The sequence below is a fragment of the Paenibacillus terreus genome (genome assembly GCF_042138595.1).
Classification (GTDB): domain Bacteria; phylum Bacillota; class Bacilli; order Paenibacillales; family Paenibacillaceae; genus Paenibacillus; species Paenibacillus terreus.
Window position 1 is genome coordinate 230,686 of the sequence record NZ_JBHIRX010000007.1, and the last position, 57,671, is coordinate 288,356.

Sequence of the window (57,671 nt, forward strand, 5' to 3'; positions counted from 1 at the left end):
ATCAGTTCCGGATTATACCTAAGAAACAACGGAATCGACGGATAACTGACATCCACCGTTGCGATGCATCCATTACTGAAGTTCTCTTTGGAGAAAAATAAAATGTCACCCGATACATCAGCAACCAATTTATGTGCAGCAATCGCCTGCCTGTACGTAAGGGCCAGGATGTCACGGTATTTCTCACCGCCTGCAGCTTCACTCTCTGCTAACAGCTCCCGATTAAAGTCCCCGCATCTTTGCAGGATCTCTTCATATTGATCGGCAGCCAATAGCAGCATTTCATGAAACGTTAACCCATTTCGTCTCCAATAGGCATCCAGCGGTTTATGAAAATATTCAATCGAATGTATATCGTCATACGCAAGCATCAGAAACCGGGTTTCCGGCACATCTCGGATGATGCCCATGTCTATCTCTGCTGCCATTACAGGCATGTTATCGGAGACAGCCCTCGGCTGGTGCGGATCATCCTCTGCTGGCAGTTGACTGGTTCGGATATAATGCTCTCGGCTTGCCATGGAATGTATAACCGTCCGGTTGCGGGGAGACTGAGGAACCGCAAGAACCATATATCCCCAATCGATCCGTGTATCATCTCCAACACGCTGCAATACCGGCTGTTCTACGGTCCCCACCGACATGACATTCAGTTGCTCTTCAATCACGTGCTGTTTCCAGGTCACTTGCTGATCCTGTGAATGTACACACCACTCGCTTGTAACGTCAAAATAAATCTTAAGTTGATGGGACTTCCCATCCATAGATTTTGCTTGAAAAGTCACGTAGGTCACCGGCCGGGATAACAATTCAAGATCATCCAGCAGCAAAGGTGTGGTGAACTGGACCTGAAGTTCAATTCCTTCCCCTTGAAAAGTATATTGAGTGGTTACGGGATCCACCGTCAGCCCGGTTTGAACAAGTGCCTCCGGCTCAGGAAATCCTGATTCATCCTGAGAGGCCGTTTTTCCCATAAAACGTCTGGCATGACCGTCAATGATCGCAAGCCCAACCATGCCGTGGACCTTGTTCGTCCAATGCCGGGTGTGATCATCGTATAGGTGATCTGCAGAAGACCAAACGCTAAAATAAGGGTCCACGGTTACAAGAGGAACGGATGGAGGTCTGAATGGCTTTGTTGTCATTTTACTTCATCTCCTTAAAAGCATGTTGTCATCAGTTCGGCATCTGAACGGTTACCATATCTTTTCCTTTCAAATTATCGTTCGTGAACTGCATGGCTTTCTCGTATCCAGTATTAATGAGCTGCTCCCGGAGTTCGTTGATAATGTTCATCGCGGCTTCGTCCGACTTTGCAAAAACCGCTTCCTTCCAGGCATCTCCCATCCGGTCCATTGACGGCTTCAGCATTTCCCATTCCGGCGCTTTTGTAATAACATCACCCGGATTATAGGCAGTAATCACCTGGATGCCGTTTGGACGGAGGATTTTTCGTGCTTGCTCCATGGCTTCGATCCGTTCCGGATCAGCCCAAATGTCTCCGCCGGCGCCGGAATTGATGCGATCAAGCCCCGTAAGGGACTCCAAGCCAATGCTTATGCCTTCATTTTTACGAAGCTTCATGGTCGTGTCCGTGCTGAACTTATCAAACCATTCCTGTTTAGCGACAGGTTTGCCATCCTTCATCTCCCAATGAACGCCCTGCACCCCGTACCGGGCCAGCATGAAGCCTTCATCTGACGCCATGAAATCGAGGAATTTAAGGGCTGCATCTACACAAGCGCCTTTACAGTTCTGAGTGATAGCGGTTACATTATTGCCTTGAATCCCCAGATCCACGGGCCGTTCAGGCTCAACGCCCGCCCGCTCCAGCGGTCCGATCGGAATAAATTCGCTTCCCGGATGGGAAAGGGTATATTCTTTGGTTGCATCCAGAATGGCCGGATAGTGAGCGGCCAGGATCGCGATGCGGCCTTGATTGATTTTTTCCTTGGCAATCGGGTCCGTTTGGGTGAAGGCTTCAGGATCTATCAGTCCTTCTTCAAGCAGCTTGCGATAATACAGCGTATAGTCTTCATAACCCTTCGTGAAGAAGCTGTGCTCGACGGTGCCGTCTCCCTTATCTACATAGCTTGCGCCCGGGAAAAACATGGTGTTGCCGATGCCAACAGCCCAGCCGTTACTGAAACCGCCCAGCGGAAAGACCGGCTGGCCGTTCTCCTCCAGATGGGCATCCTTAATCTTCTTGAGGAAGTTGTAAAAATCGTCCTTTGTAACAACGGATTGCGGATCGACGCCGACCTTCTCAGCAATGTCTTTGCGGACATAGAAGCCGTAGAGCCAATCCATGCCGTCTTCGTTTGTAGCCGGTTGATTTTGCAGAAGCAGATATTTTTTGCCGCCGTATGCATCAATCGCCTTTTCATATAATGCCGGGGGTACATTTTCTGGTGCAATAGACTTGGACAGGTTTGGATAATCCTTTAACTTGTCAGAGATATCCACCAATTGCCCCTCGTTGGCTGCCTTAATAATGCCATCCAATTCACCTCCCCAAGCAGGTCCTGTATAAATATCCGGAAGATCCTGTGTGGCGAAAATCTGGTTTACTTTTTCGATTTCGCTGCCCTTGGTATACTCCCACTCGAGGGTAACGCCGGTTTTTTCCTTGATCACTTCCTCTACAGGGGTTATTTTATCGGACCCGTTCAAGCCATTCCAATTGTGCAGGATTTTGAGCCTGTTACCTTCATTTCCTGATGAATTCGTACAGCTGACCAGCAAACCTCCAACCATGACGGACACGAGTAATGCGGATACGCCTTTCGACCAAACCCACTTCAAACCAATCGCCTCCTGGAATAGGAATATCAATGATTTTCGTAAAGCTTTGGATAAATTCCGGGTCGGGATGATCTAGCCTTTAACCGATCCAATCATAACCCCCTTTACGAAATATCGTTGCAGAAACGGATAAATACACAGAATGGGAAAGACCGTGATAACAAGCAGCGCCATGCGAAGTGATTCTGGCGTAGCGCCTGCGCCGCTGGTTCCCCCAACCGTCTGTCCTCCCTGCTGCGCGGCTCGCTGCATCGAATTGGATAACGTTTCAGCTTCCGTCAGCATTTCTTGAAGGAGTGTTTGTACCGGAATCAAATCTTTATTGGATACGTAATAGGCCCCTGAGAACCAGTCATTCCAATGGGCCACCCCGATAAAAAGGGAAATGGTAGCCAAGACAGGTCCGGAAAGCGGCAGGATAATCTTGATGAAGATTTGAAAATCACCATAACCGTCAATATGGGCGGATTCCTCGAGCTCCTCGGGTATGCCCTGCAGAAAGGTACGGATGATAACGATGTGCATGAAATTAAACAGCATAGGAAGAACGTACACCCAGAAGCTGTTGATTAAGTGCAGCTTCTGCAGCGTAATGAAATAGGGAATGAAACCGGCATTGAAGATGGTAGGCAGGAAAATATAAAAGGTGAAAAATGAGCGGCCGGGCAGCGTCTTTTTGGAAAGCGCATAAGCCATAAGCGTACACAGGATCACATGTAGCAATGTTCCCAGTACGGTGCGCATGAGCGTAATTTGGTACGCCTTCCAGATACGGGGATTGTCAAAAACCTGGGCATAGTTATCGAGTGTGAATTTACGAGGAAGGAAATAGATGGCGCCCAGCATCGAATCTTTACCGTCATTCAGCGAATAAGCCAAAATATAAATAAACGGGTAGATCATGGAGAAGCCTATCAAAGCAAGTAAGCTATAGTTGACAATGGAGAATATAGACCATTTACGTTCCATAACGTCACCTCCTTAGAACAGGGAAACATCACTGGCTTTGCGCGCAATCCGATTGACCGTTAGAACCAGGATCAGACCAATAATGCTCTGAAATAATCCGACAGCTGCGGCGTAACTGAGGCGCCCTTCCCGGATACCGGAATTGATGGCATGCACATCAAGTACAGTGCCCATATTGGCAGTCGCAGGTCCATTCAGGAGAAGCAGCTGCTCATATCCAGCACTCATCAAATTGCCCACGGCCAGAATAAACAGGATAATGGCTACATTACGGATACCTGGTAGTGTTATGTGCCACATTTGTTGAAAACGTCCAGCGCCATCGATCTTGGCTGCTTCATATTGCTGCTGGTCAATTCCCGCAATGGCAGCCATATAGATAATGGAGTTCCAACCAATATTTTTCCAAATATCGGATCCTACGATCAATTGATAGAACCAGGACGGATTGTTAAGGAACTGGATGGGCTCCATTCCAAATAACCCCAATAAATCATTGACTGGACCGCCGTATGGAGTAAGCAGTCTCTGCATCAGGGTGACTACCACGATCCAGGATACGAAATAAGGTAAATAGGACAAGGTCTGAACTGTTTTCTTGAATTTCAATCGCCGCACCTCATTCAAGAGAAGTGCAAGAAGGATTGGCATTGGAAAGCCGACAAGCAGTTTCATGAGGCTGATGATAACGGTGTTGCGGATGATATCACCCGATTGATAATAGTTAAAGAATTGCTGGAAATACTTCATGCCGGCCCAAGGGCTTCCGCTGAAACCGCCAATGAAGGTGTAATCCCTGAAGGCAACTTGAATGCCATACAGGGGCACATAGGAGAATAGAAAGAACCAGACGATGCCAGGCAGCATGAACAAGTAAAAGAGCTTATGTTTCCAGATCCGCTTCATCAATGGATGGCTGGGCTTAATCACATTCCCATCTCTCCTTTCGCTAAAGGGGAGTTGCCCCCTGTTATTCCTGCTGTACTTTCAATCGCAGCGAAATAATTTCAAATGGTTTGAAGAATAAATCTACCTCGGATTGTTCTTTAATCAATTGCTCTTGAATCTCTAACGATGAAATCTCATTTTCCAGGAGATCAACCATCCAAACTTCACTTACTTTCAACCCGATAAATAGTCTGGTTTTGATTTGAGTGCCAGATGTCTCATACAGACGGATAATGATGTCGCTGCTGTCCTCGGCCTTCTTGACCGATTCCACCATAATACCCGGATGATTCGCCTGGAAGAACACTTTCGAATGTGGCAGCTTTTCCTTGGGCCGGTCTGATGATGGTGACAAGATAACCGGGCGAAGCGGAATATTCAGCTCATTCCCTCTGCGATAAATTTCTGCCTGTACATGGTTCCCTTGATGCGGGTATAACGAGTAAGTGAACTTATGCTCGGCTCGATCTGCAGCCGGATCAGGATAAGAGGTGCTGCGAAGCAAATGAAGATCTATTACGTTTTGGATCGCCCGGTGGCCGTATTTGCAATCATTGAGCAGCGCTACTCCGTAATCTGGCTCCGACAAGTCCACCCATTGGTGAGCGCATATCTCATCTTTCGCAAAGTCCCACATGGTGTTGCGGTGGGTTGGCCTGCTCAGGCTGCCGAACTGAATTTCACAGTGTACCTGATCGGTACGGATATCAACCGGGAAAGAGGTGCGCAGCATTTTACCCTCCTCTCTCCAATCTGCAGTGGTCTCGAAGTCGATACGCCGGCTCCCCTCTGTTAGAACGACTGTCTGGGTTAGTGTGGATGCTCCGTAACTATAGGCGAAGACCAGGCTGGTTCTTGGACCATCGAAAAGTTCATGGACATTCTGAAGAATTAACGGCATGCCGGGGCTTGCCGAATAATCATGACGGAAATCCCATGCGTCCCCGTCGTCATGATAAACACGAAGGTCATTACCCAGTCCGCCCTGCCGGATGACTTCACGAGCTTCCTCCTTATCCAGGATCGAGAGGATGCCGCCGTTCTCGGCAAATTTCACAATAAATTTGTCATTCTCAAGGCTGCGTTCCTTCGTTCTTGCATGAACGTAGGACTCCGGTGTTTCCGTGTTTATTTCAATGCCGGACGCTGCTTCAACTTCGACTGCAGGGTCGGCCGCATCCGATACGACGGTATATCCCATGGCCGGAACCTGGACGATACGCCATCGCCCATTGACTTGGAGCCACTCCTCACGTTCCCAAGGCAGTGAATTGAACACCACAATTCCTTTCTCATCCACCTCACTCGTCGAGATATGCCCTGCTAAATAACGGTGGGTTTCGGTGATCATGGCTTCTGTCTGCTGGAGTAATTCCTCATACCGTATTAATGATTCATCGTATACCCGCTTGATTGAAGACCCTGGAAGGATGTCGTGGAACTGGTACAGAAGAACCTCCTTCCAGAGGGTCTCCAGTTTCTCGGATGGATATGGCTTTCCTAACTGGGCAGCAAGCACAGCGGCAAATTCCAGTTCACGCAGCGCTTTCTCCATCTTCCGGTTGTACCGCTTATTTCGTGCCTGACTGGTCAAGGTTCCTTGATGTTTCTCCAGATAAAGCTCGCCACGCCATGTCTGGAAATGATCTCGTTCTTCATTCAGCCGCTCGAAGAATTTCCAGGAAGGCTCCTGTGTAACCGGAGCCAGCCCAAGCAGGTTCTTCTCACGAGCCAGCCGTTCCAAATGTTCTTCTCCTGGCCCCCCGCCTCCATCCCCTATACCAAACAGCATCAGTGCGTGGCTGGATACATTCTTGTCTAAGTACTCCCGCTCAGCTTTGATAATCGAGCGTGGAGCAGCAGGGCTGTTGTAAGTATCTTCAGGAGGCATATGTGTTAAAACTGTAGAGCCATCGATACCCTCCCATAGGAAGGAATGGTGTGGATGCCGGTTATACTCACTCCAGGACAGCTTTTGAGTCATCATGTAATGCACACCGGATTTCCTCAATAGCTGCGGTAAGCTTGCGGAGTATCCAAATACGTCTGGCATCCACAGTGTCCTCATCTCGAGTCCGAATTCCTGTTGAAAGTAACGTTTACCATACAAAATCTGGCGTACAAGGGATTCGCCACCCGGCACATTGGTGTCTGACTCCACCCACATGGCTCCTTGCGGTTCCCATCGTCCTTCCCGCACCCGTTCCTTGATCTGGTCATACAGCTTCGGATAGTGCGACTTCATCCAATCATATAACTGGGGCTGGCTTGCTCCGAATACATAATCCGGATACCGTTCCATCATGCGAAGCACCGTCGAAAAAGTTCTTGCACCCTTGCGGATGGTTTCGCGAATCGGCCATAACCAAGCCAAATCCATATGGGCATGGCCAACGGCGCTTATACTGAATACAGGGTCCCCACCACGAAGTGATAATTGTCTCTCCAATAATTCCTTAGCCTGATGAATACGGTCAGGTGTGAATTTCGCCAATTGCAATGAAACGTCATATAGAGCTTGAAGAATCTTTTCTCTGCGCGCAGTGCCGGTGGGAAGATGCTCGGCCGTTTCAAGCAGCACCTCTATGTCGTAATACAGCCCCCGGATGTCTTCATGGCAGATCGCGATAACCGCTTCTTTTAAGGTTCCGCCGCAGTACTTGCCAAATAAGTCATTATTGCCGGCATCTGCCCATATTTCAATTTCCCCGCTGCTTATCGAAGAACGGTCTACTTGAACTACTCTCTTACCGGGGAGGCCTAGTGTGAAATCAAATTCCGAATTGATTGTGGTTAAACCTTGAACGGGTGTCCCTTCGTTATCCACTAGACAAAGTTCGCCATTGACATCCAGCAGAAGAACGACCTTTGTATCCGGTGTGGATTGTGAAATATGACCCGTAAAGCAAAACCAGGCGCAATCCCATAACTCGCCCCATCGCTCCCCGGGCGAAAGTGTGATTTTTTTTCCCGACATTCTTTCAGCGAACGAGACGGGCTCTGGTGTAACCCATGCTGTCACCTTCAACTGGGCAACCGGTTCATAAATGGCTTCACGGAGTTTGGACAATAATTGTTTTATAGGTTCGAATCGTATGGGTTCGTACGGCATGATTGTTTTTACTCCCTCCCGTTCATCAGGCTTTTAGGGTTTCACTACTCCAACTTGCCTGAACCTTGATTTCATTCTCGCTGCCATGCTCATACCGTAGAAGTACGGTTTGTGATTTCGGATCCCATTCCCATACCGCAGCCGCTTCCTCTCCCCGGCTCATACAGCAGACCGCTACCGGTTCGGCAGGGCAGTATAGTCTGGCAGTTGCCTGCAGGTTGGCTGGACCTTTGGCTGCAAATTGGAAACCCGCATCTGTTATCGTTAAGTTTTCTATCCTGGAGGAGGCAGAGATGAGTTTTACTTTGCCATGCTGTGGTCGTCCAGCCGTAACATCATATAACAGAGCCTGCTCTCCTGGGGCCAAACGAACTTCCTGCAGAACGCGAAGGACAGGATCAAACAAGTCAATAACTGGACCAGGGATCACCAAGGCTTCTTCCGATACTGACTCCTCCAGAACCGAGGCAATAATATAGGGACCCCGCTTGATTTTGAAGTAATTTTTTGATTTCCAGGGTTTATGAGAACCATAAATTTTGTCCACTGCTTCCCTTACAGACTGCCGTAGTTGATCTGCACCAGTCTTCGATGAAGAACAGACAGCCGGATGCACACAGAGCCAATTCACCAATCCTTTACCGGAGTGCTGAATGCCCTGCTGCTTTGTTTCAAGACCAAGCTGTTCAAATAAGTGCTCGCGAGGAGAGTGATAAACCTGATTTGAACTTCCACTGCGAAGGTCGTCATTCCACCATGCACGAATGTTGTGATAGGGGTCGCTGTCATCACCGACATAGACCAATGCCCCGCCATCCTGTACCCATTGGGCTAGTGCAAAATGGATATCCGAGTACTCCGGCTTCATAAACTCATAACTCAAAAGAAGCACACGATAGGGGGCCAGGTAATGCGGATATCGCCTCACATTATCGAGCTGGACAGGCCTCACAGGTATCCCATGTTTAAGTAAGGGCAGCGCCAGTCCATAGAATGGAGAGAAATCGAGCAGTTCCGTATCCCCGTCCTCCTGGAATGCTTCTGGATCTGTTCCGTCATATTTTCCGGCATCGGGTGCTTCCGGCTCCGGCTTCATGCGCTGAAACATCGCCGAATCGGCAATGAATACACCGACTTGAAGAGACTCATCTTCTGTTTCGATGTTGTCCTGATTCATGTTCCCGAGTGTGTGCATGACGTTCAGCAGCGTCGGTTGCATAATCGGCGGGAATCCCTACTTTTTCCTGCCCCTCATCCGCTTTATAAGTCCCTTTAAAAATTCTTCGCGGCCATGGCGCGACTTCATAATGAGCAACTCCGGGATGGAGCAGCGAAGCTGCAACCGTTTTCAAATAATTCTGCTTATAATCGGCCCATGTATGATTCGGATTGTCTTCAATGGGATCATGAAGAAACCACATTCGTCTGTCTGTTCCCCTTACCAGCTCTTGCATCACCCCATATTCCAGGTATGCGGTTTCAAAAGTGCGTTCCTTTCGTACGCCTTCATATACGTTGGGAGTACGTGACGTCCCGGTCCAAATTTGTGCTATATATCCATCCACAGAAGGAAGTTCTATCAAGCGGGATTGCGGGCTAACGATCCGCCACTGTGTATAATTGATCAAACTGTGTGTTGGAACGTAAAAACGAAGGATGCGATTGTAGCGTTTGAGAGCATAATCTTTCATCTCGGTACATAACCGATCTAATACGCGCGTATATAGAAACGCTTTCAATTTAGAGGCTCTGTACTGCGCGTCGGGCGAAGCGTGAGGCGGACACCAGGGTTCTTTGTAATACAGCTGCCACTCTCTTTTAAAGGATTCGGAGTATCCGCCGTTCACCCAAAATTCAGGTTCCTCCAAATGGATCGCTTCCACGCCGGAATCAACGGCCAAACGAATTCGATCAGAGAGAAATCTGCCGAAAGAGACGGTAGGTACCATATAAGGGATAACAGGCTTCTTTCCATGAAGAATCATCTCCCCATGCCGATCCGTTTGTGCTTCATCCCAATGTGTCTCCCCGTCTACTTCGCCGTCTAAGTAACTGTTATAAGTTCCCCATGCTACCCCGGTCATCAAATGAACAATGTATCCTTGTGCCTTCCATTCCTGAATACGCTCCGGCATCGTTTCATCAATCCCGTAGACCATGACAAAGTCTGTCTGCAGATCATAGTCGGGATGATAAGGGGCAGATTCCTGAAATCCAATTCTTTCTTCATTACGGTTTCGCATCCCAGTTCTAACCTCCCTGACTGTATGAGGATACCCATTTACCAAAATATAATATACATTAAAAATATATTCAATATGTTTTATTGAAAATAAAAAAGTCTTTTCCGTAAATTCGGAAAAGACGTTAATATCAATACTCAAAGCTTAAGACAAAGGACTGGTGCCTGATGTTTGTTTAATGACAAGTTCAGGTTCAATCAGTGTCTTGCTGAACCCTTTAATATCTCCATTACTGCGGATGACTTCAAGAAGCTGGATTGCTGCGCGGAATCCCATATCCCTTTCAAACTGCTTGACGTGAGTGAAGATGCTGAACTCTTCCACGATAGAGCTTGGATCATCAAAGCTTACGATTGATAAGTCTTCGGGAATACGAAGCCCTGCTTGTTTGGCCATTTGAAAGATCTGTACACCAAGCCTGCCGTTAAGGGATATATAAGCCGTAACCATTTTGTTGCGGATATATCGATACAGCGGATGGTCTTCCGCGTCCTTTAGAACTGTCAGTGGCTTGAAATCCGTAATCATATGGGCGGGATTAATAAGCGCTCCTTTATCTTTTAATGCTTCCATATAACCTTCTATCCGGTCCTGGACCGTGACTGTTTGCAGCGGTGAATCCGAGCAGATGGCAATATCACGGTGTCCCAGCTCCCAGAGATGTTCAACAGCCAGCTTTGCACCCAGTTTTCCATCTGCCGCGATATAATGGGTTTCGACTCCCGGCAAATACCGGTCAATCAGCAGGAAAGGGAACCCGGACAGCTTCATGCCGAGAATTTCCTCATTATAATTCTCTTCATCGACAGGAAAGATGAGTAGTCCCTCCGCTCCAAGCGCTCTAAGCTCCTTGATCGCGGCCTTCTCTTTCTCGCTCTTGCCATCCGTCAACATGATCATGCTGCGGTAACCTTCCTGATTGAGCGCTTGTTCAATCCCTTCAATCAGCCGGATAGCGAAGTAATCGTGGATCGTGGGCATAATAAGCCCAATCATCCCCGTATGTAGTCCCCTTCTACTCGTAAGCGGAGGTTCAGAATTAGTAATAGCTGTGACTGTCTCTTTCGCGACAAAACTCCCTTTACCAGGAACACGATCGATCAGCTTCTCATTAGCTAAACCTGTAAGGGCGTTTACAACCGTGATTTTACTGACGTTAAATTGATCCATCAGCTCCTTCTCTGTCGGTATTCGATCACCTGGCTTCATTTTCTCTGTGATGATTATTTTGCGGATATATTCTTGAATTTGTTGGTATAACGGTATTCGGTCATTCGTGTTCATGATTATCACATCACCAATTCACTTAATAAGTTTTATATATATAATATATTTTTACAGGCATAAGCACAATACACAACCTAGAGAGGGATGCAGTGTTCTAAAAAGACAGGGATGCAGAATTATTCAATTGGACTCCTTCCTTGCACCTTCAGACGGAACTTCTATGTACAAATTGTTGCCCAAAAGAATAATATCCTAATAAAAAAAGCCTGACTGGATTAATCAAATCAGGCTTCATCTGCAGATATCATCTACAAGGAAAAATCACGCAAATCATGAATATCTCTTATCGGGGGACGTCCAAATAAGCGGGTGTACTCACGATTAAATTGTGAAGGACTTTCATACCCAACACGAAATCCTGCATTAGCTGCATCCAGGTTTTCCGTAAGCAGCAGTCGTCTTGCAGTTTGCAAGCGAATCATCTTTTGATATTGAAGCGGACTCATGGCCGTTACTTTCTTGAAATGTCTGTGCAAGGTCCGAGGACTCATCTTGACCGTCTTAGCCAACTCTTCAATGATTAAAGGTTCGGAATAATTATGCTTGATCCATTGTATAGCTTCCGATATACATTGTGCATAGCTTCCGATCACGGCAAATTGCTTCAGCAGTTCCCCCTTCTCTCCTTGAAGGACCCTATAAAATATTTCCTTAATTATCAAGGGAGCCAGTACCTCAATATCAGAGGGAGTCTCCAGAAGTTCTACAAGGCGTAAAACCGCTTTGAGCAAGTCCGACGTAGACGGATTTAGTAGGATTCCCCGTTCAGTCGTGATCTTCTTCGAAGGACTGGATGTTTTCGAAACATCGAGAAGAATATCTGGATGGAAGAAAGAAGTGGTGAGTGTGTCCGGAATAAAAGATAAAGTAATTGTAATTACAGGCGCAAGTGGCGGAATCGGTGAAGCAACTGCAATGCTGCTTGCCGAGAGAGGAGCCCAAGTCGTTCTTGGCGCGCGGCGATTGGATCAGCTTGAAGCTATAGCTAACCGCCCCCTACTCTATCGCTAAAGCTATTGCGTTCGCAATTGAGCAACCAAATGATGTGGATGTCAGTGAAATAGTAGTCCGCCCCACAGCGCAAGGATAGAAAACACATAGGAGTTCACAAGGTCCCGGCCGTCTGCTTCAACAGACGGCTACAGAGGCCTTTTGCTTCGTGACGATTCAGATCATAATGCTGTTTCTTTTCGGACGTGCCGGGCACGGTGATCGGCAGTCGAAACCACGAGGATAGAGTAAATGGATACCATTGGTTCGTTATTGCCGGAGCATAATTGCATAAATGACAACTCATCCCTCCTGATTCACGGTCAGACTTGAGCAATACCGCCATCTACGAACAATTCGATGCCGTTCACATAGCTGCTTTCCTCCGAGGCCAGAAACATTACCGCGCTGGCAATCTCCTCCGTCTTACCCAAGCGGCTTAGCGGAACGGCATCCTTCGCCGATTCAAGGACTTGATTTAGCGACTCGCCAAACAGATCATCATAAGCTGGCGTGTGGACCCCGCCAGGGCTCAGTACATTAAGTCGTATCCCAGTGCCTTTCAAATCCATTATCCAGTTCCTCGCCATCTGACGGAGAGCCGCCTTGCTACCTCCGTAGACACTAAACCCTGGGTCGCCAATCGTACCCGCCGTCGAACCGGTTATGATGATGGTTCCCGTCATATTTGGAAACAGCGGCAAAGCCTTTTGGATGGTGAACAAAGTACCTTTTACATTCACGTTGAATGTCGTGTCGTACTGCTCTTCCGTAATTTGACCCAAGGGCAGGATGCTGCCAAGTCCAGCGTTTGCGAATAGAATATCCAGATGCCCTTTCTCCTGCTTTACCGTATCAAACAGTCTGTCCAAGTCCTTCAAATTAGAAATGTCACCTTGAACGCCGGTAACCCGGTCACCGATCAATTTTACTGCCGCGTCCAGCTCGCTTTGTCTGCGGCCGGTAATGAATACGTAGGCCCCTTCCGAAACGAATCGTTGTGCCGTCGTAAGTCCGATACCGCTTGTACCTCCGGTGACAACTGCTACCTTTCCTTCAAATTTCCCCATTTCTATATGCCTCCCATTGAAATTAATGTATCCTCCTGGACCTTAAAGCGTTAAAGATTCAACGTCATCACGCATTCGTTATATGACTTCCCCATTCGCCCTTCGGCTGCAACCAGCTGACGCTTCTATCCACAATTAAATCGCCCAGTGTTCTTTCGTAATTCTTGCGGTATGGTTTAGTAAATTCTTCCGCAAGCCAGCTATCTCTCGTGCCTTGCCATGTTTCATAAATGATCAAGTCATCCGGCTGATCCAGATCGTCCGAAACAATGGCGCTGATGAATGCCTTCTCGGATGACATCTCCTCAATAAGGGAATACAGCTCCTTGCGGAATTCTTCTTTTTTCCCTGGTTTAGCTTTGAATCGAATATTCAGTTGGATTTGTTGAGTGGGCATGTTGTTGTTTCCTTTCCTCCAATTTTTATTTGCTTATGTGCTTATCTTAACGCAGCATGCTGCATTTATCTGTAATCTAATTTACAGAAGCTAAGCATTTCTCTTGAGCTAGCCTGGCTCATTTCGTTTTGTTGACCGGAGTATTAAGAAAAATTATTTGGAAACAACTCCAAAAGGTGCTGTCCATCAGATTTCTGAGCAGAGAGCACCTTTTTTTCTTAAGCTGAGAGTTGTTGTTAATTCAATAGTTATTTCAACTCCTCCGTTAATTTTTCGATATCAATCATTACCATTTTACGGCTGGTAATGATAATACCTTCATTAGATAAGTCCTGTAAGGTAAGTGACACCGCTTCTCTTGTTGCTCCGATCATATTAGCCAACTCTTGGTGGGTCAACGGGATATCTATTTTTCGGTAGCCCTTTTCTTCTACACCGAATTTTATGGAAAGTCTATTGAGAAAGTATAGAACTTTACCACGCAGATCTTTGAAAACCATTCTCTCCAGTACCTCATCTTGTACTCGTAATCTCATACTTACTTCCGATAGAAACCTTAAAGTGAGTTCAGAGTGTTTGCTTAAAAGCGGTTCAAGTTGCTCTGTCGGTATGGAGTAGAGCTGCGTTTCCTCCATCGTTTCCACGTAAGTTCCGCTTGTACCTAGAGAAAATGACTGGACTTCACCAAAGATTCCGCTCTCGCTAAGAATGCAAACCGTATACTGTTTGCCCGCTGGATCGGTTTTATAAAATCGAAGCTTGCCTTTGTTTATGATATATAAACCAGCCTTCTCGCTTTCAGGCGTTAGAAAAATTGAACCTTTAGGCAGTGTTTTGATATTTGTCCCATCAATCGTCTGTTCGATTTCGCAGATAATTTCCGGTGGAAGCGATTCGAATATGTTGATACGCGACAATAGCGAAATGATGCTGTTCTTATCCTGTTTCATAATTCCTCGCTTTACAGTCTTTATTCCTATTCAATTTGTCTCCGAATAGGTCCTCCCTCTTTATTATCCTAGCGCACTATGTTGCATTTTATCTGTAATCTAACTTACAGTCCAGTTGGTACGTTTCCAGTTAAGCTTATGATGTAGTAAGGCTTGAGCGCTAACCTGCAAATGATAAATTCCATATCAACTACAGGTTAGCCCGATTCAAATCACCTTGACCTTAAGCCTCACTTGCGTTAGTTCTTGGTTCAAATCGCGCTCGGGGGACATATCCAGCACAGGCAAACCGTTAACATCGAAATGTACTCTGCGGAGCCCTACGGATCTGGGACCGACAGGGTTGGGACCAATGCCGTGGTACACCAGCATCAGATCGCCATTTTCATCCTTTACAAAGGAGTTATGACCCGGACCATACACCTTCTCTGCCGATAACGAAGATAATACAGGCGCATTGCTCTTCACCCAGTTGGCGGGATTCAGCAGATCCGTACCTCTTTTGGCAGTTAAGGTTCCAACCGCATAGGTAGGCTCATTTGCAGACCCGCCGGAATAAGTCATGATCATATATTCGTCGGTAACGATACAATACGGTCCTTCATTATTGATGGTATGCCTGTTATTTTCCCAGCCATAGAGCGGCCGGGCTATTAACACGGGTTCGCTGGTCAACTGCCAGGGTCTGGCTGGGTCGATGGTGGCGATCAACAGCATGGAACCCGAATCCTCCGGCGACCAGCGGCGCCAGGACCAAATTACATAAGACCCTCCATCCACCTCCAGATAGGTCATGTCCAATGTGATCTCCAATGCCCCGCCGTCTTCACGAACCGATCCCAGATACGATCCATCCTTATCCACCATGCGAATGGGATGTTCCCAGTCAGATGCCGTGATGATTCGTCCGCCGTTCTTTAGTTTCATGATATGAGCTTGTGGCCCCCACACGGAACCGCTGACCGCAAAGAAAAGATATAATTCGCCGCTAATGATATGAAACTCGGGTGCCCAGAAGGTCTGGACATATCCCCTGGACTCATCTTTATCCAAAATCACATGTTCGATGATATCGGACGTAAACAGGCCTTGAATGGTATCGGCTTCACGCACATATAACCCAATATTACCGTTATCATCATTTGTTGCAATAAAATAGTACTTATTCTCCCATCTAAATATGACAGGGTCCGCGCGGCCGACTGCGACGGGAAAAGGGTAAAACTCTTGCGTGACCGTGCCGGTAATCTCATAACTCCCGGCTGTATGGAAGTCGATATCGTCCGTATTCCATTTCACCTGCTTGACTGCCTTCGAGCCATCGGTATAGAACGCAGTTGCCGTAATGGCATGAATATCATCAGCGGTTTTAGCTACGGCTGTTTCCGGCACTTCAACAGCTATGTTCATTAACGGCGACCGGTTCATGAGTAATTTTCTGCCGAAATCACCATCTACATGGATGATATTTGACTCCACAGCGCCTGTCACTTTCGTCGTAGCTGCACCATAAGTAAACACACTTCCCCGAACAGGTTCGGACACGGTCTGCACATCATAGAGGTCTTCCAGATCATTTCTGTAATAATTGCCGTTAAGGTCACACCAATGAATTTCGTAGTTGCCTGTGCAGGAGTTGTACTCACAAGTCACCTCGCGCACATACTCATTCACGCCGAGGTGAACCAATCCTACCTCGGTGAAGTTGATCAAATTACTTGTTGTCCATAACAAAATGCATCCCTTGCTCTCATGATCAGCACTACCGTTTGCGTCGATCCGCACAGCCACCACACCAAAGATATGATCAGCTGTATGGAATAGATAGGGATTCCTCAGCCCTTTCTCATTGATTGTATCGTTGGACGAAATCGTGGCGGTGGCATACAGAACACCGGAGTTATGATGAAGCGATTGATAGGTTTCGTCTTGCTTGCCGCGATAAGCGAGGTGAAGACTATAGGCCATGTATGTGGAATAAAGCAGCTCATCCTCCAATGGGACGCGAGTATATGCAGCAATACTGCCGAAATCGTTGCTCAGGACCTTTACCGTGAAAGTCTTGGATGCAGCAAGGGTGCCATCCATCGTGTATTGAGCCACCAACGTGACCGTTTCACTGCCGTTCTCCGGCGTGAGGACAGTTCCTTCGCTAATCAACGTATTACCAGCCCAGTGAATCGTTCCAAAACCGAATTGACGGGGTAATGCGGTACCTGGTGCAAGCACATAAGAAATGCTGAAGTAGTCGCAAAAATACGCCGGCTGTTCGCTTTTCGGAACAACCGGAATTACGAAATCCCTGCATATACGCTCATCCTCACAGCATACTGAAGCCGTCAAGGTAACCCGAATTTGCTTCTCGGGCAATGCCACCTTGCCTTCATGGGTAAGAATGAGCGGATGGCTGGAAGTCCATTGGATTGGAATTCCAGCCGTATGAGCCGGAAGCTTGAGTGCATCCTCTGTCAAAATTACGCCCATCGGGATACACTCATTTAACGCCAGTTTGTCTAGTAATGCATTCATATCCATGATTGCCCCCCGCGCACTCAACATAAAATCGGCAAATCGGCATTATCTCGCGTGAATAACGGGATTTGATCCAAAGGTGCTTTCACGAGCAGGGTTTGACCGCCATGAAAGGTTTCTCCACTATAAGCGTTCGTCCATAACGAACCGATGGGCAAATATACGGAACGTTGTCTTTCCCCTTCCGCCAGTACGGGGGCAACCAGCAAATCCGGTCCAAACATATACTGATCATCGATACTCCAGGCCTCTTTATCCTGCGGGAAATCGTAAAACAATGGACGCATCGGCGGAGTGCCTCGTTCATGAGCCTCCCTCATCAAACCGGTTATGTATGGTTTGAGGCGCTCGCGAATGTGCATGAATGTCTTAAAGATTTCGTAGGCTTCATCCCCGTAGCTCCATACTTCGTTATCCGATCCGCTTCCGCATAACCCCCCGCCTTTCGTTCCCTGGGGAGCGACAAAGGGATGACGGTCCCCATGCAGCCGGAACACCGGACAAAACGCGCCATACTGAAACCAGCGGATGATACATTCCCGGAAAGAAGCCTCCTGTGGATCGCCTCCATGGAATCCACCGATATCTGTTGTCCACCAGGGGATGCCCGCAATGGCCATATTCAGCCCGGCTCGCACTTGAATACTTAATACCTCAAAACTGGAGTGGATGTCGCCGGACCATACCAGAGCACCGTAACGCTGGCTTCCCGCCCACGCCGTACGTACCAGGTTGATGATATTGGACTGACCGGCAGCAGTCATCCCATCATAAAATGTTTGACTGTATTTCTGCGGATAAATATTGCCGACCTGCTGGCTGGAGCCGATGTGATAACGATAAATATCATGATCGTATACGCTGAGTTCAGGCTCGGCTTCATCCAGCCAAAAAATACGAATTCCTTTATCATAATAATTTTGTTTGATGGTCTCCCATAGAAAAATACGGGCTTCCGGATTGGTCGCATCAAAGATAGCGTTTTCACCAAGAAACCTGAATTGCGTGCGAACACCGCGATCCGAACGGAGCAGGTAGCCCTTCTCCAACATGTAGGCATAGTTCTCGCTCTCGGTTTGCACCGTAGGCCATACGGAAACCATCAGTTGAATTCCCATCTCCTGCAGTTCACGAACCATCGCTTCAGGATCAGGCCAGTACTCGGCATCGAACTTCCAATCCCCTTGATTCGTCCAATGAAAGAAATCAACAACGATCACGTCAATCGGCAATTGACGGCGCTTGTATTCTCTGGCCACCTGGAGCAATTCTTCCTGGGTTCGGTAGCGAAGCTTGCACTGCCAAAATCCCATGGCATGGTCAGGCATCATCGGTACCGTGCCCGTAACAGCAGCATAATTCTCTTCAATCTCGGAGGGAGTATCTCCAGCCGTAATCCAATAATCGAGCTGTTTGCACGAAGGAGCATGCCACTGTGTCCTATTTAAGCTGAAATGTACCTCCCCTATAGCCGGATTGTGCCAAAGAAAGCCGTAACCCTCACTGGAAAGGACGAACGGCACGCTGAACTGACTGTTGCGATGAGTCAGATCCAAGGTGCACCCTTTCAGATTCAAGAAAGAATGCTGGTATTGTCCCATGCCAAACAACTTTTCGGATGGATTCGATTCCAAACGCAATTTAACGGAAAAATCACTGCCGCCGGGGGTCGCTCTTAACTCCCTGCCGCCATATTTTAGCTGATACGTTTTTTCCGTTTCTTGCAGCAGTAATTTCCCATGCTGGTTGTAGAAGAGGATTTGACCGCTTTTTCTGATTTCAGCCTTGATATTTCCGTTGGTGATGGTGGCCGCACCTTCCTCAATCACGATGTCAGCCTGCTGTTGAGGTGGAGGTAATAATGCCCACTCCTCATTAGTTATTTCTGCGTAAGAAGCCCTGACGCGGAAGGAATGATGCCCCCAAGGTTCAATCCAAAGTCTCTCGTGGTCATACTCTCTGATTAGTCGGCCGTTTTCTATACGAAACATTATCGAGTCCCTCCCAGGTATTTGCATGAACAATCCAGAATAGTGCTGCGATATTGTGTAGGTGTGCAGCCGTAAACCTTTTTAAATGTTTCCGTAAACCGATTGACATTGCTGAACCCGGTCAAATTTGAAATTTCAACAATTTTTTTATCCGAGGTTTCCAGCAAATTCACGGCCTCCAGCAATCGGTGCTGATTCAATAATTCCAGTGGGGTCAAATCGAAATGCTTTTTGACAAATCGACAAAAATATGACGGATTCATATTCACTTGCTTCGCCATATCGTTCAGCGATATGCGATGGCTGTAATTTTCTTTGATATAAGACAAAAACCTGATGGCCAATAAGGAATTATGATTCCCCAATGCTCGGCCTGGAACTAATTCGGTATCCGTCACGCAGCCTTCCATCCGGAACAGGATTTCGAACAGCATGGCCTTGATTTTCAACTCATAACCCGCAGGCTTATCAAAATATACCTGAGTGATTTCACGTAAGATCGGCAATAACCCTGATTGGGTATCCGAATCTTTCTTCATAACCAAAGGATACTGTCGACGCTGCAAAAACAAGGACGAAACATACTTGTTTTGAATAAGATCATTTTCAAAGCTGGACAAAAAGTTATAGTGAACCAGTACAGCATAAAAAACAATTTCCCCCTCATCCACGCGACTGGCAGAATGCAGCATATTCGGGGGGATGATTAATACATCGCCGCTATTTAAAATTATTTTTTCCTGTCCCACATAGAATTGGGCACTGCCTTTATCCATGAACAAAAATTCCAACTCTTCATTCCAATGGGAGTAGAGCACCAGGTTTCTGAAGCCTGGAACATGTGTCTTGTAGACACCCACGCGAAAATGCTTGTTGCCATGCTGCAATTTTTCCTTCAAATCTCTTGTTACAAACGCGCCATTAGATGCTGTGGATCCATCATCTGGATGCTTCTTCATTGTTCACCACTCTCTAATCCATGCGAATTAACCTTTCACCGCACCGATCATGACACCCTTTTCAAAATACTTCTGGATAAACGGGTATATGATTAACAACGGCACGGTCGATACAATAATTACAGCAAATTTGATTTGGTCTGCATATTGCTGAGCATAGCTGCCGGCTCCCGCCCCGGCCCCCGAGCCTGCTCCACCAGCAAACGCTTGATTGGATAACAGAATATTGCGCAGGACGATCTGCAGCGGCTGTAAATGGTCAGAGTTAAGATATAACAATGGGTTGAAGAAATCATTCCAATGTCCGACAGCGTAGTAGAGTGCAATAACCGAGATAACTGCTTTTGAAAGCGGAGTGACCACAGAGGCCAAGTAGCGAAAATGAGAACAACCGTCCAGGAGTGCCGCTTCATGCAGTTCATCCGGAATCGAGCTTTCAAAAAAGGTCCTTGTAATAATAAGGTTATAGACGCTGACCGCTCCATTAATGATCATAATCCAAGGTGTATTGAGCAGCTGCAAGTCTCTGAAAAGCAGGTAGGTGGGGATCATTCCCCCGCTGAAATACATGGTGAACACAAACAGAGGCATAATGATTTTTCTGGCCCGGAACTCTCTTCGGGAAAGTGAATACGCTGCGGGTATCGTCACTGCCAAATTCAATAACGTTCCGAAGACTGTATAAATAATCGTGTTCAGGTACCCTTGCCAAATCCGGGTATCGGCAAAAATCTTCTCGTATCCGTAGAAATTGATTCCTTTCGGAAAGAAGATCACTTGCCCCTGGTTCACCATCGTTGAATTGCTGAATGACGCAATAATAATGAAATATAAAGGATACGCTATCACCACAAAGGTAAAGATGCTAATGACGATGACGAGAATTCTATAGAGTCGATCAGCTATGCCCCCACCCGAGTCTGCCACATGCTTATGTTTTGAAGCTGAAGATTTTGTTTTTGCAGGTACCATCCCATCCCCTCCTTTACATTAAGCTAATGTTCGAAGACTTCTTCGCGATTGAGTTCGCGAGCATCAAAAACAGGAAGTTAACGACCGTATTGAACAAACCAACCGCTGAACCGAAGCTGTACTGATTGGATTTTACGCCGACATTGAATACATACGTGGAAATGACTTCGGATACCGGCTTATTCAAACTGTTCTGCATGAGAAATGTTTTTTCAAAACCGACACTCAGCATGCTGCCCATATTCAGAATGAGCAGAATAATAATCGTGGGCATAATTGCGGGTATTTCTACGTTCCGCACAATTTGCCACCGATTGGCGCCGTCGATTCGCGCAGCGTCGTACAACTGTGTTTCTACTGTAGAAAGGGCAGCGATAAAAATAATACTGTTCCAGCCACACACCTGCCATATGCCTGATAAAACATAAACCGGCACAAACGCGGAAGGGTTGCCTAACAGATTAATATCGGTGGGAATCAGATGAAAGGTTTTCAGAAACAAGTCGAGAACTCCGCTCGAAGGAGAAAGCAAGATTTGAAGCAGAGCTACCATAACCACGGTGGAAATAAAGTATGGCATGTAAACCGTCGTTTGGAGAATACGCTTGAACTTTCTGCTTCTGATCGAATTAATGACCAGTGCCAGCAGAATCGGCATGGGAAAGCCCAGCAGAATGGAAAAGAAGGCGATAACAAATGTATTTCTGAGCGTCGGCCAAAACATAGGACTGTTAAAGTATTGTTCAAAATACTTGAATCCGGCCCAGTCGCCTCCGGTAAATCCCTTGCTGAAATCAAAATCCCGAAACGCAAGCTGGATGCCATACATCGGGCCATATGCGAAAATAGCGATATAAAGCAAGGCCGGGAGAACCAGAATCCATAATTGATAATTGCCCTTCTGCGTCGATTTCATCAAGCGTCCCTCCTACTTAAGAGTAGTCAAATATTCATCGTACGCTTTTTGGCGGATCTCTAAATTCTGAGTAAGTCCGGCATCATAGACAGACCTTACATAAGCATCCCATTCACTTTCGATGTTGGCACCTGTCGTCATCCATTGAGCCCATTTCTGATCCGTAATATTATTGATGTTCGCCTGATTCAAGGCCAACGTATTAATTTCTTCAGTTGTATATTTCATGAAATCCTGCGGGTAGACATTAGATCTCTGGTCGGCTTTTTTCAACAGATCGTCGTATACTGCTTTCTCATCCAGCACGCTTTGCATGTCGGTACCTAACGTTATTTTATCCTGGATATCGTCCGCGATATAAAAAGGGCCCAGATCCGCGAATGCATTGGTCCACTTCCATGATCCGGGATCAATGGAAGGATCCGCAGGAGGCAGAACTTGATAGGTACCATCTCCATTATCCTTGATTCCCTTGTCTGTATCATTCATTCCGCCGAATAATACCTGAATGCTGACCTTCGGATCATAAAATTCATTGATGAATCTCATGGCTGCTTCTTTGTTCTTGGACGTGGAACTGATGGAAACGGCATTATCGCCATAGTTTTGTGTGTAATGGTCGTAACTCCAATACAACTCATTCGTGGAATCGGCATGATGCTTGAGCTGTGGCAATGTAATATACTGGTCTTTCAGCACACTTCCGAATCGGTCTCCCGTCTCCCAGCCCCATGTAAATCCAATCTTCGCAATGTCGCCATTTCCTCTGCCCAGTGATTGGTATTTGGAATAACCCTGGGTAATGGTTTCTTTGTTGATCAGATTTTTACTGTACAGATTTTGCAGAAAGGCAATCATCGTTTTGAAGCGTTCATCCACAAAAAAGTTCTTCACCTCAGCATCTTCCACGAAGTAGCCGTTCGGTGAATCTTCAGATATCGGCATCCCCAGACTTCCCAGCAGGAGCTTGGCAGAGAATCCAGTCGCCATGCCGCTGAAATCCATGGGAATTTCGTCTGTTGAGTCGCCGTTCTGATTGGGGTCCCCGTCCCGGAAGGCAATTAATACGCTTTCAAGTTCATCCCAGGTCGTTGGGGGCTTCAGACCGAGATTGTCAAGCCATGTTTTATTAATGAACATGGACGCTATATTATCGGGCCAGATTCCTTTATATCGGGGAATACCGTAAATTTTGCCGTTGCTTTCAGCCGCGAGTGTTTTCAGTTCGGGGTGTTCTTCAAACATTTTTTGAACATTAGGAGCCTCTTGTTCAATCAATGCGCTCATATCTTCAAACAATCCGTTAAATTGTACGAAATCACTGTCAGTTGTCGCGTTGAACAAGAGATCCGGAACCTGCCCGCTGGCAAAAAGGGCGCTTTTTTTCTGATCCCAATCCGCAGTAATCTGCTGCCACTCAATTTCCACATTCGCCCGGTCTTCCAAGTCTTTGAGCCATTTCATTTGATTGACGTCCTTAGTCAATGAATGTTTCACAATAACAGCCGTTAATTTGGTCTTGCCGGATGAATCCTCCCCGCCGGAATCCGCTCGATTGCTCTGACATCCCGCCAATACCAAGGAAATCATGGAAATTACCAACAAAGCCTGCCTAAAAACCCGCTTCTTCATCACATTGACCCCTCTCCTCATGGATAGCCCCATTCGATTTCATACGAAAATATTCATTTTTCGTATATACATCAACCTAAGGTTCAATTGCATGATTGCGCTTTCAAATCAGGTGATCATTGACAAATGACTGGACGGCTGCCCGGCGCTATCATCATTATAGATGGCCCCCTTCGAATTTGTCTCATTGTATAATAACCATTCATCATCGTATTTTGACTTTTTGCACGTGAAGTGAATTAGAATATGATGTCTATTCTCTGCAAACAAAAATACAAAAACACCGTCTTTTTGGACGATGTTAGGAGTGTTTGGAGATATCCTTAAATCAAATAGCTGCTATCCGGTGAGTACGGCCATCTGTTCTTTCAACAGGTGCCAGTGCAGGCTTGATTGCATATGATTGAAAACGAAATACAGGGAAGTCTTTAGTCGGTCGAGTAAACGCTTTTATTCATCGATTCGGCAATCTGCTAATACTTCAGGTTTAAAGCGCATGCTATCAGCTTCAGTTATAGGGCGAATGACCTTACACGGAACGCCAGCAGCAAAGGTATTCGCCGGAATATCACGAGTTACCACGCTCCCGGCACCAATCACACAGCCGTCACCGATGGTAACCCCGCCACAAACGGTTACATTGGCTGCGAGCCATACATTGTTGCCAATCGTTACGGGTTTTGCATAACATAAGGACTTCATCTCTCCGTGCTGGTCGATCATCTGTTTTCGTTCTGAAGCGATAAAGGGGTGGATTGGTGTGGCGATGGTTACATTGGGGCCAAAAAGGGTATGGCTTCCAATCGTAACCTTAGTGTCATCCTGGACAGTTAGATTATAATTGGCAAAAAAATGATCGCCGATTTCGGTATGTGTTCCATAATGAAAAAAGATTGGCCCTTGCATAAAGCAATGCTTTCCTACACGTCCGAGCAATTGCTGGAGTATAGCTTCACGTTCTTCTCCCTGCTCCTCGTAAGTGTCACTATATTGATGACTAAGCTTATGAGCACGCTGTTTTATCATTCTCAAATCAGGATGTGCTGGACTAAATAACATACCCTGGAAAATACGCTCTTCTTCTTTCATATTGATCAGCCCCTCTTATTTGTTTGTTAATCAATTCAATGAAATGATCTAATTCATACCGTGATTTCAATTTGAATAGACTCTGGTCCCAAGATACAACTTTCATAATAGCCATCACCGGTTGTACGAGGGCCGCTTAAGACGGGGTAACCCGCCTCCATGAGCTTCTTGGTCAATGAATCCACTTTTTCTTTACTTCCAACACTAAACGCGAGATGAATTAAACCTGTTCGCATCAACTCTTTCTGTTCATCCACCATGTTTGGTCGATTCATAATTTCCAGTCTTGCTCCGTTTTCGAATGTTAGAAAGTATGTTCTTAATCCCGTCTTTGGGTTATGATACAGGTCATTGGACGTAGCGTTGAAAAATTTAATGTAAAATTCCTTATTAAGCGATAAATCATTAACGTACATAGCAATATGTTCAATTTTCATCATGTTCTCCTTTTTTCAGCACTTGGTGCCGTCCCCTATTTGTCTCATTCTGAAGTTTCTTGAATCGGTGAGTAGTAAAATCTTTTTATAGATACTTTATAATGATTGTTTATTAAGTGTCCAGCATTATTTTATTTTCAAGTTATGTACCTCTCTGATCAAGTGTAATACTCATATCTTATATCAAGATATGCTTTGTGAGCATTTCTAAAGCGTTTATTATAAAACACAAAGGAGGGGGATAGATGGACATTAGAGTTTTGCGTTATTTTCTTACGGTTGCAAGAGAAGGAAGCATTACGGGTGCTGCCGATTTTTTGCATCTGACACAGCCAACCTTATCTAGACAATTAAAAGATCTTGAACAAGAGTTAGGAAAAAAACTATTTATCCGCAGTAGTCACAGTGTCATTCTCACAGATGAAGGAATGCTCTTAAGAAAGAGAGCGGAAGAAATCGTTGAAATGGTCGATAAATTAGAAGCAGAATTTAAGTCCATGGAAGAAACAATAAGTGGTGATATTTATATAGGCGGTGGGGAAACGGACGCCATGAAACAGATTGCACGGGTAGCAAGAGACTTACAGTTAAGATATCCTAATATAAGGTATCATCTTTACAGCGGAAACGAAGATGATGTAACTGCACGGCTTGACAAGGGGCTGCTTGACTTTGGCATTTTAATTCAACCAGCTGATGTATCAAAATACAATTATATTAACATCCCCGTCAAGGATGTTTGGGGCGTTGTTATGAGGAAAGACAGTCCGCTTGCTTTCAAAGATACCATTCAAACGGCAGATTTAATAGATGTTCCGCTAATCTGTTCACGACAGGTTATGAAGCAGACATTTTCTAAAAATGAATTTGCGGATTGGTTTGGTGAGTATTTTCATAAATTAAACGTCGTGACAACTTACAATCTTGCATATAATGCTGCCATTATGGTTGAAGAAGGCATTGGTTATGCAATAACTCTAGATAAAATCGTGAATACGTCTAGTGAGAGTAACCTTTGTTTTAGACCGCTGGAGCCAAGACTTGAATCTGGCTTAAATATTGTTTGGAAGAAACATCAGGTCTTTTCGGCTGCAGCGGATTTGTTTTTAAAAGAAATTCAGGCTAAATTTTGAGATTTATTAACAAAAACCAAAAACTGCGGTAGTCTTGGACAAATTTGTCCTTGACTGCCGCTTTACTTATTTAATCAATCTAGTCTCATTAGCCGAAAATTATGAAACGGGCAGACAAACACGAAATAACGAGCCTTTCCCCTCCCTGCTTTCCACTTCAATTCTGCCGCCATGCAGCTCCATGATCGATTTAGTGATGGCTAGCCCTAGACCGGCTCCGCCGTACTTTCTTGCCCGCGACGGTTCGCCACGGTAGAACCGTTCGAATATATGCGGAACATGAATCTCCTTGATCCCGGTACCATTATCTTGGACCGAGAGCCTGATTTCTCCAGCCCGTTTTTCCAGGCCGATACGGATATCACCCTTGGATGGATCGGTATACTGAACGGCATTTTGAAACAAATTCAGGATGACTTGCTTCATCTTGTCGGGGTCAAAAGCAATAACCGGATCATCACTCAAATCGAACCAAATTCGCCTCGCTCCAGCGATCATTCGCAATTGTGGCTCCATCTGGCAAATCAGTTCGCCGAGGTTGCCCGAAGTCATGCGGATCTCAGGACTGCGTTCCATCCTCATCATAGCCAACAGGTCTCCGACAAGTTTATTTAACCGCTCCGATTCGCTATACATGCTATTTAACGCTTTTTTCAGTTGATCCGGTTTACCCGCACCCCCTTCGAGCAGTACTTCCAGGAACCCGTGGATCGCGGTCAAAGGGGTGCGAAGTTCGTGCGAGGCGTCAGCGATAAAACGGCGCATTTGTTCCTGAATTTCTTTTTCCAAAGCAAACGAGGTTTCAATTCGCTTCAGCATTCCGTTGAAGGCAACAGCCAGCCGGTCGATTTCCGCGGAACCCTGCTTATTCGGCAAGCGCTCACTCAAATTTTCGCTGTGGATCCGTTCCACGGTGTTCACCATCCTTGACAGTGGAACCATGGTCCTCTTCAGAACGGGACGGAAGATAAGCATGCCTACAATCAGTGCGATCAGCGAACCAATCACATAAATGGTTAATAAATTTTTCTGCAAGGCCAGCGTTTCTGTCAGATCGACGCTTGTTTGAACAATGCCCTGTTCCCCATCTGCAAGGCCGACCAGCTGGTAAATCACCATTTGAACGTTGCTTTTTTCGTCCCGGATGATTTTATAGCCATCCGTCATTTTGCCGGTTTCAAAAATTTTGCCGTATTCCTGCTGTGGCAGCTTGGGAACCGGTAAAGGGCGGCTGGGATTGACGTACAGATCTGAAACGTTCCCGTCTTTTTCGATGAACGCAATCGTCACCACATTGTTTTCCAACGATTTAATCGCAGTAACATCGACTTTTTCCGTTGAACCGTCCTCTTTCCATCGGATCCAACTTTCGGGTGAGACGGAGCGGATTAAACTTTGAATCCCCCACTCCTTTTTGTCATACAAAAGCTGCTGCATCGTGAAATATTGAAAAACGCCAATTAAAATAAAAAGTCCGGCCATGACCAATATGGAGCGGGAGAGGAGCTGAAAACCGAGAGAATTGGGTTCGATACGACGGAAAAAGCGGAACCGTGCCTTCATTGGAAATTCATCCGGTAACCGGAACCCCGAATCGTACGGATCAATTGATGCGAGCGATCCTCGAGCTTCTCCCTCAAATAGCGGATGTATACTTCCACAACATTCTCCTCTCCGGCGAAATCGTACCCCCATACCGCATCCAGAATGGAAGATTTGCTCATGACACGATCGTGATTCAAAACGAGAAACTTAAGCAGTGCGTATTCGGTGCGCGAAAGCTCAAGCAGAGCATCGTGATACCAGATTTCTCTCCGGCTATCGTCAATCCGGAAAGGTCCCCGGATCACTTCACCAAGTAACTCGGGATATATGTTGCGCACCCTGGCATGAATGCGCGCGATCAACTCTTTTAAACTGAAAGGTTTGATCATGTAATCGTCGGCCCCCATATTCAGCGCCTTGACTCGATCATCAACTTCCTCCCTGGCGCTAAGCATGATGACCCCGATCTTATCCATTTTTTTCAACAGATTGCAAACCTCGAACCCGTCCATGCCTGGCATCATCACGTCAAGGATAACAACATGCGGAAGAAACTGCTGAGCCTGAACGACGGCTTCCAGTCCGTCTGAAGCGGCCCGTACATGGAAGCCTCCATTTTGAAGCCCTAACTCTAAAAATTGCACGATGTTCGGTTCATCGTCGACAATGAGCACTCGAATATGACCTAGCTGCAACAAAATAATCACCTCTGCCTATCCGTAAATCGTCATCCTTTGTTATTTAGTTTAGCGTGCTTTTTTCATATAGCAAATGCTCATATCTTATATCAAGAAATGCTTTATGAGCATTTCTGAAGCGTTTATTGTAAAGCAAAAAGGGAACCCCGACAAAGGAGTTCCCTAGAGTTCGTGTCAAAAGAAAATAAAGTTCTAGAGTGAAAAATAAAGTGTTAGACTGAAGATGCTTCATTGAGCTAACTGGCAGTTTAGTTTAGGCAGCGAGTATTTAATCCAGCTGCCTTTTTTCTGTTTAGTGCCGACTTTTGTTTGGTAGAACACTCAGATGCACGAAGTGTCCATTGAGTAAGTAAGAAGGATTCGAAAATAAACGATATTGGAACGAACATTGTGCGTATTTTAACGCCGAAGGTGCCTCTATTATAGCTCCAGTTTTCACAGTCCCCCAAAATAGGGTCAATGATGGGCATTATAATGATAACCAGTAGTTCAGACGTTAACAGCTGTCTCCCAATTTAACGCTTGCCTTAAAGTGTACTTTAAGATTTAGGATGAGGAAGAACCAGCCGATTCCGTCTGAAAATAACCGATAAGGAGCGATTCGGCCAATGGCATTCACGATCAAAGAAGCTTCAGAGCGGCTTGGTTGCCCGGCTCATACGATTCGTTTTTACGAGAAGGAGGGATTGCTCCCTTACATTAAGAGAGATAAGAACGGGAATCGACTGTTCGAACAAGATCACCTAGATTGGATCCGGCTTATGACATGTTTCCGGGCGACAGGGATGAAGCTGTCGTTGCTGAAGGAGATGGTGAACCTTGCGCTCGATGGTGATTCCACGATTCCACAGCGCAAAGCGATCTTGAACCAGTACAAGGAAGATTTATTTCGCCGCCAGAACGAATTGGCCGAAGCACTCGACGCCGTCAATAACAAACTGTCGATATACGAAGACATCGAGAAAGGGAGAATTCCTTCCGAGAGCCAGTTGTTAGTCAAGATGGAGGAGTCAGAGCGACAACAAACATAGAAAGAGGGATTAACAAATGCAGCAAAGAATTTTGGGCAATAGCAATATCCTCGTCTCTTCGATCGGACTGGGAATTATGGGAATGTCTCCAGGCATTTACGGGGAGACTAACGACGAACAGTCAATCCAAACGATCCATCGCGCTTTGGACATAGGCGTCACGATGTTCGATACCGCGGACGTGTACGGGAACGGGCATAACGAAAAGCTGCTCGGCCGTGCTCTTCAAGGGCGCCGCGAGCAAGCCATTATCGCCACCAAGTTCTCGTACACCCCAAATTACGAGAGCATCAGTGGCCATCCTGATTACGTTAAGAAAGCAGTGGAGGATAGCCTTCGCCGTTTGAATACGGATTACATCGATCTATACTACCAACACCGCGTCGATCCGCAAATCCCGATAGAGGAGACGGTCGGAGCGATGGCAGATTTGGTCAAGGCAGGCAAAGTTCGGGCGCTCGGCCTGTCCGAGGCTTCCGCTTCCACCATTCGCCGCGCTCATGCCGTGCATCCGATCTCCGTGCTAGAGAGTGAGTATTCGCTCTGGAGTCGTGACATCGAAGAGGAGATACTCCCTACCGTAAGAGAACTGGGGATTACCCATGTGGCCTACAGTCCACTGAGCAGGGGCTTTATCTCCGGCGAGCTTCGCACTTTCGAGGATCTGGCCGCCGACGATCTTCGCAGATGGATGCCGCGGTTCCAAGGAGACAACTTCCGGAAGAACATTGAGGTTGTCGACAAGATTAAGGAGATCGCGATAGAGAAGAACTGTACACCATCCCAATTGGCCATTGCCTGGACGATTGCCAACGGGGCACTGCCTATCCCGGGTACGAAGCGTATCAAGTACCTGGAGGAAAATGTGGCCGCGGCTGATATCCTTCTTATGAAGGAGGACCTCGAACGAATCGATCAGGTCAGCCCCAAGAATGTCGTTCACGGCACGCGTTATATGAAAGAACAGATGACGCTGCTCGACGGCTAGACTATAATCAGAAGAAGCAATGGTCCACGGGCTCCGTGGACTATTTGCAATTGGATATTGTCTCAGGAGGTCGGCAGCCATGAACGCTCGTTTTACAGATCGAATCAAAATCGCTCCAGGCTTCTGGACGAGCCTGAGAGAAATCGGATAGAACCCATTGACGTTGCGCGCCAATTGAATCTTCCGATAACGATAATTAACGGACCGGTCGTACAGATCTACATGACCTGAATTGTTTCTTATGACTCATCTGCAAATGCATCCGTAAAGAATGTCTCCAGTTTGTCGAACGGAATTACATCCATTTGATCATACAGATCTGTGTGGCTTGCACCAGGAATAATTGCTAGCTCCTTATTGTCACCTTTGAGAAGCTTAAAGGCATCTTGACTAAAATATAAAGAATGGGCGTCCCCACCGTGAACAACAAGTACATCGCTGCGGATTTCAGGTGCATATTTCAGTAAACTCATATTCATTAAGGAACCTGCTGCTGTCGAAGCCCATCCTCCATTTGAATTTACAGAACGTGCATGATAGCCGCGCTCAGTCTTGTAGTAATCTGCATAGTCTTTAATGAACTGTGGAGCATCATCCGCTGGCTGCTCTGGAATTCCGCCTGCCATCGTATAGCTGCCATTTTTATAGTCCTCTGTTCTTTGATTATTATAATTGACACGAGCCTGATATCTTCCTTCCTCATCAACAGAATCGTTATATCCAAGTGCCGTAACACGACTCATATCGTACATTGTCATTGCGGCTGTCGCCTTGATTCTTGTATCAAGTGCGGCTGTCTGAAGCGCATAACCACCAAATCCGCAGACACCGATAATACCGATCTGCTCAGGATCAACATTCTCCTGAACGGAAAGAAAATCAACGGCACTTTGGAAATCTTCGACATTAACATCAGGTGAGTTGAAGTTTCTTGGATATCCGCCACTCTCCCCAGTATAGGAAGGATCAAAGGCAATCGCTAAGAATCCTTTTTTTGCCATCTCCTGGGCATAAAGTCCAGAGGACTGCTCCTTAACGGCACCAAACGGACCACTGACAGCAATCGCAGGAAGCTTACCTTCATAATTCTTTGGCTCATATAGGTCAGCTGCAATTGTTATTCCAAAATGGTTGACGAAAGTCACTTTTTTGTGATTTACCTCATCGCTGAGAGGGAATACTTTATCCCACTCTTGTGTGAGTTCAATTGGTTCTACACGAATGGAAACATCCTTCATCATGGCACCGTAATTGGTTGCTGTAGCGCTCTGCGTCTGAGTATCCTCCTGGGCTGATGCCTGTGGACTGCATGCCGTCATTGTCAGAACTGTTGCAAGTACTCCAAAGTGTAACATCTTTTTTTTCTTCATTGTATTTGCCTCCCTTTTTGATTTTCTCGTTGTGAACGTATTTCGCCAATCACCTCCGGCCTCATGCCTTATGCGATCGAACGACCGCTTTCGTTTGATTGTACCTTACATATTGGTGAGATACCTGAGATTAAACTTCGAGATACCTTAGAATTACCTTATAGTTTTCTGAACCATCCCGTACATTCTCCGCGGCGGGCGGCCGTTTGGACAAGAGCTTATATCGTTAAACAAAAAAAAGCCGCGTATCCCGCGACTTCTTATGCGTATATGTTCTTGGTTTGCATACACGCCCTGGTTAATGTGCAACTAATCTCTCTGCATTTCCGTCACCGTGCAATTTCTTATCCCAAAAATTGTCGTTTAGAAGTGATCATGAAGTTTCTTAGTAAAATTGTTACAAAACTCAACAATATTGAAAGTATTCCCACTAACACAACGTATTGGGTGCCCATTCCTGAAATTAATAGCCCGCCTACAGCTGCACCTAATGTTGTTCCTACGTTACAGGAAGATATAAATAATCCATTGGCAAAATCAGGCGCTTCAGGAGCTGCAGACGCAATCAAATACTGATTAATATTTGCCATGATTCCTCCAGCTAATATTCCCCAAATGAAAGTGATCATAGCCATCGGAACTGCAAACTGCCCTGCGAAGAATAAAATGATGTAAACAGCACCCATGAACAAAGGAAAAGATACTACAGACTTCATGGCACTATGAGTTAGTAATTTACCTGCGACAAGGTTTCCAATAATATTAGCCGCACCGAAGAGGAGTAATGTTAAACTTATGGTATTCGGAGACATACCCGTTACAGTTTTTAAATATTCAGCAAGATAGCTATAAACCCCGAATACAGCAGAGTTTAATAAAATGACAGCCGCAATGGAAATCCATATGATCGATTTTTTTAATACGGAAAGTTGTGCGCCATATGAAAGTCTTTCTTCAATTGGCATAGCGGGTACGAAAATCAATGTAGCAATGAATACAATACAGTTAACAATCGCGAAGAATACCATCGCCATCTCATACGAAACGGCACTATCAATAAAACTGGCAATCGGTACGCCGGCTACCATACCGGCAGATACTCCAATAAATACTTTAGAAACCGCTTTTGGAGCTGCTTCTTTACTTACTGAGGAAGCAGCAACTGTAAATGCCATAGAACAATAAATGGGATGAAAGAAACCTAGAATGATACGAACAATTAATAGAACAGTAAAGTTAGTTATAAATAAGGTAGCAATATTCCCCACAACGAAAACACCTAATACAAGTAACATGACCTTCTTGCGATCTATACCCGAAAACAATAACGGCATCGTAGGGCCAGACACTGCAATCGCAATGGCAAAAAGACTCACCGTCAATCCTGCTTCTGATATGCTGACATTAAAGTGCTCAGCAATGGAGGGCAATAACCCGATTACCCCCATTTCGGTATTTAAGATACCAAAAACACCGATGGTTAGTATAAGAATCAGTATTTTTTTTTGTTTCTCCATAATCTCCTACCTTCATGAACTAAGTTACTTTAAATTCTCGGTAAAGAATGCTTCCAACTTGTTAAATGGAATCACATCCGTTCTGTCGTATAAATCAACGTGTCCCGCATTTGGAACGATGTAGAACTCCTTTGGTTCTGCCGCCAATTCGTAAACATCTTCACTAAAGTATCGGGAGTGAGCATGCTCACCGATGATGAACAAAATCGGCCGCGGCGAAACTGATTTAATGTACGTAAGAAGAGGGAAGTTCATAAATGACATGCTGCTTGTTACGGTAAATTGAGTAATTGAGTTTGGGTGATACCCACGAGGCGTAGAGTAGAACTCACCAAATTCGCGACCAATTGGATCTGTATTTTCGTCGAATCCAATAGGTGCTCCCCGATCGGTCAGCGCTGGCGGGTTGCCCTCAAACTCTGCGTAGCGCTGCTCGGCAATTGCATCGAGTATTCTGTTGCGGTCTTCTTCAGTAAAGGAGTCCTTAAAGCCGTTGCGTTGCGCACGGGATATATCGTACATGCTGACCGTAGCGACCGCCTTAATGCGTCTGTCGACCTGCGCTGCGCTGATCGCAAAACCACCGCTGCCACACATACCGATTACACCAATTTGATTCCGATCTACAAATGAACGCGTTCCTACATAATCAACGGCTGCGCTGAAATCTTCGACGAACAGATCAGGCGAAGAAAGGTGCCGCGGCTCTCCACTGCTGTATCCGTTGAATGAAGGATCAAATGCAAGAGCCACAAAACCACGCTCCGCCAAGTTTTGAGCATAGATACCAGAGCCCTGCTCTTTAACGCCACCATATGGCGCACCTATAATGACGGCTGCATGTTTTTGGGACTCATCAAAGTCTTTTGGCAAGTAAAGATCTGCCGCAATGTTGATTCCAAACCTGTTTTTGTATGAAACTGACTTCCTTGTTACTTTATCGCTTAACTCAAAAATATAATTCGACATTTTAGATAACATCCTTTCTTACTGTTGTTTTCACCCTTCGTTATTTATTTTAGCTATGCCTTTTGTTTATAACAAATACTTATATCTAATATCAAGATATGCTTTTTAGGCATCTACAAAGTGTGTATACTAAAAAATAAGAATGGAGGAATGTTACTTGGAATTTAGAGTTTTGCGCTATTTTCTTACTGTGGCAAGAGAAGGAAGCATTACGCGTGCTGCTGATTTTTTGCATGTTACACAGCCAACTTTGTCAAGACAATTAAAAGATCTTGAAGAACAATTAGGAAAAAAACTATTTACTCGCAGTAGTCACAGCATCATTCTCACAGATGAAGGAATGCTCCTGCGAAAGAGAGCAGAAGAAATTGTTGATATGGTCGATAAATTAGAGGCAGAATTCATTTCCATGGAAGAAACAATAAGTGGCGATGTATACATTGGCAGTGGGGAAACTTACGCTATGAAACAGATTGCACGTGTAGTAAAAGATCTACAGCTAAAGTATCCAAATATACGGTATCACATCTTTAGCGGAAACGAAGACGATGTAACTGAACGGCTTGACAAGGGCTTGCTCGACTTTGGTATATTAATTGATCCGGCAGATTTATCAAAATACAATTATATTAATATGCCAGCAAAAGATGTTTGGGGCGTTGTTATGAGAAAAGACAGTTCTCTTGCTGTCAAAGATACGATTCAAGTAGATGATTTATTAAATGTTCCGTTAATCTGTTCACGACAGGCTATGCAACAGACATTGTCTAAAAATGAATATGTGGATTGGTTTGGTGAAAATTTTGATAAGTTAAATATCGTAACTACATTCAATCTTTTATATAATGCCGCTATTATGGTTGAAGAGGGCATAGGTTATGCGTTAAGCATTGATAAAATAGTGAATACGTCTAGTGATAGCAACCTTTGTTTTAGACCGCTAAAACCAAGACTTGAAGCTGGCTTAAATATCGTTTGGAAAAAACATCAGGTTTTTTCCGCTGCTGCTGCTGTGTTTTTAAATGAAATTCAGGAGAAATTTCCAAGTTCCTTATCGGATGTATAAGAAAAACATCTATCGATGTACATTCACAGAAGACAGACCGCGTCTAGCAGTAGTTTTTCTTGCGATATCAGGAAGCTTATACCAAGAAGTTTATACTTTCTGATATCTTAAGAAAAGCTTGTAAACGTACTATGAATGATCTCGGCTCCAGCGGCAAAAATGATCCGCTGGAGCCGAGATCCATTTACTTCCAAAATTCCAAAATCAATATGCCATATGGTGGCATTGCCACGCTTCCACTATTTAACTTGGACCGAAACGGTAATTTCATTCTCGAATACATGTTCGGTACCATCGGGCAGCAGCAATTCAACGGGAATGCCGCCTGGGGCTTTGGCAGTAATTTTCGAACATCGGTTTGGAGAGATTTACGATCAGGAGACCAATCGAATCTCCATGCTCACTTTGGAAATTCCGGAATAACTTGACGGTAGAAAACGTATTTGTGTCATTTTCAATGACGTTGTATCCGAAAAATTCTACTTTTCCTTGAGCCTGCACCGCTTTTTGATACCATTCTGTTTGTTTGATTTCATAGGCTTTATCTGTTCCTTCGTAAATGCCTGCGTTGTCCGGTCTATTCAGGCAATATGCCTGGAAATGCACGTCAAACAGACACATGGAATCGACGTATCGTGTATCCATGGAACTGTTGCTGATGACGCGCAGCAGCTCACTGATCATGCGACTTCTAATGTTCTCTTGTTCAATATTGCCGCTTGTTTTGCTGTATACCAGATTGTTTCGAATATCTTCATTCACCACAATATGCCGATTTAGGTTGATGATGTTGCGAAGCAGTAAATCCGCAACCTCACTGGACGTTTCAAGATGCTTCAAGTTCGTCTGTCTATTTTTCTCCATCAAAGTTTCTTTTGTGATATTGAATGAGATGAATCCGAGAAGAAATAAAGAGGGCAAGGAAAGGAGAATGATTGCCGCCAAAAAGCGGTTTCGGATCTTGCGGAATCGAAATCTGTAGAAGGATTGAAGAAACTTTCCCACGGTTGTCTACCTCGCTTTGCGTAAAGGCGGCAGTCGGTTCTATTAGCCTTCACATTGTATTTTATCTGGGTTTATCAACAATCTTTGATTGGCATCTTTCCTCAATCCCCTTGCATTCTGCGGTATTCGGTCGGAGAGAAACCGTTGCGCTTCTTGAACGCCTTGCTGAACTGGTAGACATCAGAGTAACCGCAGGCTCTCGCTATATCCGTAACGGAATCGCCTGTGAACCGGAGTCGGCGGACGGCATGCTCATTGCGAAGCTGATCCAGGTACTCCTTGGGACTGCACCCGTATCGGGCTGCGAAGGTTCTGCGTAAATAAACAGGAGAGAAACCAGTCTGCTCCGCCAATTCAGTGATGCGAAGCTCGGTGGCAAATCCCGTGTCCAGCTTCTCCTTGAATCTGCGAACCGCCGCTGTAATTTCTTCCTCACCGCTGTGTCTTCCCCCTGCTTCCGCCGCCTCGTGTACCTCTTGCACCAAGCGATACCAGACAGATTTCACACGTGCCTCTCGCACAAGATCCCCAGGTACCCATTCTCTTTCCGCTTCTCTGAATAGTTCCCCGATCTTTCCCATGTGTTCACTCTGTAAAGGCAAGAGAAATGGCAGCCGCATCCGTTCGATGGGCTCCGGAGTATCCCATTCATTCTCTTTTTTCCTTAGAGAAGCACAATCGAAGAGCAACATCGTCATTCGGAGTGGATGCGTCTCGGAGGACTTCATATAGAGAGGCAACCCAGGCCAAAGATACACCAATGTGCCCCCTCCTACTTCCACATCCCTCTCCTCGCAGCGAAAAATTCCCTTGCCGCTGTAAATGTAGTAAAAGGTATGCCCTGATACTGTCTGCCGAATATCCTCCCAGCCTGGCAGCGCCGGCTTGGCGATTACCCAATGTATATGCACCACCATATTTCCCAAAGCATACTCCATAGAACCCCTCCTTTCATTATTTGTATCGTTTATGACAAATGATTAGGATTGTTTTTACCATTGTCGCTTTATTGCTAACGATGCTAAACTCCGAGCATACAGACCATCAATTATAGATGTTCTAGTGCAAAAATTATTGGAGATGATGAATATGATTCGAACGTTTCAGCAGCATCGACTTAGGGAATGTCAATTGCTTGACGGATTATGGGATTTCGTTTTTGACAAGGATGATATTGGATTATCCGAAGAATGGCACACAAACTTTCCTTCCAACCACGATCACATACCGGTGCCGGCCTGTTGGAATAACGAGCTCGGCAAGTTCGATTACGAGGGAGTAGCATGGTACCGCACTTGGGTAACACTTGACGATAGCAGCCATCTGCGTTTATTGTTCCACGCCGTGATGGGACATGCCGATGTGTACTGGGATGGACAGCATCTGGGATACCATTATGGTGGATTTACTCCTTTTGACTTTACGATTCCTAGTGTCACTGCCGGGGTTCACGAACTCGTTGTCCGCACAGACAGCACACTGGGGCGCAACACTTTGCCATACCACATTGTGGACTGGTTTCATTACGGCGGAATCATCCGTCCCGTAGAGGTTCAGCGATTACCTGATGTCTCGATCGAGGGGATGCGTATCACCTACGACATGACAGGAGATTCCAGTGCTGATGTCCGAATCCTGCTCAAGCTCCGCTCCATGTCGGATACGCCTGTCGAGGTACCCGTATCTCTCTATCGTAACGATGAGATATTCCAAAATGATAACGTTTACCTTCCTGCCAAGGGTAGCATGGAACTGGTCGTGGAACAAGCCTGGTCGAACCTCCAGCGATGGGAACCGGAGGATCCTGCACTCTACAAGATCAGAGCAGTAGTCGGCCAAGACGACCACACAGACCGCATCGGGTTCCGTACCGTGGAGGCTCGGAACAAGAAGATTCTGCTGAACGGCAAGGAACTCTATCTGCAGGGAGTTAACCGCCACGAGGAACACCCGGAATGGGGGTTCGCTTTTCCCAACAAATTGATGACCAAGGAGCTTGATATCATCCTGCAGATGGGATGCAACACCGTACGCGGGTCACATTACCCTCAGAGTGAATACTGGCTCGATCTGCTGGATGAGCGAGGCGTGCTCTTCTGGAGCGAGATTCCGATTTGGGGCGCCGCATTTCCGGCGGAGCACACGGACGATCCACTCTTCGTAGAACGCGCGATGACCATGATGGATGAGATGATCGAGCGGGATTTTCACCATCCCTCGATCCTGTTCTGGTCTGTCCATAATGAGATTGATACGCGCTCCAAGCAGGCCTATGAATTATCCATTAAGATGACAGAACTCGTTAGGAGTAAGGATCCGTCAAGGCTGGTGGCTTATGCCACTATGCACCCCATGAAAGACATCTGCCTCGGACTATTTGACGTAATCGGAATTAACTATTATGGCGGATGGTATTTCGGACATGTCGAGTTCCAAGAGATGCTTGAAATCTTTCATGAGCGCTGCAAGGAATATGGAGCAGAGGAAACTCCTGTGCTGATGACCGAATTTGGCGGAGCAGGCGTATACGGAGATTCCGGCTGGGAACCCCGTCTATTCAGCGAGGACTACCAGGCCGATATACTCGGCAAGTCCCTGAAGCTCTTCCGGTCCGATCCGAGGATTAGCGGTACTTACGTATGGCAGTTTGCAGATACCCGAGCCCAACTGCAGAGTCATCTTCCCCACTTCAGGGATCGGGCACGCTCCTTCAATAACAAAGGGCTGGTCAACGAATACCGCAAACCAAAGCTTGCCTATCGCGTGGTCAAGGGCATCTATACCGGTCATAACGATCCATACGACTGGGGCTCCACATTAAAATGATCCATAAGGGCTATCCCTGGAGAAATGGCCCCTCCAGATCAAAACCGTCATCCCAAATTGATGAACATAACTTTTGGAGAATGAGGAGGACGATTTGTTTATGATCATGCGCACAAGAAAGTTAAGCAGGTATGCAGTTGTCTTAATCATCTTGGGACTGTTTACAACTACGCTGGCCGCGTGCAGTGGAGACAGTTCAGAATCAGTGGAATCAACAGGTTCAGAGCAGAATCAACCATTAACGAAATTAACGTATTGGGTGGAATTGTTCCCGGATGCTGCCGCCATTATGAAAAGTTATGGAGAAGTTACTTCCTGGAAGGAAATCGAGGCCAAAACAGGCGTAGAAATAGAATTTCAGCACCCGGCACAAGGCCAGCTCGGAGAACAATTCAACTTAATGGTAGCATCAAATAAGCTGCCTGACGTTGTAGATTATGCATGGAATAACTACCCTGGTGGAGCCCAGAAAGCGATCAGGGATAAGAAACTCACTCCATTAAATGATTATTTGGAGTATGCCCCCAACCTAAAAAAACTGCTGGACGATCATCCGGAATGGAGGAAAATGGCTTCTACAGACGATGGAGATCTTATTGGCTTCCCGTTCATTCGTGAGAATGTCACCCAGCAAGTGTTCCTTGGGCCTGCAATTCGCAAAGACTGGCTGGATAAATTGAATTTGTCTGTACCCACAACAATTGACGAATGGCACACCGTTTTGAAAGCGTTTAAAGAACAGGACCCTAACGGAAATGGTGAAGCGGACGAAATTCCGATTCTAATCCCTGCAGGGGAATTAGCTTTTGCCGGTGCCTTCGGAACACCTAACGATTTCTACCGGGAGAATGATACCGTCAAATACGGGCCAATTGAACCCGGTTTCAAGGAATACTTGGCCACAATGAGTCAATGGTATAAGGAAGGGTTGCTGGATAAGGACTTCGCGACAGCGGCAACAGATAGCAAAATTAAAGATGCAAAAATTACGGGTAATCAGGTCGGTTCGACGGTGTTGTTCCTCAATGGTGGAATTGGAAAATACATGGACTTGATGGCGCAAAGCCAACCGGATTTCAAAATTGTCGGCACCCCCTATCCGACTTTAAATCCTGGCGAAAAACCGGTATTCGGGTATATGGATAATCCCGTTACCGGTATCTTCGCAGCCATAACCGGAAGTAACAAAAACGTTGTTGGAACTGTAAAATTCCTGGATTACTTGTACAGTGAAGAAGGGAAACTCATCATGAACTTTGGAAAAGAAGGCGAAACATACACGTTAGTTGACGGCCAGCCCCGGTATACGGATGCTATCTTGAAGAATCCTGACGGGCTGCCGATTTCCCAAGCCTTCAGAAAGCATATTATTGGCGCAACATCAGGTCCTTTTGTGTAGGATGTACGTCACTCGGAACAGTACACGACCAAGCCGGAACAAAAAGAGGCCATGACATTGTGGTCTAACATTACACAGGAAAAAAGAATGCCTCCCGTTAGTATCTCTGTAGAAGATAGCAGCCGATACTCCTCGATCATGACCGACGTCAATACATTTAAAGACGAAATGATTCTGAAATTTATTATGGGTACAGAGCCGCTCGATAATTTCGATAACTATGTAGAAATGTTAAAAGGTTTAGGAATCGAGGAAGCGATCCAAATTCAGCAAGCAGCTTTAGAAAGATACAACAACCGATAAGTATTGCTAACAATGCGGAGTATGGCGGGCGACAGCTTGCCATATTCCGGTCATCCGGGAGGGAGAATTCGTGCCTGATTTAGACAGAAGCTCTATGAAAGCAGCAGCCAGAGTGCCTGCGGACAGCAAAAGGAGTATCATCAAGCGGGACTTGATCCGTAATCGCTATATTTATTTGATGCTTGTTCCTGTTTTGATTTACTATGCCATTTTTCATTACGCTCCTATGTATGGTCTGCTTATTGCTTTTAAGGATTACGGTATAGCAGATGGTGTGTGGGAAAGTCCTTGGGTCGGTTTCACCCATTTTCAGAACTTTTTTGAAAGCCCTTACTTTTGGCGGCTGCTTCGAAATACTTTAATGATCAGTATTTATGAGTTATTGTTTGCATTCCCCGCCCCTATCATCCTGGCTCTATTACTTAATGAGATTCGTCTCATCATCTTCAAACGAGTCGTACAGACGATTAGTTATCTCCCTCATTTTATTTCAATCGTGGTAGTAGCCGGAATGCTTGTCGACTTTGTTGCCCGCGATGGCCTGATTAATAACATCCTCGGCTTTTTTGGATATGAGCCAATTGCTTTCCTGCAAGAACCGGGATGGTTTCGCTCTATCTATGTCTCCTCCGGGATCTGGCAAGGAATTGGCTGGGGCTCTATTATCTATCTCGCCGCAATGTCCTCCATTGATCCTGCTCTGTACGATGCGGCTCGTATGGATGGTGCAGGGCGTTGGAAGCAAACTTTGCATATCACGATTCCAGGCATTATGCCTACCATTGTAATCTTGTTTATCCTTAATATAGGATCCATGCTCTCCATAGGGAGTGAAAAAATCATTCTGCTATACAACCCGCTTACTTACGAAACAGCTGATGTCATTTCAACCTATGTATACAGAAAAGGTATTCTTGGAGCAGATTTCGGGTATTCCGCTGCAGTTGGCTTATTCAATTCGGTCATCAGCTTCATCTTGCTTATACTTGCCAATACAATTAGCAAGCGAGTAAGCGAACATAGACTGTGGTAAAGGGGATCGTGAAAAATGACATATAAACGTTCTCTGGGTGAGACTGTATTTTCGTGGTTTAATATCTGCTTTATGCTTTTACTTTGCTTCGTTACACTCTATCCATTTATTTATATCCTGTTTGCATCTCTGAGCGATCCTGCAGAAATGGCCCAGTTTCGCGGCCTGCTGTTCTACCCACAGGGATTTAGTTTTGCTGCCTATAAAGCGGTACTGGAAAATCCCATGGTTACAACCGGCTACCGGAATACGCTTTTCTATGTCATAGCAGGTACAGCCATCAACTTGATGATGACAACGCTCGGTGCCTATGCTCTTTCCCGTCGTAACGTTTATTTCAAAAACCACATCATGCTCATGATCGTAATCACAATGGTATTCAGTGGCGGGCTTATTCCTACTTTCCTGCTGGTTAACAATCTTGGGATGTTAAATACGCCTTGGGCACTTCTCTTGCCAGGAGCAATCAATTCGTTCAATTTAATTATTATGCGAACCGCATTTCAAGGCATTCCGGCAAGTCTGGAGGAATCCGCACGCATCGACGGAGCGAATGACTGGGTTATTATGACCAGAATTATTATCCCCCTTTCCATGCCCGTAATTGCCGTCATGATTTTATGGTACGCCGTCGGACATTGGAACTCGTATTTCAATGCATTGATTTATTTACGTGACCGGGAGTTGTTCCCTCTGCAACTGGTGCTCAGGGAGATTCTGATTTCCAACAGCACAGATAGTATGATGACAGGAGCAGCGACCGGCGATCGGCTGGATATCGGGATAACGATAAAATACGCGACGATCATTGTGTCTACATTGCCGATCTTGGTCCTGTATCCGTTTCTGCAAAAATATTTTGTGCACGGCGTTATGATCGGTGCGCTCAAAGAATAATGGATAGCATGGTTTCAAGGCTGCACAATCCAAATAGGATGAAAACACAGGCCATCCGCAAAGGGATGGCCTTAAAATCTTGTTTGATGCCGCAGAAATGATGATCGAATAGCTGTTTCATATCATGTAGCGATATTCCAGGAGATTCTTCAGATTTGAGATTTGCTGCAACAGCTTCTCCCCAACATTGGTTTCCCTTACCAGCTTCCGCTCCAGTTCTTTATCCACCAGTCTTTTTATAGACAATACGTCCGTTCCATTACATAATACATCTTCTTTTGAATTAAATTTCTGATGGGCGACGAGCTGCATGCCAAAGGAATTATACAACAAGGTATATCCGGCGATGCCCGTTGTGGATTGATAGGCCTTAGAGAAACCGCCGTCAATGACGACCATTCTCCCGTTTGCTTTAACGGGGTTCTCTCCACGAATTTCTCTAACTGGCGTGTGGCCGTTAATGATATGTCCATGATCCGGATTCAAATCAAACTCCAGCAGGATTTTTCGGCAGATCTCCTCATTTGCACGCAAATGGTAGTAAGGGTTCTTTCTCTCCTTATGGGTTTCTTTATCCTGGATGAAGTACCGTTCAAAGGTGGTCATTTCCCTCTTTCCAAAGAGCGAGGAACATTCCCCTGTCCATATGTACCATACCATATCCGTAGCCAGATCATCCGTCTCTTCCGGATGCGCAAAGGCGTAACGCAAATAATATTCAAGAACATCGAGCAGCTGACGGCCCGAATACGTCTTGTCTTCAATCTGCATTTCTTCCATGTTTCCTTCTTCATCCAAAGGAATACAGCCGTGAATTAACAAATTCCCGTTGTATTTTAAATAAAGGCTGCCCTTTTTCATAAGGAAATTCATATGTCTGGCTAGCTTCTCGGAATGCTGAACGGAGAACAGCAGCTTTTCCATCACCTCTTGTTCTTCCTCCAGCAATTGTTCAGGCTGCTGCGGATTTATGGTTGCGAAACAGGTGTTTTCCAGCGGGTAAGTTTTTCCGCCGATCCTGATTTCATTTTTGTCGTAATCAATCTGCTCAAGCAAAAGCCTTTCAGACATGTTAAAGTATGGGCGTCTCTTAATGATCGGGATTTCAAGCTTAAACTGGATCATGGCAATGGCTTGATGAATTTTGGTAATCTGCAGGATTTCCTGCTCCGATACGTTATGGTCGGCCTGCAGCTTCGGTCTAAAGGCCGGATTGTCATCATAGTATTTCTCCGCCAGGTTCAGCAGTGGGCGAAGATTGATTCCGTATACGTCTTCGATGATGTCCAGATTGTCGTACCTGGCGCAGATCCGGATAATATTCGCAAGGCAGACCAGGGAACCCGCATAGGCGCCTATCCACAGGACATCATGGTTCCCCCACTGAATGTCAACAGAATGGTAGTTGATCAGCGTATCCATAATTTTATCGGGGTCCGGCCCACGGTCATAGATATCTCCGACCACATGAAGATGGTCAACCACCAGGCGCTGGGTCGTATAAGCGAGGCCGATAATGAGCTTGTCCGCCAGGCCCAGGGAGATAATTTGCCGGTATATTTCCTCATAATAAGGATCCTTATTGTTGGTCGCATCCGTCTTGTACAGAAGCTCTTCTACAATATATACAAACTGCTCCGGCAGTGCTTTACGTAATTTCGAGCGTGTATATTTGGAAGAGGCATAAGAAATAAGCTTAAGCATTTGTTCAATCGTTTGTCTATACCACCGGTTCAAGGCTTGTTTATTGCACAGGTCTCCTTTAACCAGTTGTATTTTTTCTTCCGGATAATAAACTAACGCCGCAAAATCATTGATTTCATGATCCGTCCAAACCTCACGGAATAAATCTTTGATTTTCTCTTTTACGGTGCCCGAACCGTTTCTTAGTACATGCTGAAAAGCCTGGAATTCCCCATGCAAATCACTGACAAAATGCTCAGTTCCCTTGGGGAGATTGGAGATCGCTTCAAGGTTGATGATCTCTGTTATGACTTTTTCTTCTGTATCATATTTCTGGGCCAATAAATCTAGAAACTGCGCATCCAAAACAGATGTCCCCCTTCAAGGAAATATGGTGTGTACAAGGCTCCACACTCACACTTTTAACAACCTTTTTAGCGAATTTGAAACAGGTGATCATTATGTTTTGGATTTCAATTTGCTCACCTCTTCACCTGTATAGTTTACAAAAAAATGAAATTATTTATGTGATGGTATCAAAAACGCAGCATAAAAAACAGTTCTTCCATTAAAGTTATATCGTTAACACAAAAAAGCCGCGTATTCCGCGACGTCTTATGTGTGTATGTTCTGATCCTCCGACATCAGATCTCTATTTTTGTCTCCAAAAACTCAAGATACTTTGGGTCATCCTCCATGAAAATCCCCATACCGGCACCCATGTAAGCCCGTGTTAACTCGTCCGCCGCCTTTTCAAGGTTCTCCTGTTCATAATACAACTGTCCTAACCGAAGATGAATATAGGGATTCCCTATTCCATTCGGACATTGTACAGCGTTATAAAAGCATTTGAATGCCTTATCGTAATTCTTCATATGGAAATGAACATCCCCAATTGCCACGTATAACCACGTAGCGGCCTCCCATTCTTGATGATTTTCCGGCAATAAGCGGAGGGCCTCAACATACTTATGCTTGCCCGCCTCAAGATCGCCTGCCTTCACCAAATCATCGCCTTGTTTACACAGAGCTGTAATTTCGTCATGGGTTAAATCTGAAAGTTGCATCGCAATTTCTCCTGTCCTATTCAATTTGATTTGAACTTCCGTTCAAGCTCAATTGTTTGGCCAAAAAACGCTTGGAAATCCATTTTCACGTCTTCGTCTTCCTTTCGTGCAAAAGTCTGTGATTCCAAGAAGGCCATCGGAATCTACAATAATTGTCATCCAAAGGGCTCGCTGCAACGAGTTTTCGTACACGGAGCTATTCCTGCGCAGTCAAAATGACAGGTCCTGCTTTCGTAATGGCAATTGTATGTTCATACTGAGCGGATAGCTTCCCGTCAGCGGTTCGCGCGGTCCAGCCGTCGTCGTCGATCGTCATGCGATACGTTCCCTCGTTCAACATCGGCTCAATGGTAATAACCATCCCTTCCTTAAGGCGGAATCCTTTGCCCGGCGACCCGACATGCGGGAAATTAGGCTCCTCATGCATGCTTCTACCCACTCCATGGGCAAGCAAATCGCGCACGACGCCAAAACCGTTTTGCTCCGCATGTAGTTGAATCGCATGGACGACATCGCCAATCCGGCTGCCGACGGTTGCCCGTTCGATACCGATGTACATGCACTCTTTCGCGACCCGCATCAACTTTTCGGCTTCCTCCGAGATGGAGCCGACTGCATAGGTCCATGCGGAATCGCCAACCCAACCGTTCAGCTCCGCCACGATATCGACGGTGACGATGTCTCCCTGCCGTAGCGGCTTGCTGTTCGGGAAGCCGTGCGCGATCACATCATTCACGGAAGTGCACGTTGCATACGGGTAGCCATTGTAGCCCAAAGTGGGCGCACTTCCCCCTGCTTTCGTGATGAGCCGCTCTACTTCGTCGTTAATCTCCTGCGTTGTCATGCCCGGGCGAATCATTTCGGCCACTCTTTTGTGGCATGCCGCCACGAATTGCCCGGCTATTTTCATCTCTTCGATTTCCGCCGCGGATTTCAAAGTCACCATATTATCGGCCCCCTTCTGGTAAAATTCCCGTAAGCAAAGTTTCCGCAGCCTCGTTGCCATCCATCTCTTCATGCTGATGATATATATGCAGTCCGGCATAGCCGACCAGCGAGCCGATTAGCATGTTGGCCGCCTTTTCCGGGCTTCGCCCGCCGGCGCATTCCCGCAAAACCTTCGCCAGCGGCAGGTACAGCTCTTCGTGGAACCGCTCGGACAGCTCCCTGTAGCGACCGGGCAGCTGGTGAAAATTTTCGGCCGACATTTTGTACAGGATGAACACCGATAGATCCTCCGACCATTGGCGAAGCATGAGCACGATATAATCCCGCAGCCGCTCAGGCCATGGTCCTTCGCCGCCCAGGGCGGTTTCCGTGACTGCTTTCGCCTGTTCGAAACCGCACCATAGCAAATCGTTAAACAATTCGTATTTATTTTTATAATAATGATAAACCGTTCCGTAACCGAGTTCGGCTTGGGCCGCGACATCGCGCATTTCCATAGTTATGCCTTTATCGATATACACCTGCGCAGCGGCCCGCAGCATTTGCTGGATCCGGATCGCACGAATCTCTTCGTTCTGCTCCTTCGTTCGGGGAGACATGATCGGAAAGCCCTCCTTTTTTTGACCTACTGTAATGTCGAAATAAGAATACTATAATTTTTCCTGCTCAGTCAATCCGAAAATGCCTGGCTCGTGTTCCCTGCTTCAAAAGAGACGGCAAGGGATTCGGATCATTGAGGCATTCGCCCAGGTTACAAGAGCCGGGCATACCACATCCGATGCAGTTTTCCGGCTCTTATATCTCACCTGGATGCTATCGTCCAACATTAACGATCTTCCTGACCCATGTGGGCTCACTCGTCGCCGCCCGCACAAGGCAGTCGGCACAGTCTGCGAAGGCCAGCGGCCGGAACGGAGCGATGCGTGCTGATGGACCTGCTGTATAGTTCAGAGTGGCAGCCGCGTCATTCAGCCCCGCCGGACGTACAATGACCCAATCCAGGTCACTCCTTTGCACCGCATGCTCGGCAATGGCCTTATCCTTGATGGCCTTCGAGAAGATGCGTTGATGAATGCCTAATGCCCACCGACTGCCAGCGGAAAGCTCCTTCCCGTCGCTCAAACCAATGCCGCTCTGCATGACCATGCGTATAACACCAGCACGCTGACAGGCCGCAAGAATATTCGTGATTCCCTCCGACATGACGGTACCCGGTGAGAAGTTTGCCGCAAGCATATTCAGGATTCCCTTCGACATGGCGCTACCCGGCGAGAGGTTACTGCTTGGACCGATGCAACTGATGACCACATCTGTACCGGCAATGGCTTTGGCTATACTCGACGCGTCAAATACATCCCCCTGCCGGGTGCTGAGCCGCTCTGCGGGAGTAATGACTTCCGGCCGGCGAGCCACGGCTACAACCTCATGTCCCAATTCAAGTGCCCGCTTCATCACTTTCCTCCCAGTTCCCCCTGTTGCTCCAATAACCGCAATTTTCATTGAAATGCTCCCCTTTGATTGGTGATCATGCTTAACTCCATCCCCATATATGCAAACAAATTGCACAGTAGTGCATTAAGAAACAACTATGTATAATTGTAAACAGAAATAGAACCTCTACAATGATTAAAAAGGCAGGTTCCGTGCATTAGTTCACAGATCCTTTAACATTGTGTATTTATTTTCAGGGAAGCTGGTGATCTCAAGTGTCAAAGATGGATCGAAGGATACGCAAGTCCCAGGAAGCCATTAAAATGGCTCTTATTGAACTGATGATTGAAAAAAATTTTGATCAGATTACGATACAGGATATTTCCGACAGGGCCGATGTTAGCCGAAGAACCATCTATCTTCACTATATGGACAAATTTGATCTTCTGGATAAGCTCATCGAAGAACATATTGACGAAATGCGGGAACTCTGTGATTCGGCAGACGATGACGCCGATTATATAGATCAGGGCTTGTTATGGTTCGAGTATTTTGAGAGTCATTATTTATTTTTCTCCGCGATGCTGGCGAGTAAAGGGGGCACTTTTTTCCGCAATCGATTCCTTGAGTTTTTCCTCCAAGAGTTAACGAAAAAAGAGAATGATATGCCCGAAGGAAGCGATAAAGGATTATCTGATGGTGAGGATGTTGATATTCAATTTTTAGGAGCGGCTATCGTAGGGGTAGTGGAATGGTGGTTCAAGAATGGAAAGCCTCACTCTCCTTCCTTCATGGCTCAGCGAGTGGGATCATTGCTTGAACGGAATCTTGATGCTGATTTCCCACTTGCATGAAGGAAGCTTCAGGCTGAAGACCTTCTAACACACTTGAAAGTCCGCAGCCTGTCTGGCCCTTCGTTATCCATGAAATTACTTGAGTTTAACGAGCTTCATTTTCGGCGGGATATACCTGAGTTGTCTGTGCCATTTTTATTGAATGGAGAATACTTCTCTTTCCAATAATTCCTCTTGCTTTTGGCCGATCGGATCACTGTGGAAATAATCACGGATGATTCCATCTTTTACATAATTAGCAATGGATACTATAATCATCCCTTGATCAAGTGCAAGATAGGCTTTAGCAAGTTCTCCTGTTTCTACATTCACAGAATCATAGAACCCGTATTTACCATACATATTAAAGCCCTTTAAAGCTTTGATGTTTTTACGCACAGCTTCAGGCGCATACTCCAGAGCAAGAAATGTTGCATGTGCAGTTACGGTTGCTCCATCTTTATAACCTGATGTACCCAGCGGCGTAGCTGCAAACTCACTGTATCCAGTCGGAGTTGCAGACGGCGAGAATCCCCACGCAGGGTATCCTTTTTCCTTGGCATATGCGATTTGCAGCTCTACATGACGTTTATTATTTAATCCCAATGCTTTTGTGCCAAACTCTTTTTCTTTCAAAACGATTCCAGGCATGAGCCCTTCAAACATACTTCCTCCCCAGCTCGGCACAAACTTTACACCATTATATTCATAACTTCCCTCGAAAACAGTCACTCCATCGTACTGCACGTTTTCTCCTTGCGGAATCTGAGCTTGCCAATCCCATTCTTTCGGCAATGTACGATACATTTTCCACCAATGATCCTTAGGTACATCGCCTTTCCCGATAGCAATATAGCTTGCAACACGCGGTTCGGTGTAAAACATTCCGTAATGATGGTCAGTCAGTTTGCCTTTAGCAACATCGTAGCCGCCGCGGAACTGGCCAACTTCAGGATCATATAACGGTGTATAATTCATATTCTCAACCAACTTGCTTGTTTGCCCGTACAACTCTTCATAGGCTTGCCCGACGACAATTAAACCTGCTGAAAGCCATCCGTTATCAACCTGAGAGATAAATTGTCCCCAATCTTTCTTGATGGAACCGTCATCGGTGTTATACCAGTTATAGAAGAGGCCATTCCATTTTTCCAGTTTTTCAATTGTATTTAAAGTGATTTGAATGCGCTTAACCGCTTCTTTTTTTGAAATAATGCCCAATTGCTGTGCTGAAACTGTACTCATCATATACATTCCGATATTTGTTGGCGAGGTGTGTTTTGCTTCCTTCAGTCCGTCATCCGTGAAGCGCACCTCATCGTAAGTCATACCCGTGTTCGGATCCGTATGGTCTTGAAAATATTCATAGGTTTTTTGTGCAATCGCTTTCAGTTCTGTGCGAAAAGCAATTTGGGCTTTGGCATCACTGGCTGAAACCATCGGAGTTACAATAAGATTAACTAACAGGCCAATGGTCAAAATGAAACTAATCAATTTTCCTGTTCTCACCATTATTCCCTCCTGAATTCCAATTTAATCGAAACGTTTCGCTTGTATAATATCATAAACGTTATTTATTGATAAGTGTTTTTTAGTAAATCATAGGACGAGAGTGCTGTTAACGAGTTTTGGTGAGTAAAATGTTGAAACGTTTCACTTGTTTATGATACGCCTGGTAGTCAAAATCGGCAGCTGTCATGTACCTGACTAGCTGCCGATTCGTGTATTTATAGCATCTTCATGCTTCAATATCCAATGGATTATAACTTGCTTTAGACATTCAAAAATATTGACCTAACGAGTTACTGTGTTTGAATCTAAATCTCAGTCATAAATATTGTCGTTCACCGGTTTGTGCTGCTTTTTCCACGGTATCAATTAATTGATGAAGTTTTACCGCATCTGCAAAACCTGGAGTAAAGGATGTTCCTTTTTCGATATCCTGAGCGAATTTACTGTAGGCTTGAGCTACATTAAGAACTAAGCCTGAGTCATTTTTCAGGGAATCTGGTACCCAGTAATAGGAATCGGGAATTGTTAACTCATGAAGCTCTTGGTCTGCAGGTCCTGCACCTCGCAATTGGAGTGACCCGAATTGAATGGATGCAGGCGCGCTCAGCACGATCGTCCCCTTGTCTCCGAAGATTTCAAGCGTAAGTCCTGTCTGTTGTTTGACTCCTCCTTGGATATGAACGCTGGCTGCTGCACCGCTAGTCAGTTTCCCTGTGATCAGTATTTGATCATCTGTCGTTTTCTCAATGACTTTGTGGATATCCACCAATTCGACTTCAGGGAATTGGTGGGCTGTAACGGCTGAAAGCTCTGTAAAGTCCCCGAGCATGTAAGTGAATGCATCCAGATTATGTCCGCCTACAATCGTGAGCAGGTTCCCTCCGATCTTGCGATCAAATAAGTATGCAGTTGCTTTGTTACCGACGCCACCCATTCCCTCAATCGAAATCCTCATATTGGCCGAAAGGATTTTTCCAACATAACCTTCCGCCAATAAATCTTTAACATAATTAATAGCTGGGGCTTGTCTTGCCTGTAAACCTATTGCGTTTGGCAATTGGCGGGACTCTATCCATTCCTGCATTTCGAGCGCTTCAGCGGTATTTGATCCCAGTGGCCACTCGCAGTAAATCGGTTTCCCAGCAGGGGTAATTGCTTTGACTGCCTCATAGTGATCTTTCACGTTTATGCTGACGACTACTATATCCACATCTGCATGTTGAGCCAATTCCTCCATGTCATCAAAGCCATGATTTGCATGGAAAGCCTCAGCACTCTTCTTTGCGCTCTGCATATTGCTTGTCCCAACTGCCGTGAGCTCAAACTCATTCAGATGTTCAATGGCAGGGATATGAGTACCGCTTGCCCATCCGTTGTTAATTGACCCGCCTATAATTCCTGCACGAATTTTTTTACTCATGTAAAACAGCTCCCTATTTTGAATTTTTTATAAATATTTAGCCTGCTAAATATTTGCGAAAGACGGAGAACTCATGATAAGTTATTCTCCATCTTTTGCATGATTTGTCTTAGTATCAAGCGTTCTTCCATTGAAATGGAATGCAGCAATTTTTCCTGTTGCGCTTTCCATTTCATTCCCACCGGGGCCTCTAATTCTTTGCCTTTGTCAGTAAGATAAATTCGCATTACTCTTGCATCTTGTTCATCACGTTTGCGGTATATAAATCCATTTTGCTCTAGTGATTTAACCATATTCGTTACTGTAGGAGGTTCGCATTTTAAATGTTCACACAGCTGCATTTGTGTGATTCCATCGCCCAACCACAAACGATACAGTAAATTATCCTGGCCAACATAAAGGTTAAGTTCTCTTAAAGATTCGCTGTAATCTCGTCGCATTTGCGAAGAGATCCGATCTAACGACTGACGAATATCACAATCCACTTGATCTGTCATTGATGTTAATCATCCCTCTAATTTATTTAGCGGGCTAAATATATCATGTCGAATTTGATGTGTCAAATTCATTTATAGTGACCTCCTCCTGTTCAAAAAAGTTTTTTACCCTGCTTCATTTTTTGGCATATCCCTGTTTGTGGAGATAGTCCATCATTTGTGGCTGAATACTTCTTTGCAGATGATCACGGATGTGGTCACTCCATCCTTTTACTTTTTTCACTGTGAAAGGGGCGCTTACCGGTCGATTTTCATAATACTGCAGCATGGTCTTATCATAAGCCGCTAATTTCAGCTTATCGAGCGTTTGAGTTTGATACTGGTTTTCGTGTAAAACCATGGATTCAGGCAGTCTAGGCTTGAGTTCAGGTTTATTTCCAGATGGATAACCAATGCATAATCCCGCCAAAGGGATCACATATTTCGGTAAATTCAAGATGTCAGATAATTCGTTAATATTACTTCTCACCGCACCAATAAAAACGCCGCCAAGTCCCATGGATTCTGCTGCCGTTAAAGCATTTTGTGCCATAAGCCCGGCATCGAATGAGCCGATTAAAAGAAACTCTATATATTCAAGGTCGACTTCAGGGGCTATTTGATGATTCCGGTGGAAATCTGAGCAAAAAATCCAGAACTCTGCCGCTTCTTCAATATAAGGTTGATTCATCGAAAGCTGCATCACCTTTCTTCGAAGATCTGGATCCGTAATTCTAATGATCGAAACGGCCTGCAAAAGACTGAATGATGAAGTTTGATTAGCTGCCTTAAAGATTGCTTCTCGTTGTTCCTCTGTCAAGGGTTGATTGGTATAAGAACGAACGGACGTATGATGATGAAGTAATTTAAGGGTATTATTCAAAATGAATTCTCTCCTTTTTTATGCTTATTTTCAGGGTAAGGCAGCCCTAAATTCCCCCGAAGTGTGTCGTCCTCATATTCCTTGCGGAATAAACCTTTATCTTGCAATATGGGTACAACCAACTTAATAAAGTCCTCAAATTCTGCTGGATAATCCTGCTGATCAGCAAGATATCCATGACACCTTCTTTGTACCAATGTTCTCACTCGCATCTGCCGGCATATCGGGTTGTCGCCATCCCGTGTAATTCCAGCCTACGCCATCAATAATTCCTCCTAATTTAAGCTTTCTTCCTTCCATTGCTGCATGATCTCCTTTTCACGAGTTCATTTACTCCCTCTAATATCGAAAGTCGTAGTCTCGAATTTCCTGTGTTCACTAATCAAAACCTCCTTTCTATGCTATAATTTTATTTAGCTTGCTAAATATATAGGCGGAATATTGAGAACATAATGCATTATGCATTAGTCACCGCCTCTTAAATAAACTAGCTTGTAATGAACCGCTTTGCTGACACAATCATAAAGTCATTATGTTTATTTGCAAAGAGGGCAAAATAAATGAACATAGTACATGTTTTTGTACTTTAGGACAGGAGCGAATAAAAATGAGGGTTTGTAAGGATGGATTTCAAAAAGAGTTTATAGAAGAAAAAGGAGATATGTACGCAATAGCCTTTACTCAAAATATTTTATCAGGACGTTGGAAATATTTCATTCTTTGGTACTTAAAAGGAACCAAACGTCGTTATTCTGACATCAAAACGTTTCTGGGAGACCTATCACAAGGCTCCCTCTCTAAGCAGCTCAGAGAATTAGAGAACGATGGCATCATCCAACGTGAAGTGTATCCGGTAGTTCCTCCCAAAGTAGAGTATTCCCTTACAGAAAAAGGAGAAAAATTAATTCCTGTGTTAGATATGATGGAGGCATTTGGAAAAAAATACGGAGGTTATGGACATGATGTGACCTAAGCGTCATGATTCAAAACATGCCGGTCATTCCTTGCAATATCAGGGGGAACGCTATGGGCTCTGGATCTATCAGAAAAACAAATCGAAAAAGCAAAGCAGCATTTGACGGCATGCGGTCTGTCAGCAAAATTTATCTGCTCTCCCATGGAAGAAGAATGTGGCATACCGATGGATTATTTTGACTTTGTTTATTCGATTTATGTCATAGGCTGGACCACCATTGAGCAAATGATTGAGCAATCCAAAGCAAGAAAACTATAGTATCCGACAACTTATTTTAGGCTTTGTACGGTAGATAGTGAAACAAGAACCGGTCCGGCGAGATCGGAAGCATCCTCCCCTTTCGGATTATGAAGGCGGAACAAAAAAGCGGCCCCTGCTTCTGATGTCCATACGATATAATCGCTTATGCCTTCCGGCCCGGAAGCTTGAAGATAGAGTTCCGCGGAACCAAGCGGATGTTCAATCAACTCGCCGCTATAATCGGATACCTCTCCGTCTTGAGTCAACTCTTCCTTGCCCTCAGCTTCAAGCTGAGCCAAATCATAATCAGAAGGCAGCAGTTCAATGTCCACATAATAATCCGGATTGCTGCTTAACGATAAACGCCCCGCAGCTGCATCAAATGTAAATTTCTTCAACGATATGTTATTACCCAATTATAAAAAATAGTGCAGACATTTTTATTCATAGCCCTTTAGTATTTGTCCACCGTTTCCTTCAAATTAAAAAGCCGCCTGATGTTAATCAGCGGCTTAGAAACTAGGCCTTTCATTCGGCTCATATGGACATTAACGTTCCATCCTATAGTTTGATGATGACATTCAAATTAAAGCAGAGGAGCACCCAAGGAATAGCCAACGATCATCAGCAGCAGTACCGTGATGTGGTTCAATGAGAAAATGAACATGGATCGTGCCCACTTCTCCTCCTGCTTCCTGCGATATCCGTAAATGCTCAGAATCAACCAGCCCAAGCTTAGGAGCGCATTCGCCACAGCGATGTACGGATTAAAGGACCAGAACAAGAAACTGCACAGGAACAACGCAACCAGATATACATTCATCTGCACGTACGTTCTCCGAATACCCTTGACGACTGGCAGCATCGGGACGTTAGCCGCCCGGTATTCCTCCATTCGGCGAATCCCGATTGCATAAAAGTGCGGCATCTGCCAAATCACCATTAACAGGAACAATGCAATGGCACCGGGATGCAAAATGTCAGGTGAGATCGCGGCCCAACCGATCAGCGGAGGCATCGCACCTGACAGGCTTCCAACCTCCGTATTATAGATGGTTTTGCGTTTCGTCCACATGGTATAAGGCACGACATAGAGGAACAACCCCAGAAAGCCGCAGAAAGCCGCAAGCGGAGAGGCAATATACAGCGCGACAAGGCCGCCAACCGCGATCCAGGTTCCAATCATCAGCCCGCTTCTGACGTCAACAATTCCGGACACCGTTGGCCTGTTTTTCGTCCGTTCCATAATGCCGTCGATATCGCGGTCGTATAGATTATTAAATACGCCGGCGGCTCCAATCACCAAGGCAGTCCCGATAAAAGCCAACGCAACGTTGCCGATTTTATCGAAGAATGATAAGTGATGAACGAACAACGCCATGCTAAGCCCGGCAATCATCGAAATGAGATTCGACTTAACAATGCCAATCTTTATCGTTTCGAAGAGCACCTTCGTTACGGAGGTCGGAATTCGTTCAATAGTATTCATATTACTTTGCATTTTCATGACGGTAATACTCCCTCTAAGTAATTTCACTACTATAGATTACCACATAGTATCGTTTATGTGCTCATTTCTCAACCAATTCTCATGATTCTGTCAAAAAGCTGAGTCTCTTTCGTGAATAATTCTATAGATATGTGAACTGATACTAAAAAAAAATAGGTCAACCAGTAATTACTGGCTAACCTAAATCATACGAAAAGCTGGTATTTCAGCTGATATCCATCTTACTTATTCAATATTTAATGCGCCTTTTTTCTTACAAAAGTTAACTCTGCCTCGCTCATTTCGCAGTTTAGCGATTAGGATAAATGCTTTTCAAACCATGCGAGCGAATCCCGCATCGCTTTTTCAGGGTCCAAAATATACCTTCTATCCAGCAATTCAAGGCCCAAATATCCCTTATAATCAATATCGTTCAGCGCCTGTAACGCTTCGATCATATTGAGCTGGCCTTCACCGGGAACCAGATGCCCTCCGGGATTACCGTCTACGAAATGGACATGATTTAAATGATCTCCGAGTTCCTTGATGAAGTCATGGATCGTATCCTTGCCTGTCGTGGCCATGACATCTGTATCCGCCAACCCTTTCAAATACGGACTCCCGACCTCCCGGATCATCCTGGAAATGTGCTCGGCACGGTTGAACACATGGGTCGTAAAACTGGTAAACGCCTCTACGGGAAGATAGACTCTTTCTATTTCCGCCGTTTTGCAAATTTCGCTCAAAGATTCCCGGCACCATTTCCACGCTTCCGTCTCATCGGCGTCCAAATAGGCGATCCCCGTGGTCACCAGCACTCTGTCACATTCCAAAAGCGACGCGGCTTCAATATGCCGGCGAAAATACTCGATGCTTTGCTTGCGGTATTCCGGATCGGGATGACTGATGCTGACCGGATAGACATATTGCTCGGGAGTCAGACAGATGGTCTTTAACCCTCGTTCTTTGATTTTTTTGTTTAACTGTTTGATATCATCCATCGTAAAGTAGTCCAAATGAAAATGCGGCCCTGAAGCCCACAACTCAATGTTTTGGAAACCCAATCTGGCAACAGAATCCAGAAAATAATCCAGGGAATACCTCTTGTAATGATAGTTCGCTGCGGCTACTTGCGAGAGTTGTAACATAGTCCAAATACCTCCCTAATTTATACTGCCTTCTAAGTTAAAACGCTTCCAATTAACGTAGCAACAATAACGGAAACCACACTATTAATTAATCCTGGTATCATAAAGCTGTGGTTGAGCACAAACCTGCCGATTTTGGTTGTACCTGCGGTATCAAAAGATATGGCGGCAAGGCATTGCGATGCGACCGGCAAAAAGTAATTGGCATTGACAGCCATCCACGCCCCGATAATGATGTAAGGAGGCAAATGAAGAGCGACGGCAATCGGAACCATAATCAACGTTGTGGCACCTTGGCTTGTCGTTAAAGCGGCGACGATAAACATGATTACGGCAATCATCCATGGATGGCTATTTACGATCGTAGCGACATGTTCTTGAATAAAAACGGTTTGCCCGTTGATAAAGGTGCTGCTCATCCACGCGAGCCCAAAAGCGCAAACCATCGCCAGTGCCCCCGCCCTGAATATCGGACCATTAAGTATC

General features: G+C 45.5%; 52 protein-coding genes and 2 pseudogenes (2 of these 54 only partly in view). 13 read left to right on the forward strand and 41 right to left on the reverse strand.

Annotated features, from left to right (window positions below):
- From ACE5KN_RS15095 to ACE5KN_RS15135, 9 genes are all read right to left on the reverse strand, one after another.
- Nucleotides 1-1,145 carry the 5' portion of a glutaminase family protein gene (locus ACE5KN_RS15095; protein ID WP_375523956.1) on the reverse strand. Its footprint begins 868 nt before the window's first position, so the window shows 1,145 of its 2,013 coding nt (coding positions 1-1,145); the start codon lies at nucleotides 1,143-1,145; its stop codon lies beyond the left edge, outside the window.
- Between the two features lie 31 nt (nucleotides 1,146-1,176).
- Entirely contained in the window at nucleotides 1,177-2,805 is a 1,629-nt protein-coding gene (locus tag ACE5KN_RS15100; RefSeq protein ID WP_375523957.1) for an extracellular solute-binding protein, read from the reverse strand.
- 72 nt (nucleotides 2,806-2,877) lie between these two features.
- The gene (locus ACE5KN_RS15105) at nucleotides 2,878-3,774 is read right to left on the reverse strand and encodes a carbohydrate ABC transporter permease (protein WP_375523958.1); all 897 of its coding nucleotides are present in this window, start codon (nucleotides 3,772-3,774) and stop codon (nucleotides 2,878-2,880) included.
- A gap of 12 nt (nucleotides 3,775-3,786) precedes the next feature.
- Nucleotides 3,787-4,704 (reverse strand): ABC transporter permease, encoded by a 918-nt coding sequence (locus ACE5KN_RS15110; protein WP_375523959.1) that lies wholly within the window; start codon nucleotides 4,702-4,704, stop codon nucleotides 3,787-3,789.
- 40 nt (nucleotides 4,705-4,744) lie between these two features.
- Nucleotides 4,745-7,792 carry an alpha-mannosidase gene (locus ACE5KN_RS15115; RefSeq protein WP_375523960.1) on the reverse strand — a complete coding sequence of 1,016 codons (3,048 nt, stop codon included), beginning with the start codon at nucleotides 7,790-7,792 and terminating at the stop codon, nucleotides 4,745-4,747.
- A gap of 67 nt (nucleotides 7,793-7,859) precedes the next feature.
- Nucleotides 7,860-9,053 (reverse strand): hypothetical protein, encoded by a 1,194-nt coding sequence (locus tag ACE5KN_RS15120; protein ID WP_375533100.1) that lies wholly within the window; start codon nucleotides 9,051-9,053, stop codon nucleotides 7,860-7,862.
- On the reverse strand, nucleotides 8,980-10,077 hold the full coding sequence (locus ACE5KN_RS15125; protein WP_375523962.1) for a hypothetical protein: 1,098 nt from the start codon (nucleotides 10,075-10,077) through the stop codon (nucleotides 8,980-8,982). The genes ACE5KN_RS15120 and ACE5KN_RS15125 overlap by 74 nt, the downstream gene beginning before the upstream one ends.
- A gap of 144 nt (nucleotides 10,078-10,221) precedes the next feature.
- Nucleotides 10,222-11,361, reverse strand: a complete 1,140-nt coding sequence (locus tag ACE5KN_RS15130) for a GntR family transcriptional regulator (RefSeq protein ID WP_375523963.1) — start codon at nucleotides 11,359-11,361, stop codon at nucleotides 10,222-10,224.
- A gap of 251 nt (nucleotides 11,362-11,612) precedes the next feature.
- Entirely contained in the window at nucleotides 11,613-12,281 is a 669-nt protein-coding gene (locus ACE5KN_RS15135; protein WP_375524025.1) for an AraC family transcriptional regulator, read from the reverse strand.
- Between ACE5KN_RS15135 and ACE5KN_RS15140 the strand changes: the two are divergent.
- Nucleotides 12,211-12,357 (forward strand): annotated as a pseudogene (locus ACE5KN_RS15140) (SDR family NAD(P)-dependent oxidoreductase); the annotation flags it as partial. The gene ACE5KN_RS15135 and the pseudogene ACE5KN_RS15140 overlap by 71 nt on opposite strands.
- A gap of 320 nt (nucleotides 12,358-12,677) precedes the next feature.
- On the opposite strand, the gene ACE5KN_RS15145 reads toward ACE5KN_RS15140, so the two are convergent.
- The 11 genes from ACE5KN_RS15145 to ACE5KN_RS15195 form a co-directional block, all read right to left on the reverse strand.
- Nucleotides 12,678-13,424, reverse strand: a complete 747-nt coding sequence (locus ACE5KN_RS15145) for an SDR family NAD(P)-dependent oxidoreductase (RefSeq protein ID WP_375523964.1) — start codon at nucleotides 13,422-13,424, stop codon at nucleotides 12,678-12,680.
- A 67-nt stretch (nucleotides 13,425-13,491) separates the two neighbouring features.
- Nucleotides 13,492-13,821 carry a putative quinol monooxygenase gene (locus tag ACE5KN_RS15150; protein ID WP_375523965.1) on the reverse strand — a complete coding sequence of 110 codons (330 nt, stop codon included), beginning with the start codon at nucleotides 13,819-13,821 and terminating at the stop codon, nucleotides 13,492-13,494.
- 248 nt (nucleotides 13,822-14,069) lie between these two features.
- Entirely contained in the window at nucleotides 14,070-14,771 is a 702-nt protein-coding gene (locus ACE5KN_RS15155; protein ID WP_375523966.1) for a Crp/Fnr family transcriptional regulator, read from the reverse strand.
- Between the two features lie 207 nt (nucleotides 14,772-14,978).
- Nucleotides 14,979-17,300, reverse strand: coding sequence for a family 43 glycosylhydrolase (locus tag ACE5KN_RS15160; RefSeq protein ID WP_375523967.1), 2,322 nt, complete (start codon nucleotides 17,298-17,300; stop codon nucleotides 14,979-14,981).
- Between the two features lie 23 nt (nucleotides 17,301-17,323).
- Nucleotides 17,324-19,294 carry a glycoside hydrolase family 31 protein gene (locus ACE5KN_RS15165; protein WP_375523968.1) on the reverse strand — a complete coding sequence of 657 codons (1,971 nt, stop codon included), beginning with the start codon at nucleotides 19,292-19,294 and terminating at the stop codon, nucleotides 17,324-17,326.
- Nucleotides 19,294-20,253, reverse strand: a complete 960-nt coding sequence (locus tag ACE5KN_RS15170; protein ID WP_375523969.1) for an AraC family transcriptional regulator — start codon at nucleotides 20,251-20,253, stop codon at nucleotides 19,294-19,296. Before ACE5KN_RS15170 ends, ACE5KN_RS15165 begins: the two co-directional genes overlap by 1 nt.
- Before the next feature lie 27 nt (nucleotides 20,254-20,280).
- Nucleotides 20,281-21,225 carry a carbohydrate ABC transporter permease gene (locus tag ACE5KN_RS15175; RefSeq protein WP_375523970.1) on the reverse strand — a complete coding sequence of 315 codons (945 nt, stop codon included), beginning with the start codon at nucleotides 21,223-21,225 and terminating at the stop codon, nucleotides 20,281-20,283.
- Nucleotides 21,226-21,238: 13 nt separating this feature from the next.
- Nucleotides 21,239-22,141: an ABC transporter permease gene (locus ACE5KN_RS15180; RefSeq protein ID WP_375523971.1), complete on the reverse strand. Its 903-nt coding sequence runs from the start codon at nucleotides 22,139-22,141 to the stop codon at nucleotides 21,239-21,241.
- A gap of 12 nt (nucleotides 22,142-22,153) precedes the next feature.
- The gene (locus ACE5KN_RS15185; protein ID WP_375533101.1) at nucleotides 22,154-23,746 is read right to left on the reverse strand and encodes an extracellular solute-binding protein; all 1,593 of its coding nucleotides are present in this window, start codon (nucleotides 23,744-23,746) and stop codon (nucleotides 22,154-22,156) included.
- Nucleotides 23,747-24,223: 477 nt separating this feature from the next.
- Complete coding sequence (locus ACE5KN_RS15190) at nucleotides 24,224-24,862, reverse strand: sugar O-acetyltransferase (RefSeq protein WP_375523973.1); 639 nt, start codon at nucleotides 24,860-24,862, stop codon at nucleotides 24,224-24,226.
- 53 nt (nucleotides 24,863-24,915) lie between these two features.
- Nucleotides 24,916-25,299 carry a VOC family protein gene (locus ACE5KN_RS15195; RefSeq protein ID WP_375523974.1) on the reverse strand — a complete coding sequence of 128 codons (384 nt, stop codon included), beginning with the start codon at nucleotides 25,297-25,299 and terminating at the stop codon, nucleotides 24,916-24,918.
- A gap of 245 nt (nucleotides 25,300-25,544) precedes the next feature.
- Between ACE5KN_RS15195 and ACE5KN_RS15200 the strand changes: the two genes are divergently transcribed.
- On the forward strand, nucleotides 25,545-26,432 hold the full coding sequence (locus ACE5KN_RS15200; protein WP_375523975.1) for a LysR family transcriptional regulator: 888 nt from the start codon (nucleotides 25,545-25,547) through the stop codon (nucleotides 26,430-26,432).
- A 99-nt stretch (nucleotides 26,433-26,531) separates the two neighbouring features.
- Here ACE5KN_RS15200 and ACE5KN_RS15205 read toward each other — a convergent pair whose 3' ends face one another.
- Nucleotides 26,532-27,857: a sensor histidine kinase gene (locus tag ACE5KN_RS15205; protein WP_375523976.1), complete on the reverse strand. Its 1,326-nt coding sequence runs from the start codon at nucleotides 27,855-27,857 to the stop codon at nucleotides 26,532-26,534.
- A 134-nt stretch (nucleotides 27,858-27,991) separates the two neighbouring features.
- The gene (locus ACE5KN_RS15210) at nucleotides 27,992-28,675 is read right to left on the reverse strand and encodes a response regulator transcription factor (protein WP_375524026.1); all 684 of its coding nucleotides are present in this window, start codon (nucleotides 28,673-28,675) and stop codon (nucleotides 27,992-27,994) included.
- Nucleotides 28,676-29,283: 608 nt separating this feature from the next.
- Here ACE5KN_RS15210 and ACE5KN_RS15215 point away from each other — a divergent pair.
- Together ACE5KN_RS15215 and ACE5KN_RS15220 are read left to right on the forward strand one after the other, a co-directional pair.
- The gene (locus tag ACE5KN_RS15215) at nucleotides 29,284-29,706 is read left to right on the forward strand and encodes a MerR family transcriptional regulator (RefSeq protein WP_375523977.1); all 423 of its coding nucleotides are present in this window, start codon (nucleotides 29,284-29,286) and stop codon (nucleotides 29,704-29,706) included.
- Between the two features lie 16 nt (nucleotides 29,707-29,722).
- Nucleotides 29,723-30,694: an aldo/keto reductase gene (locus ACE5KN_RS15220; RefSeq protein WP_375523978.1), complete on the forward strand. Its 972-nt coding sequence runs from the start codon at nucleotides 29,723-29,725 to the stop codon at nucleotides 30,692-30,694.
- 239 nt (nucleotides 30,695-30,933) lie between these two features.
- On the opposite strand, the gene ACE5KN_RS15225 is transcribed toward ACE5KN_RS15220, so the two are convergent.
- From ACE5KN_RS15225 to ACE5KN_RS15235, 3 genes are all read right to left on the reverse strand, one after another.
- Complete coding sequence (locus ACE5KN_RS15225; RefSeq protein WP_375523979.1) at nucleotides 30,934-32,064, reverse strand: alpha/beta hydrolase; 1,131 nt, start codon at nucleotides 32,062-32,064, stop codon at nucleotides 30,934-30,936.
- Between the two features lie 344 nt (nucleotides 32,065-32,408).
- Nucleotides 32,409-33,581: an MFS transporter gene (locus ACE5KN_RS15230; RefSeq protein ID WP_375523980.1), complete on the reverse strand. Its 1,173-nt coding sequence runs from the start codon at nucleotides 33,579-33,581 to the stop codon at nucleotides 32,409-32,411.
- 24 nt (nucleotides 33,582-33,605) lie between these two features.
- Complete coding sequence (locus tag ACE5KN_RS15235; RefSeq protein WP_375523981.1) at nucleotides 33,606-34,550, reverse strand: alpha/beta hydrolase; 945 nt, start codon at nucleotides 34,548-34,550, stop codon at nucleotides 33,606-33,608.
- Between the two features lie 157 nt (nucleotides 34,551-34,707).
- Here ACE5KN_RS15235 and ACE5KN_RS15240 point away from each other — a divergent pair, with 157 nt between their 5' ends.
- The gene (locus ACE5KN_RS15240; RefSeq protein WP_375523982.1) at nucleotides 34,708-35,616 is read left to right on the forward strand and encodes a LysR family transcriptional regulator; all 909 of its coding nucleotides are present in this window, start codon (nucleotides 34,708-34,710) and stop codon (nucleotides 35,614-35,616) included.
- A 309-nt stretch (nucleotides 35,617-35,925) separates the two neighbouring features.
- Here ACE5KN_RS15240 and ACE5KN_RS15245 read toward each other — a convergent pair whose 3' ends face one another.
- Together ACE5KN_RS15245 and ACE5KN_RS15250 are read right to left on the reverse strand one after the other, a co-directional pair.
- Nucleotides 35,926-36,456: a hypothetical protein gene (locus ACE5KN_RS15245; protein ID WP_375533102.1), complete on the reverse strand. Its 531-nt coding sequence runs from the start codon at nucleotides 36,454-36,456 to the stop codon at nucleotides 35,926-35,928.
- A gap of 266 nt (nucleotides 36,457-36,722) precedes the next feature.
- Entirely contained in the window at nucleotides 36,723-37,559 is an 837-nt protein-coding gene (locus ACE5KN_RS15250; RefSeq protein WP_375523984.1) for an AraC family transcriptional regulator, read from the reverse strand.
- A gap of 151 nt (nucleotides 37,560-37,710) precedes the next feature.
- Here ACE5KN_RS15250 and ACE5KN_RS15255 point away from each other — a divergent pair, with 151 nt between their 5' ends.
- The 5 genes from ACE5KN_RS15255 (at nucleotide 37,711) to ACE5KN_RS15275 (ending at nucleotide 43,079) form a co-directional block, all read left to right on the forward strand.
- Nucleotides 37,711-39,447, forward strand: coding sequence for a glycoside hydrolase family 2 protein (locus ACE5KN_RS15255; protein ID WP_375523985.1), 1,737 nt, complete (start codon nucleotides 37,711-37,713; stop codon nucleotides 39,445-39,447).
- 100 nt (nucleotides 39,448-39,547) lie between these two features.
- Nucleotides 39,548-40,846, forward strand: coding sequence for an extracellular solute-binding protein (locus tag ACE5KN_RS15260; RefSeq protein WP_375523986.1), 1,299 nt, complete (start codon nucleotides 39,548-39,550; stop codon nucleotides 40,844-40,846).
- A gap of 51 nt (nucleotides 40,847-40,897) precedes the next feature.
- Nucleotides 40,898-41,149, forward strand: coding sequence for a hypothetical protein (locus tag ACE5KN_RS15265; RefSeq protein WP_375533103.1), 252 nt, complete (start codon nucleotides 40,898-40,900; stop codon nucleotides 41,147-41,149).
- Between the two features lie 94 nt (nucleotides 41,150-41,243).
- Nucleotides 41,244-42,182, forward strand: a complete 939-nt coding sequence (locus ACE5KN_RS15270; RefSeq protein WP_375524027.1) for an ABC transporter permease — start codon at nucleotides 41,244-41,246, stop codon at nucleotides 42,180-42,182.
- 15 nt (nucleotides 42,183-42,197) lie between these two features.
- Nucleotides 42,198-43,079, forward strand: coding sequence for a carbohydrate ABC transporter permease (locus ACE5KN_RS15275; protein WP_375523988.1), 882 nt, complete (start codon nucleotides 42,198-42,200; stop codon nucleotides 43,077-43,079).
- A gap of 117 nt (nucleotides 43,080-43,196) precedes the next feature.
- Here ACE5KN_RS15275 and ACE5KN_RS15280 read toward each other — a convergent pair whose 3' ends face one another.
- From ACE5KN_RS15280 to ACE5KN_RS15300, 5 genes are all read right to left on the reverse strand, one after another.
- The gene (locus tag ACE5KN_RS15280) at nucleotides 43,197-45,128 is read right to left on the reverse strand and encodes a fructose-1,6-bisphosphatase (RefSeq protein WP_375523989.1); all 1,932 of its coding nucleotides are present in this window, start codon (nucleotides 45,126-45,128) and stop codon (nucleotides 43,197-43,199) included.
- A gap of 278 nt (nucleotides 45,129-45,406) precedes the next feature.
- Nucleotides 45,407-45,829, reverse strand: a complete 423-nt coding sequence (locus tag ACE5KN_RS15285) for a hypothetical protein (protein WP_375523990.1) — start codon at nucleotides 45,827-45,829, stop codon at nucleotides 45,407-45,409.
- A 196-nt stretch (nucleotides 45,830-46,025) separates the two neighbouring features.
- Nucleotides 46,026-46,775, reverse strand: coding sequence for a type I methionyl aminopeptidase (gene map / locus ACE5KN_RS15290; protein WP_375523991.1), 750 nt, complete (start codon nucleotides 46,773-46,775; stop codon nucleotides 46,026-46,028).
- Between the two features lies 1 nt (nucleotide 46,776).
- Entirely contained in the window at nucleotides 46,777-47,376 is a 600-nt protein-coding gene (locus ACE5KN_RS15295) for a TetR/AcrR family transcriptional regulator (RefSeq protein WP_375523992.1), read from the reverse strand.
- 214 nt (nucleotides 47,377-47,590) lie between these two features.
- Complete coding sequence (locus ACE5KN_RS15300; protein WP_375523993.1) at nucleotides 47,591-48,277, reverse strand: NAD(P)-dependent oxidoreductase; 687 nt, start codon at nucleotides 48,275-48,277, stop codon at nucleotides 47,591-47,593.
- A gap of 206 nt (nucleotides 48,278-48,483) precedes the next feature.
- Between ACE5KN_RS15300 and ACE5KN_RS15305 the strand changes: the two genes are divergently transcribed.
- Nucleotides 48,484-49,062, forward strand: a complete 579-nt coding sequence (locus ACE5KN_RS15305; RefSeq protein WP_375523994.1) for a TetR/AcrR family transcriptional regulator — start codon at nucleotides 48,484-48,486, stop codon at nucleotides 49,060-49,062.
- A gap of 135 nt (nucleotides 49,063-49,197) precedes the next feature.
- Here the strand turns inward: ACE5KN_RS15305 and ACE5KN_RS15310 are convergent, their stop codons facing one another.
- The 5 genes from ACE5KN_RS15310 to ACE5KN_RS15330 form a co-directional block, all read right to left on the reverse strand.
- Nucleotides 49,198-50,550, reverse strand: coding sequence for a glucoamylase family protein (locus tag ACE5KN_RS15310; protein WP_375523995.1), 1,353 nt, complete (start codon nucleotides 50,548-50,550; stop codon nucleotides 49,198-49,200).
- A gap of 319 nt (nucleotides 50,551-50,869) precedes the next feature.
- Nucleotides 50,870-51,973: a Gfo/Idh/MocA family protein gene (locus tag ACE5KN_RS15315; RefSeq protein ID WP_375523996.1), complete on the reverse strand. Its 1,104-nt coding sequence runs from the start codon at nucleotides 51,971-51,973 to the stop codon at nucleotides 50,870-50,872.
- Nucleotides 51,974-52,044: 71 nt separating this feature from the next.
- Entirely contained in the window at nucleotides 52,045-52,470 is a 426-nt protein-coding gene (locus ACE5KN_RS15320) for a MarR family winged helix-turn-helix transcriptional regulator (RefSeq protein ID WP_375523997.1), read from the reverse strand.
- A gap of 115 nt (nucleotides 52,471-52,585) precedes the next feature.
- Entirely contained in the window at nucleotides 52,586-53,332 is a 747-nt protein-coding gene (gene nfsA, locus ACE5KN_RS15325) for an oxygen-insensitive NADPH nitroreductase (protein WP_375523998.1), read from the reverse strand.
- Nucleotides 53,329-53,538, reverse strand: a complete 210-nt coding sequence (locus ACE5KN_RS15330; protein WP_375523999.1) for a hypothetical protein — start codon at nucleotides 53,536-53,538, stop codon at nucleotides 53,329-53,331. The genes nfsA and ACE5KN_RS15330 overlap by 4 nt, the downstream gene beginning before the upstream one ends.
- 401 nt (nucleotides 53,539-53,939) lie before the next feature.
- Here ACE5KN_RS15330 and ACE5KN_RS15335 point away from each other — a divergent pair, with 401 nt between their 5' ends.
- The gene (locus ACE5KN_RS15335; RefSeq protein ID WP_375524000.1) at nucleotides 53,940-54,305 is read left to right on the forward strand and encodes a winged helix-turn-helix transcriptional regulator; all 366 of its coding nucleotides are present in this window, start codon (nucleotides 53,940-53,942) and stop codon (nucleotides 54,303-54,305) included.
- A 51-nt stretch (nucleotides 54,306-54,356) separates the two neighbouring features.
- A pseudogene (locus ACE5KN_RS15340) lies at nucleotides 54,357-54,524 on the forward strand (class I SAM-dependent methyltransferase); the annotation flags it as partial.
- 53 nt (nucleotides 54,525-54,577) lie between these two features.
- Here ACE5KN_RS15340 and ACE5KN_RS15345 read toward each other — a convergent pair.
- The 4 genes from ACE5KN_RS15345 to ACE5KN_RS15360 form a co-directional block, all read right to left on the reverse strand.
- Entirely contained in the window at nucleotides 54,578-54,946 is a 369-nt protein-coding gene (locus ACE5KN_RS15345) for a DUF8580 domain-containing lipoprotein (RefSeq protein WP_375524001.1), read from the reverse strand.
- A gap of 188 nt (nucleotides 54,947-55,134) precedes the next feature.
- Complete coding sequence (gene cyoE, locus ACE5KN_RS15350) at nucleotides 55,135-56,055, reverse strand: heme o synthase (RefSeq protein WP_375524002.1); 921 nt, start codon at nucleotides 56,053-56,055, stop codon at nucleotides 55,135-55,137.
- 299 nt (nucleotides 56,056-56,354) lie between these two features.
- The gene (locus tag ACE5KN_RS15355) at nucleotides 56,355-57,185 is read right to left on the reverse strand and encodes a sugar phosphate isomerase/epimerase family protein (RefSeq protein WP_375524003.1); all 831 of its coding nucleotides are present in this window, start codon (nucleotides 57,183-57,185) and stop codon (nucleotides 56,355-56,357) included.
- Between the two features lie 32 nt (nucleotides 57,186-57,217).
- Nucleotides 57,218-57,671: the 3' portion of an anaerobic C4-dicarboxylate transporter family protein gene (locus tag ACE5KN_RS15360; protein WP_375524004.1), read on the reverse strand. It continues 863 nt past the right edge of the window; 454 of the gene's 1,317 nt are visible here — the last part of the coding sequence; its start codon lies off the right edge, out of view — the gene reads right to left on this strand; it ends in the stop codon at nucleotides 57,218-57,220.

What these genes read in the sequence shown, in the direction of transcription:
- ACE5KN_RS15105 (WP_375523958.1), bottom strand. Translation starts at nt 3,774, where the DNA reads ATGGAACGTAAATGGTCTATATTCTCCATTGTCAACTATAGCTTACTT.
- ACE5KN_RS15120 (WP_375533100.1), bottom strand. Translation starts at nt 9,053, where the DNA reads ATGCAACCGACGCTGCTGAACGTCATGCACACACTCGGGAACATGAAT.
- ACE5KN_RS15125 (WP_375523962.1), bottom strand. Translation starts at nt 10,077, where the DNA reads ATGCGAAACCGTAATGAAGAAAGAATTGGATTTCAGGAATCTGCCCCT.
- ACE5KN_RS15130 (WP_375523963.1), bottom strand. Translation starts at nt 11,361, where the DNA reads ATGAACACGAATGACCGAATACCGTTATACCAACAAATTCAAGAATAT.
- ACE5KN_RS15145 (WP_375523964.1), bottom strand. Translation starts at nt 13,424, where the DNA reads ATGGGGAAATTTGAAGGAAAGGTAGCAGTTGTCACCGGAGGTACAAGC.
- ACE5KN_RS15150 (WP_375523965.1), bottom strand. Translation starts at nt 13,821, where the DNA reads ATGCCCACTCAACAAATCCAACTGAATATTCGATTCAAAGCTAAACCA.
- ACE5KN_RS15155 (WP_375523966.1), bottom strand. Translation starts at nt 14,771, where the DNA reads ATGAAACAGGATAAGAACAGCATCATTTCGCTATTGTCGCGTATCAAC.
- ACE5KN_RS15160 (WP_375523967.1), bottom strand. Translation starts at nt 17,300, where the DNA reads ATGAATGCATTACTAGACAAACTGGCGTTAAATGAGTGTATCCCGATG.
- ACE5KN_RS15165 (WP_375523968.1), bottom strand. Translation starts at nt 19,294, where the DNA reads ATGTTTCGTATAGAAAACGGCCGACTAATCAGAGAGTATGACCACGAG.
- ACE5KN_RS15170 (WP_375523969.1), bottom strand. Translation starts at nt 20,253, where the DNA reads ATGAAGAAGCATCCAGATGATGGATCCACAGCATCTAATGGCGCGTTT.
- ACE5KN_RS15175 (WP_375523970.1), bottom strand. Translation starts at nt 21,225, where the DNA reads ATGGTACCTGCAAAAACAAAATCTTCAGCTTCAAAACATAAGCATGTG.
- ACE5KN_RS15180 (WP_375523971.1), bottom strand. Translation starts at nt 22,141, where the DNA reads ATGAAATCGACGCAGAAGGGCAATTATCAATTATGGATTCTGGTTCTC.
- ACE5KN_RS15190 (WP_375523973.1), bottom strand. Translation starts at nt 24,862, where the DNA reads ATGAAAGAAGAAGAGCGTATTTTCCAGGGTATGTTATTTAGTCCAGCA.
- ACE5KN_RS15195 (WP_375523974.1), bottom strand. Translation starts at nt 25,299, where the DNA reads ATGAAAATTGAACATATTGCTATGTACGTTAATGATTTATCGCTTAAT.
- ACE5KN_RS15200 (WP_375523975.1), top strand. Translation starts at nt 25,545, where the DNA reads ATGGACATTAGAGTTTTGCGTTATTTTCTTACGGTTGCAAGAGAAGGA.
- ACE5KN_RS15215 (WP_375523977.1), top strand. Translation starts at nt 29,284, where the DNA reads ATGGCATTCACGATCAAAGAAGCTTCAGAGCGGCTTGGTTGCCCGGCT.
- ACE5KN_RS15220 (WP_375523978.1), top strand. Translation starts at nt 29,723, where the DNA reads ATGCAGCAAAGAATTTTGGGCAATAGCAATATCCTCGTCTCTTCGATC.
- ACE5KN_RS15225 (WP_375523979.1), bottom strand. Translation starts at nt 32,064, where the DNA reads ATGAAGAAAAAAAAGATGTTACACTTTGGAGTACTTGCAACAGTTCTG.
- ACE5KN_RS15230 (WP_375523980.1), bottom strand. Translation starts at nt 33,581, where the DNA reads ATGGAGAAACAAAAAAAAATACTGATTCTTATACTAACCATCGGTGTT.
- ACE5KN_RS15235 (WP_375523981.1), bottom strand. Translation starts at nt 34,550, where the DNA reads ATGTCGAATTATATTTTTGAGTTAAGCGATAAAGTAACAAGGAAGTCA.
- ACE5KN_RS15250 (WP_375523984.1), bottom strand. Translation starts at nt 37,559, where the DNA reads ATGGAGTATGCTTTGGGAAATATGGTGGTGCATATACATTGGGTAATC.
- ACE5KN_RS15255 (WP_375523985.1), top strand. Translation starts at nt 37,711, where the DNA reads ATGATTCGAACGTTTCAGCAGCATCGACTTAGGGAATGTCAATTGCTT.
- ACE5KN_RS15260 (WP_375523986.1), top strand. Translation starts at nt 39,548, where the DNA reads ATGATCATGCGCACAAGAAAGTTAAGCAGGTATGCAGTTGTCTTAATC.
- ACE5KN_RS15265 (WP_375533103.1), top strand. Translation starts at nt 40,898, where the DNA reads ATGACATTGTGGTCTAACATTACACAGGAAAAAAGAATGCCTCCCGTT.
- ACE5KN_RS15270 (WP_375524027.1), top strand. Translation starts at nt 41,244, where the DNA reads ATGAAAGCAGCAGCCAGAGTGCCTGCGGACAGCAAAAGGAGTATCATC.
- ACE5KN_RS15275 (WP_375523988.1), top strand. Translation starts at nt 42,198, where the DNA reads ATGACATATAAACGTTCTCTGGGTGAGACTGTATTTTCGTGGTTTAAT.
- ACE5KN_RS15285 (WP_375523990.1), bottom strand. Translation starts at nt 45,829, where the DNA reads ATGCAACTTTCAGATTTAACCCATGACGAAATTACAGCTCTGTGTAAA.
- map (WP_375523991.1), bottom strand. Translation starts at nt 46,775, where the DNA reads ATGGTGACTTTGAAATCCGCGGCGGAAATCGAAGAGATGAAAATAGCC.
- ACE5KN_RS15295 (WP_375523992.1), bottom strand. Translation starts at nt 47,376, where the DNA reads ATGTCTCCCCGAACGAAGGAGCAGAACGAAGAGATTCGTGCGATCCGG.
- ACE5KN_RS15300 (WP_375523993.1), bottom strand. Translation starts at nt 48,277, where the DNA reads ATGAAAATTGCGGTTATTGGAGCAACAGGGGGAACTGGGAGGAAAGTG.
- ACE5KN_RS15315 (WP_375523996.1), bottom strand. Translation starts at nt 51,973, where the DNA reads ATGAGTAAAAAAATTCGTGCAGGAATTATAGGCGGGTCAATTAACAAC.
- ACE5KN_RS15320 (WP_375523997.1), bottom strand. Translation starts at nt 52,470, where the DNA reads ATGACAGATCAAGTGGATTGTGATATTCGTCAGTCGTTAGATCGGATC.
- ACE5KN_RS15335 (WP_375524000.1), top strand. Translation starts at nt 53,940, where the DNA reads ATGAGGGTTTGTAAGGATGGATTTCAAAAAGAGTTTATAGAAGAAAAA.
- cyoE (WP_375524002.1), bottom strand. Translation starts at nt 56,055, where the DNA reads ATGAAAATGCAAAGTAATATGAATACTATTGAACGAATTCCGACCTCC.
- ACE5KN_RS15355 (WP_375524003.1), bottom strand. Translation starts at nt 57,185, where the DNA reads ATGTTACAACTCTCGCAAGTAGCCGCAGCGAACTATCATTACAAGAGG.